The organism is Ferrimicrobium sp. (assembly GCF_027364955.1).
Taxonomy (GTDB): Bacteria; Actinomycetota; Acidimicrobiia; order Acidimicrobiales; family Acidimicrobiaceae; genus Ferrimicrobium.
Genome location: NZ_DAHXOI010000014.1, coordinates 1 through 57,671, shown reverse-complemented (window position 1 = coordinate 57,671; position 57,671 = coordinate 1). Strand labels below are relative to the sequence as shown.

Sequence of the window (57,671 nt, the reverse complement as noted above, 5' to 3'; positions counted from 1 at the left end):
TCATTGACCGCGAGCACCTCACCCTCCACTGGACAGGGCACGGGGCCAACCCACTTTCCACTCTCGACAGTGGCGAGACTGCGACCCTTCTTCACTGGTTTACCCGCAGCCTTCAGTGAGACTGAGATAATCGTCTTCGCAAGATTCTGCGCCACATCGGTGAGTCCAATCACCACCTCATCACCATCGGGGCGTGCCCAGACATGCTTCTCGATCAGATAGTACAGATCCTCTGGAAGCTCGCATCCGTTTTCTTTACTCATCTCTCTCCTCTTCTCGATGATAACCAACTTCACTGGGATGTTCGCCAATCAGATGTTGCACGAGGATATCCATCCCCACCAACCTGATATCTGCTTCGTACTCCTCAATAAAACCATCCTCGGGATGCCCACGCTTGATCGCTTGGACATAGGCCTCCTCACAGAGTGGACAGTTGACCCGGTACGAGGGCCGACTTCCTTTTGCCACGATGGCAATAAGATCTGGATGACGCGCAATCAGATGCCGATGCAGACTCTCGTATCCGAGATTTGCGGCGTCACAGGTCGGGCACTCCATCAGACGTCGACCAGTTCGGTCGCCTCGGTTGCCTCGGCGAAGAGTTCAACGATGTCGATCACCTTCAGGGAGTCCTCAATCCCTACCGTCTTGACCGCATCAGAGAACATCGCGTAATCCTTTGGGCAGGCTACGACGAAGTAGTCAACCCCAAGGCCTTGCGCCTCCTTGATTCGGTTCACCGACGGCCGTTCCTCCAGATAGGAGTCGTCCATCCAGATTCTTCCACCGCCGGCTCCACAACAGAAGGAGTTTGCTCCATGTCGTGGCATCTCAACGAGTTCACAGCCCAGTCCAGCGATCACCGCCCTCGGTGTGTCAAAAATCCGATTGTACCGACCCAGATAACAGGGATCGTGATAGGTCACCCTGCGTCCTAAGCTGCGCGGAGCAACCTCCTCGGTGAACATGAGGATGGCGAGTAACTCAGAGTAGTGCAGTACCGGTTTGTCGAGCCCAAAGGACGGATACTCATTGCGAAGTGTGTTGAACGTATGAGGATCCGTCGTAAAGATCTTATCAAACGAAGCCTTGGAGAAGGCCGCCATATTCTGTTCAACGAGCATCTCAAAGAGACCTTCCTCGCCTACCCGACGTACATCGTTGCCGGCGTTACGCTCATCATCGAAGAGAATCCCAAACGAGACCCCACTGGCGTTGAGCACTTTGGCGAGCGTCTGCGAGATACTCATCAGGCGCTCATCAAAGGAGGCAAAATCGCCCAAGAACCACAGATACTCCACATGCTCCTTACGTGCATCGACAATAGGAAAGTCCAATCCCTTGGTCCAGCGCGCGCGCATGCGGGCACTCTTACCAAAGGAGTTACCCTGCGTTGCAATATTTTGCAACGCCGACTGGAGGGTGGGCTCCATCTCTCCTCGATCAACCAATGAGCGTCTGAGTTGTACGATGGTTGGCACGTGTTCGATACCAACTGGGCAGATCTCGACACAAGCCATACACGTGGTACATGACCAGAGTGTTTTGTCCACGATCACATCACCTGCGAGTGCTCCATCAGTCAGCAGCGGTCCCGACGCCACGGGGCGAGTTTCGGTATCGAGGAGAAGAGGGACGTGCCGACTGCGGTCTACCCACTGGCGCAGGTCCAGAATAAAGTCACGGGGTGAGAGTGGGGCACCAGCCGTTCGCGCAGGACAGACAGCGTGACAGCGTCCGCACTTGGTGCACGAATCAAAGCCCAATAGCTCTCGCGGGGTAAAGTCATCGATAGAGTCATAGCCAGTCTTACCCTCTGGTGGAGTGGGAATCCGCCTCGTCGTTGCGAGATCCCTGACGGCGAGATTGGTCGGGGATGCCAACATATGCCACGCCTTTGACCACGGAATATAGGCAACAAATGCAAGAGCCATGCCGACATGAACCCACCACAGCCAGGCATGAATCGCTCGAGCACCGGCCGAGCCGACACCGAGCGAGACCAGCCCCTTACCAACGAGATAACCGAGCCACGTCCAGCGCTCGAAACTCGGAAACCCCTCGCCATCAATGCGCAGTCCCTGAATCAGGATCCCCGTGATAAGGATCAGAAGGAGACCCACAACAAAGACCTGATCACCAAGCACGATCTTGGCCCTGGAGTACCCCCCCTCTGGACGTTGTGCCCGCGTGTAGTCGAGCGCAATCTCGCGCGAAAACCAGCGCCGATAGGCCAGCAGAATGGTTCCCACCAGCGCCGCCAGCCCAGCCAGGTCAAAGACCGCATTGTAGCCTAGATAGAACGGACCCTGAAAGAAGCTGTAGGTATGTCCGGTGATGAAGCGTGAAGCATTGCCAAGGATGTCATAGTCGAGGCTAAGAATCGAGGTCGCGAGAAAGAGCCCAATGAATCCCCAAAAGAGCAGGAGATGGCTCACTCCAACCTTTTTTTTGGACTTGGTGACCGTCTTGTTGGCCGCGATCGTCACCAAGGAACTCGCAAACTTCGGGCGCTCTGACACCTCCGGGATGTCGCTGGCATCACGTTTTCGCAACCAGGAGAATGCGGCTGAGCGTCTTCCGTGGTTATACTCGATGACTCGCTTAAAGAAGCCGGTAAAGAAGATCGCTAGGACGATAACGGCAAGAAGATAGAACACCATCTTCGCCGTCTCGGTCTCCCCCCCGAAGATCTTCCTCGTCTCTATGACCCCAACAAGCACCCTCAGCCTCCGACTTGATCAGTCAATTCCGGAACGAGGTCGAAGAGATCCAACGTAGTGCCGTAGTGGGCAACCTCAAAGATCGGTGCTTTTGCGTCGGTGTTGCAGGCGATGATCACATCGGCACTACGCATCCCCTCAAGGTGTTCGGGCGCCCCTGAGATGCCGAAGGCGAGATAGACCGTCGGCTTGACCTTCTTGCCTGACTTACCGACCTGATGCGGCTTTGGCAACCAACCCTGGTCAATCACCGGCCTCGAGGCGGAGAGTGGTGCCTTCATCGCTTCAGCCAACTCTGCCACCAGTTCGACATTCTCCTTCGATCCAATACCCCGACCGACCGACACGAGGAGCGGCGCAGCGGTGATGTCCACACCACTGCTGTCGGGCTCGCGAAGCTCAATCGCAACACCTTTCGCGCTCGATACTGACCCACCGACATCAATGACTTCGCGCCTTGGCTCACCTGCCACTCGCCCAGCATCGGAGACAAATGACCCGGGGAGGACCGAGAGCACAGCTGGAAAGCTGTCGATCTCCACCTCTGACAACAACTTGCCGCCGTAGAGCTGCGAGGTCACCACCAGCGACCCCTCCTCCATCACCGCATCGATGACATACGAGGCGAGTACACCACCAAATTGCGTCGCTAGGGCGCCGGCCAAGTCGATCCCCACCGTACCGGTGCTGACCAAAACCACCTTCGGATCGGCGCTGCGGAGGACCTCCCCAAGCGCCATCTCCCACTGAGGCGCACAGTAACCGGCCTCCATGCCGCTCATTGAATAGAGCACATCAGCCGCTCCGAAAAGATCCTGGGGAGATGGTTCACCGATCAGCACGGCTCCAAGCTCACCCGAGAAACCATCGCTGAGTTCCCGACCCTTTCCTAACAGCTCATAGGTGACATCCAGGACTTCCCCCGCCACCGCCTCAGCTATCACCAACACATCAACCGACATCGGAACTTCCTTTCATGCCTCCGGGCTACACAAGACCCTTGGACTTGATGATCTCAATAATCTCTGCCGCCACTTCCTTCGGGGAACCCTTGAGCATGGTCGCGCCAGCTCCAGTCGACTCAGGCGGATAGAGCCGACGAACCTTGACCTGGACTGCCGAATCACTGAGTTCGACCTCGTGCTCACCGATCTCGCCCGTCTGCATCGCCTGGCGAATCCTTGAGATGGGCGCATACCTTGGCGCCTGCTTCGCCGCCTGGATGCCAAGCACCGCTGGTAGATCGAGTTCGCTCACCCCCAGGAGTCCGCCTCCTAGCTCCTGGGTCACCCTGACCTTGGAGTCAGACCCCTCGACACCGACCACCACCGCTGCGTGAGGAAGCTCCAGCAATGACCCAAGGATACCTGCAAGTTGACCATCTAAGTCATCGGCAGCCTGCACCCCGGTGAGTACGAGATCAAACGACTCGCCAGTGAGGAAGGAGGCAAGACGTTGAGCACGTTCGCGCGAGCGTACCCAGGTATCTGGGTCATGCCCGGTTAACTTAACCACTCGATCAGCCCCCTTGGCCAACGCCGCATATAGCGTTTGGTCAACGTCTGGTTCATCGAGGGCAACGACGGTCACCGTCGCCCCCAACTCATCCTTCAACGTCAGCGCCTCCTCCAGGGCAGCCTCATCCCACTCATTGGAGATGAACTTGACGAACTCACGATCGATATCGGTTCCGTCATCACTGACCTCTAGCTCCTCGACAAGGTCCGCCAACTGCCGCATAGCAACAACGATTCGCATATCAACTCCTCCAATCCTCTCCTCGCATCGCGATATCCACCATCTCGGCGATATCCATCACCCGTAGTCCCTCATTTCCCGTCGACTTTGCCGCATCCTCGAATCTCGATACCTCATAGGGACATGCGACCGCAAGAATGTCGGCACCGGTCGCCGCCGCCTCCCTCACTCGTCGTTCGGAGAGTCGCTCCGAGAGCTGATTGGAATTGAACCCATCGAGCCACATGCCACCTCCTCCTCCGCCACAGCAGTACGAGTTCTCCCGGCACCTTCCCATCTCGAGTAGTTTGACGCCTGGTATCGCCTCGATGATCTTGCGCGGGGCCTCATACTCCCCATTGTGCCGTCCTAGATAACACGGATCATGGAAGGTAACGGTGGCATCAAGACTTCCCGCAAAGTCAATCTGGTCAAGCAGGGGAGCCAACAGCTGCGAGTAGTGAAAGGCCTCGAAGGTGTGTCCATACTTTGGATAGATCTTCTTCAACGCATTGAACCCATGTGGATCTGGGGTGACGATGCGATTGAACTGATACTTCGCTAGCACATCGACCACCTCCTCCATCAAGGACTCAAAGAGACCCTTCTCGCCAGCCAGTCGCTGCGAGTCACCCAACGTCTTCTCCTCAGCGCCTAAGATCGCAAAGTCGACATTCAGGCTGCTCATGATGCGTGCAAAGGCTTGCGCGGCCTGTTGGCCCCTGGGATGATAGCTCCAGTAGTCCTCCACATAGAACAACACGTCAACGGGACTTGGGTCATTCGCCAACACGCGTACCTCGACTCCAGCACCCTTGGTCCAGGCGTGTCGTCGACGCGGATTTTCACCTAGCGCATTTCCATAACGGAACGTCTTCTCCATCACCTGTTGGAGTTCGTCTGGGATGGTCCCCTCGACCATCGCGACCTCACGTACGGCCGGCATGACCTCGATCATGTTGACCTCTTTGGGGCAGACACGAAGGCAGTTGCCGCAGGTGGTACACTTCCAAAGCTCATCAGATTTGAAAAGATCAAAGCCCGTTTGGACGGCCCGGTGAATCTTGCGGGGACCATACTCCGATACCAGGTCGACCGGACAAACCGGAACACACTTACCACAGCCAAAGCAGTATTCGAGAGAGTTACCACCCTCGAGCGCAGCAATCTTTGCAAAGCCAGCCGCGCTGTAGTCGGTCAGTACCCGCGAATGGAGCATCCTTGACGAAGAACCTGAAACGTCCCACTCTCTTCCAGAGAGTGACGACGTGACAATCGCTTCGTCTAATTCGGACACTCCGGCAGGTTGCTTATTGCCCCCTATTGGCATCAACCTCTCCCTTCACCCCGAGAATACGTCCCATAAACTCCCCCAGATCAGGAAGGAGGCTGTTGAACTCCTTGGTCATACGCATCTTGATCACCGTGGATGAATACACCCCATAGACGCCGGCAAGGAAGACATCAAGACCGTAAGGACTCTGTTCGGCCGATACCGGCAGGAGGGAGGCCGCACTCAGGGTTTGGCTGAGATAATCGAAGGCGAATCGTACCTGCGCGTACGTCGTGGCATCATCGATCCCGTATAACGCAATTGGATCCTCGACTAGAAGCGCAAGCGCACCCGTCTCCTGATCCGGATCGAGGACCCACCGACGCCACAGCGGATGCGCCCACGGGTCGACGATATGGAGCACTTCAGAGGCCAAATCTCGCAGAAGTCCCTGGTCCTCGTAACCACACCCAACAATCGTGTCAAAGACCACGAGCGGGTCTTCCCCGTTCTTGGCGAGTATCACTCCCTCGATGAGCACCTCAAGGTCCGCTTGGGCAAGGAGTTCCCTACGATGACGGCGCACGCCAAAGATCAATCCGCACAATTGCGAGAGGATCTCTCGACCCTCTTCCAGCCGATCGATCAGGCCAACCGCTGTCTGCCTGCGTTGGGTCAACTTCTCCACCAATACCACTTGGGTGGACTTCGCTACCTGGTATGAAATCGCCGTCGAAAACTCCTGTGCGGCCTCGAGATCGGCCAGTTGGGTCTGGGTCATCATCTAGTACCGCCTAGGCCAAGGCATGGAGGTCTCGAACCGCCTTCGCGGCCGCCAAACCACCACTGGAGGCGCAATCTTCTAAATCACTCGGCCCGAGGGCGGCCCCCACCGCATAGATCCCAGCTACCGACGTTGACACTGTGTCAAGTGGAGAGTGCGCCGCCTCAATGAACCCGTACTTATTCTGCTTAACGCCAAGGAGTGCTGCCATCTGACGCGTTCCTGGGGAGGCCTCCATGCCGACGGAGAGCACGACAAGATCCATCAGAACCTCCATTGGGCGGCCCATCGTGGTATCCTCGCCTCTCACAAGTAGCTTGCCATCCTTGGGGAGCACCTCAGTGATGATTCCCTTCACATACTGAACGTGATGCTTTTCTTGGGCAGGCCAGTAGATCTGGTTTTCCCAATACCCATACATGCGCATGTCGATGTAGAAGATAAAGACCTCAGCCGAGGGAATCAACAACTTGATCTCCGTAGCCTCCTTTGAGGCGACGCCGCAGCAGACCTTTGAACAGTACTCGTTCCCAATCTGTCGATCACGCGAACCTACGCACTGGACAAAACAGATCCGTTGCGGAGTCTCTCCATTGGAGGGTCGCGTCACCGAACCCTCCTTCAACATCGCCTCAAGATCCTGGAGTGCAATGACGTCGGGGAACTCGTAGTAGCCATAGAGCTGTGTCTCACGGCCGGGATCAAAATGGGTGAACCCAGTGGCGATGACGACGGAACCAGCTTGAATCTTAGAGGTCGCACTACCCGTGAGGACGTCGAGCTCAAAGGGAGCATGATCTCGCGATGCCCCGACCACCTTGGAGCTCGTGCGAATCTCGACATTCTCGAAGGAGGTCAGTTGATCGATGAGCCTGCCCATCACCTCCTCTGCGCTCTCAAGGTACGGCGTCAGTGACGCATAGTTCTCCTCAATCGGACGTCCACCAAGATACGCATTTTTTTCTATGACGGTCACTGGTGCTCCCAGCTCGGCCGCGGCGATCGCTGCCGAGATCCCCGCTGGACCACCACCTATGACGACCAATCGTTCTTGCATATTCTCCTGCCCGCTCTCTATGCGTCAACATCTGCCCAGGTGAGAAACTCTTGTCCCCCACTCTTTAGCCGCTTGGCATCCTCTTGAAACTCAGCCCAAGCCGCCTCCCAGTCAATGCCCATCTTCTCCAGCAATGGCCGATAGTTGGTCGAGTGCCAATGCAACTGCGCCACTTTGAACGGGTGCGCACCCATCGCTAGCGCAGCGAATTGGGCCTCACTCATCACCGGGACGCCGACGTTGCGCTCATGAGCCTGTGCCGCAAACTGGCTCTTGTCCAGCGCCGTCACGCAACCGGTGTCGTGCGTCAGGACCACATCAGGGTCGGCCTCCTCCTTCATCACTTCGATCTTCCTCAACGTTGCAAAGGAGCGGGTGAAGTCGCGCTGCACGAGGATATGACGAAAGCCAAACCCACAACAATCGAAGAAGGTGGAGTAACTCCGTAGATCAGCACCCAGCGCTAGAACAAGTCCACTCACCGCAGCGGTTCGCTGACCGTGATAGACATCTGGATCGAAGATCGCATCGCCTTCGACAAGTTTGTAGTAATGACATGCCGGATGAACCGTTACCGCGATGCCAGAGACATCTCGTACCGCCCGAGCACTGATCTCATCACGCACCGCATAGAGCCACTCCGAATAATGAATGATCTCCTCTGGCAACACCAACTGCTTGCCAAGCCGATGGAGCACCTTGGTCACCTGCTGACGGAGCGCCCCATCGTGGAGCAGCTCCGCCCGAACCTCCTTATAGTGCCCGTACGAGGTCCCACAATGGATGAGCGGGAAGTTCCCCGTCTCATAGGCCGCCGCAAAATTCCTCACCGCTACTGCTGCCTGCGCCGCCTGGTTCGACGTCGCCGACGCATAGTAGTTCCATGCGGTACAGGAGGTTTGATCTTCCGGGTCGATATAGTCGTAGCCGAGCTTACGCATCAACCAAAAGATCGAGGTAGAGTAGCCGGGAATGTGACCGCATTGGCCACACGACTTGTGGTGCCAGAGGTTTGCCTTCTGAATTTTCTTGATGACCCCATACTTCGTGGGCACCTCTACAAAATCGCCGGTAATCCTCTGTACGACAAGCTCTCCCTCCGCCTCCAACTCGAAGAGCCGCTCATGAAAATCCTCAGAACGCCGATCTGGAGCCCGTTCAAACTTCTCTTTCTTACCAAGAATTACTGAGACCGCACCATCACTCATATCTCTATCCCCTCCTCCTCTAACTTCTCTTCCATAATTTCCTCAAGAATCATATGAATTCCTTGATCTACCTGTGCAATCATGTCCAATGCCCCAGTCTCTAGCCAGATGACGTAGAGCTCTACCAACGTTCGATCAGCCACCTTCCAGCCGGTCGTTGTGGTGTGCATCGTCTCAGGAGGGAGCATCCTGCGCCACAGATCGAGGTTCTCTGAGACATCTTTGACTTCAGGGCCCCAGTCGGGAAATGCATCAGGTTGGAGCATGTCGGGAGAGACTTGGGTTCCTGTCGACATGATCTTGTAAATGATTCGGGAGTACCCAGCGAGAGCATCCTTCGCCGAATGGAGACCTTCCTTGACCGCAACTTCACGCATAATAGTTATGACCCCCCCTGGGTTATTGCCCCTAGGGCATCGCAGACAAGAAAAACACTGTGAACATTCCCAGATGTCCTCCTGCATCTGCTGGAACATCAGGTCAATATCACGTCGGGCTGCCGCTTGGGCAATCCTGCGTGGTGAGAAGTCGTAGAAACGCGCAGAAGGACAGGCGGCCACGCAGATTCCACACTCATAGCAACCATAGAGGTAGTCCCCAAAGCGTGAATCGGCCATGACCTGCCCGATGAGCCGCTCCTTCTCCTCGCGCTCGACATCCATATGACCGGCTACATGATCTCTCTTCATGTAGGGGTCGAGGGTCGTCGCTGGCATTAGAACGACACCACCGCATCCGCATTCATGGCAAGATCATTGAACGCGGCACCACCGATCATCTCCACCCCATCGATCAAATCCTCAATCACGAGATCATTCAGATCGAGTGAGGGCTGACAGACCCAAAGACGTACGCCGAGATCCGTTGCCTGTTTCACAAAGTAGGAGAGGCGTTGGCCTCGATCACCTTTTGGACCAATCTTGTCAACTACCGTCTTCTTGAGGAGCTGAGGACCGTACATCGTGAAGTAGATCCCCACCTCCACCTCCATCGCAGCAGCGGACGCTGCCAAGAAGAATGGGGTAGCACAACGACCAGGATCGTCCTCACCGTGCGTCTGCACATAGAGCACTTTCCCCTCGAACTCACCGGTCCACATCTTTACTCCCCCCTCATTGATCGTGCGACACAAACACTCAAAGCTACCGATAACCGAATTTGAAAAGGACTAAGGTTTAGCCGCCACGTTTCAGTAGGACATGAAATACATCGCCTTCTTTGGTGATCCCCAACAGCTCATTACCTGTCCTGGATGTCCACGCATTCATGTCCGGCTCCACCCCAGGATCAGTCGCGAGAAGCTCAAGCACCTCGCCTGGTTGCAGCTTTTTAATGGCCTGTGACGTTTTTATCACGGGCAACGGGCACTGCAGTCCTGTGCAATCCAAAATCTCAGCCGGATTCTCAACCATACGCCCCCCTCTTGGCACACCTCGTACTACGTATCCGATCTCCCCTAGGATCAGACCACGCCATACTGATGAGAACATGCGCATTCACGCACGTCTACACCTAATCTCGTCACAATATCACAGTGCAGTGACGTTTGTGTGAATTTCAAAAACTTTTCTGGCATTTCGCGTTTCCGGCGCCCTTGATCCGGGTAACGCTCATTCGCGTCGTCCCGGGCGTCTTGGCTTTCGCCACCTGTTCGCGCCCAACAACCCCAAGAGATCATGGATCGCACTGCGTGTCTTCTTGGCGATAGCGATACTGTTGGGGCATGGTTTGGCCACCGTCTTGCATCGTACGCCGGTACCCAGCGAGCGCTATGGTGAGGTACTCCTTACCCTGCCGAACCCTCACGCTGCATCAATCGGCTGCAAAATGTTCGCTACTCAGGCGGGCACGAACCAATCATGTCCATCGGACCCACACTGGAGATTCCGAAGAGCACCTGCTCAGAAGTAGAACGTCACCATCCGTATAAGCGACTCGGCATCAGTGCTCGTCATGGCCCCGCTCCGAGTCAACCAGGGACATAGCCTCGACACCGAATGGATCCAACAATCACGCTTCTGAGATCACGTTGATCTCTGGCCGAATCCTCGGCAAGGGACGACGTTTGTGGGGCAAGCATTTTGGGTGATCATCCGCTGAAAGCCCCTGATACCATGGGCGTAGCCACACGTATGGACGGTGGATCGATCTCAGCGCTCTTCGCACAGGACAACTAAGGTTCCAGCTCCCGGGTAGAGCGCTTCAGACTGCCACGGTGTCCAATGGGTCGACGATTGCGTGATCACCCCTATCCACTACCTCCAACTAATGGTTGACGGGCGATGATGCTAGAATCGCCCGCACTAGGCTCGCCGGCACTAGGCTCGCCGGCACTAGGCTCGCCGGCACTAACGTTCACGGTACTACCAAACGACCCAGACAGTGTCATCGGACAACACGGTTGTCTACGAAGCTGGCGAACTGGCATCCGGTTGGTCGCCAGGACCCGACACGCTAGCGCACCTCAACCACCTCAGCGCCAGCGTCCCTTGGCACCTCATCGCCGACAGTCGATCCCGACTACTTCGCCCGTCAAGTGGTACATCGGTCCGTCTATCCACACCGGATAGCTGGCCAAAGTCTCAGAGCACCAGCGGATAGAACGGCCCGGATCATCGCATGAACCAAGTCCACAAGTACGACCTGTACTGCAAGTCAAGCGACACCGTTATCTCGCTATCGTTATCTCGCTATCGGTCGTGGCGCAGATAGGCTCCGGCGGCAGCCCGCAAATAGAGCACTCCGATCCCAACTGCGACCACCACTGGGATCAGGCTCCAACTCGCATGGAGATAGAGTCCACAGACAGCACCGGCCACCATCCACATCAGCGCGAGCCCCACGAGCAGCAACGGAGAGGCATTGCGCCTTCCGACCTCATAGGTCGCCCCTGGCGTATCTGGCCGAGCATGTGCTGGTGTCATGCGAGTAACTTACCCCTTCTTCGACGGCAATGTCCGCACTACACCAAGAGCTTTACCGAGCTGTTACACCCCAGAAACATGACGCTAGCGGCTACCGAGATAGCGTTGTTGCTCCCAGTCACTGACGTATCCCTGCGACGCCTCCACCTCGGCCATCAGATCCTCGCTATAGCGGTTGATCAGACGGTCGTCAAAACAATCGACCAGCTGATCATCGGCGGCGAGTTCGCGAATCGCCTGTTCTAAGCTGCGTGGTAACTGCGTTGGTGCTGTCTCGACCTGGGCGAGGCCAACACCTTCGACGCTCTCCTCCAATGGGGCCGGCAGCTTCGCCTGCCCGGCGACCCCGATCTCAGCGGCAGCGAGCAGCGCGGCGATTACCAGATAGGGATTCGCCGATGCGTCCGAGCCACGGTACTCAATCGAGACGAACCCTTCGCTCTTACGGCTCAGCCGCACCAAGGCCGACCGGCTCGCCTGGGCCCACGTCGCGTGACTTGGCGCCTCAGCGCCCCGGTGCAGACGCCGGTACGAATTGATGGTTGGAGCACCAAAGGCACAGAGTGCACTCGCGTGATTCAGGACTCCGCCGATAATCTGCTCAACCCGCAACGCATCGGAGGGATCTCCGCCGGGTAGCACCTGGTGAATATGCATACCAGACCCCGGCAACTCGTTCAGTGGTCGTGCCATAAAAGTTGCAATGAGGCCCTCGGCGTACGCCAGATCGGCGATGATGGTTCGCGCACTCATTAAGGTATCCGCGAGTGCGAGCGGGGTCGCGCCGGTGAGATTCACCTCATACTGACCTGGTCCTGCCTCATGGTGGGCAGCGCTGAGGGGAACATTGAGCGAGAGGAGCTGTTCCGCCGTCTTGGCAAGCAGTCGTTCCCCTTCTCCACGCGCATACGAAAAATAGCCTTCACCATCGACCGGTGTAAAGTCTGGGCGTAGGAGGTACCACTCGAGTTCCGCTGCGCCCTCCCAGTTACCTGAGGCGATGGAAGTCGTGACCACCATCTGACGGAGGGCATGGCGGGGATCAAGTGGCCACGGGTTACCCTCGTCGTCAAAGAGGTCACAGATGACGCGACCCGAACCCTGCCCGCTCGGCAACAAGGTCGTTGGGTCTGGTTTGAGCACCAGATCGGTCTCGATGAGTCGGTTGCGTCCCTCGAGCGCCGAACCATCGACTCGCACTCCCTCACTGATCGCTCGATCGAAGGTTGCACCAGGGATCTGCACTGCACGGGCCGTTCCACTGAGATCAGTGAAGACCAACTTCACCCAGGCGAAATCACCACCGACTCCTAGGTTCTGACTCAACGACGATCCCCTCTCTCTTCTACCTGACCACCAGCGCGATCACGACCACCGCAATGATGGCGCTCACAAACCCTACAGCAACCAGCCCAGCCCGACGGAGATAACTTCGTGTGGTCGTCGGTTGTACCTCTCCCATGGGAGCCTCCACTGAGAAATCAAAGACCGCTGAGTCGATCGTTGCGGGTTCGTTCAGATCACGAAGGAGCTCGTCGACGCGCTGATACCGGTGTTCTGGGTAGCGGCGAAAGCTATGCATCACTACTCCTTCGACCTCGGGAGGGATCCCTGGATCACGTTCTCGAAGCGGCAATGGATCTCCCTGAAGATGCCCGGCCATCACCACCAACCAGCTGTCGCCCTCAAAGGGGACCACGCCGGTAAGCAGTTCATAGAGGATGATCCCCCAGCTGTAGAGATCACTACGGGCATCACCACGCTGGCCCCGTATCTGTTCAGGACTCATGTAATCAGGGGTGCCCTGGGCCATCGAAAAGTGTCTCCAGGTAAGCCGGCGCGCCCCAAGGCTCACCGCGCTGCCAAAGTCGCTGATCGCAACGGAGTGATCGGCGGAGATAATCAGATTCTCTGGTTTGAGATCGCGATGCACCACCCCATGTGCATGCAGATAGGCGAGGCCGAGCGCGATCTGGCGACCAATGTCAATCGCCTCCTCGAGCGGTACCCGTTCTCGTTGGGCCATCCACTCGCGAAGGGTTTGACCCGCTCGGTACTCATGCAACAGATACGGTTCACTCGGATGCTGGGGCACCGGCAACGCCCGCTGAACATTTGGATGCTCAAGCGAGAGGGCCAGGGTACGCTCCCGGGTGAATCGCGCATAAAGCTGAGGGTCGGCCAAGAGCTCAGGATTCGGGAACTTCACCACCACTTCCCGGTCCCCCCGTTGATCGATGGCGAGCCAAACAGTCGCATACGCACCTTCACCAAGTGGCTCCTTCAGCACAAAACCATCGATCGAATCTCCCGCCTGGTGCCCAGTCAAGGCGATCTCCTGAACCAGCGGCTCGATGAACTGGTGAGCTGGCTCGGGCCCTGTCGCTCATGTACCCGAATAATCATGATCGTTACGTTATCGGGTGCCCCACGATAGATGGCCAACTTGTTCAATTCCTCAACCACATTCGCAACCTGGACCATCGGATCACCGACCTCGTCATAGAGCGCCTGAACCATCTCCTGAGGTGAGATGAGATCCCACAGACCGTCCGAACAGAGGACCAACACGTCTCCTTTGACCAGTTGCCGTTGGGTGACATCGGGGGAGATAGCGAGCTCTCTGCCTAGGCACCGTGTGAGCACCGAACGCGCAGGGTGGCTCGCGGCTTCAGCTGGAGAGATCAGCCCCCGTCGCATCATCTCTCCTACCTGGGAATGATCGCTCGTAAGTTGTTCGACTTTGCGTCCTCGGATGAGATAGCACCGTGAGTCGCCGACATGTGCCACAAGGGCGGTATCTGACGAGATGGCCAGTGCTGTCAGGGTGGTGGCCATGCCGTTGTGACGACAACGCAGCGCCTCATCGAGGACTGCTTGATTCGCGAGTCGGAAAGCGTTGCGAAGCCGGTTCTTGATCGACTTATCCGATGACGCGCGCCAAGTAGCTACCGCCGTCTCGACCGCGAGCCGGCTTGCCACCTCACCGGCATCGTGTCCACCGAGACCATCCGCCACGAGAAACAAGATACCGCCAACCATCTCCTGGTCCTCCACTGCAGCGGCATAATCCTCATTCGCCTCACGTACGAGACCGCGATCCGATCGCAGGCTCCAAGTTAACCCTGCACCAGCACCCGATGCACGCAACAGACCATTGCCCCGCAGACGCGGTTCCCCAGACCAATCCGACATCTGAGCCATACGACTCCTCAACTCGTGACCATCAACGAGTCAACCGAAGCGCCACCATCGGCACCATACTCCGTCACTCATCATTATCGTCGGTCAAGCCGCCCATCGGGTGACTTGACCGACTACTGCCATGGCGGTAGATACCGCCCCACATTCGACCGACTCCTTTACACCGCTGATCGCAGCCGCTCCTCATGGATGCTCTTGGCATGGGTGCGCATCGGGTTCACCAGCACCCAAAGAAAGCCGGCAGCCATCCATACCCCTACGATAATGATGGCCTTGATCGCGTCGGTCGCTCCGCTTCCACCACCAGCAATCGCAAGGTAGACCACACCGGCTAACTCGACAACATTCATCAACAGCCCGAGGCCAGGAACGATCCTGTGCTTGACAAGGTGCTTATCGTGACGAGACGCGAACGCTACCAACGTGATCGCGCAGGTGATCCCATAGACCAGGAAGGTACCGATATTCGAGGCCAGCGTGATCTGGGTGAGGTTATCAACCGTGTGGACCCCATAGATCCCGATCAAAGCTGAGACGCCAGCAAGGATCCAAACACCTGCCGCCGGCGTGGCGAACTTGCCATGGAGGATACCCAGCAACGATGGGAGTTCCTTATCTCTTGCCATGGAGTACGAGAGGCGCACCGCCGTATTCATGCAGGCCAAGGTCGTGCCGAGAAGTGCAAGCAACACTGTAAAGGCCACCACCAGCGCGACCGCCTCTCCTCCACCGCCAAAGAGTCGATCCACAACATTGGTCACCAGTGTGCCAATCGGCGCAGAGTCATTCCCAGCCGCTGCGTACGGTGCTCCATGCACGCCCGCCATGGTCGCCTTGCCAAGCACAAAATCACTCGAAAAGTACTCAAGCAGGTAACAGAAACCTCCCTGAATCGCCAGGGCGATCAGTACACCTCGTTGGATATCCCGTTCGGGCTTCATGGCCTCTGCCCCAAGTGAGGTGATGGACTCGAAACCAACCAACAACAGAATAGCGATGGTTGACTGATAGAGGAGGTTGATAAAATCGTGAGGCAGTAGCACCCCTCCAGCATTCGGCTGAACGTACCCAGCATGGGGGTAGCTGATGCGGTAGACGATGAAAATCGCGCTAATGGCGACCAGTGTCACGATCTGCACCACGTTGATCCCAAGGGCCACCATGGTCGAGCCAGTGATGCCACGATAGGCTACATAGCCTACCAAAGCCGACGATACGATAGCGATCAACGAAAGAACGGGCCAACCTAGTTGGCTTCCATGATCAAGGTCGGACCAGATGTAGCCAACAATGGTGGCGATAAAGGCGATCATGATTCCGGGGTAGATCCAATAGTACAGATGACTTATCCAGCCAAAAGCGAGTTTGGCCGGACGTGCCAGCCGGCGATGCAGCTCTGATTTCTTGTCGAGGAAGGCAGCCTCTGCGAAGTAGTACGTCGATCCTGTGCCCGCATTCGGGTAGATCTTGGCAAGTTGCGAGTAACTCCAGGCGGTGAACATCGCCAATACGAATGCGAAGAGTAACCCGGTCCACATCGCGGACCCGGTGGCAGCTCCATGGTTGGTCTGAGCAGCTTGCTCTTGAAAAGTTGTCCACAGAAATGCTCCTGGAGCGATAAGGGCCATCCCATTAACGGTTACCCCCGTCAACGACAGTGACCGCTTGAACTCCGGTGACGTACCTGGTGGACCTAGATCCGGTGACATAATTGCTCCCCTTTCCCCCAACACTGCATTGAGGTTTGCGCCGATCCTACTCATCCGTTGTTACACCGATGTTTCAGCTCAATGAAGCGTTGTCTCAGCACCAAAAACACTGCGATGACGAATCAGTCGGTTCGATAGCGAGATCAGCGGTGCTTCTTTCACCCGAAGAGGATGGCGCCCGAGTAGGTTGCCATCCTGTTGCGCTCGGAAGGAGTGCTGCGACATGCCTACAAGAGATCTGCATCAAGGAGCGAGCGACAAGATTGCGAGCTCGCTAGTGGACCTGATCATCCCCTACCTCGCCGTTGGACACATGGTCGCCCAACACCACATCAGTCACGGAACAGGTGCCACGCCCATCGCAATCCCAGTAGAGGGAGGGGCGAACGACAACTCGCACGCACGCCAGGCATCAGAGTCACGTGTGCCTAGATCCACCCAGGTCATCATTGGACGTCGATCAGGAGTACTCGCTCCTCAAAACCACCGTGCGTGCTACGTTTGGCGATCCGTACTGCTTCAAGCTGATCCCACGTGGCATGATGCGATCCTAGGAGTGCATGTATCACCTCAAGTATGTCACCGAGCTCCTCAAGGCAGGGGTCATCAAGGTACTCACTTGTCTCCTCTTGTAGCTTGTGCCGTAGCGCCAACGTCATCTCTGACTCACCTAGAACCCGAGTAACTGCGTGCTTGCCACTTGCATCAATGATCGCAGGCACTCCATCACGTACCAGTTTGGGAGCGTCACGCATCAGCGACTCGCCCATCGGTGCCCCTTATCGTCATCACCAGTCTCTCCTCACAAGGCCCTCACGCCCACCAATCCTGGCAAACCTGACCACACCTCCACATGGACGTCGCCGGCGCCGTGCCTCTCTCTACCACCTGATGGTACCAAATCCCGAACGTCACCGCACCGACACCGGTTAGCCGAGCGTCGCTGTGCGGGAAGGGCGATTTTGGTTGAAGCATTAGGAGCTGCCTCCAGTCCGGTCGTGGCACCCGATGGGCTTGCATCCCACTTGGCACACAGGAAATCCACCATTCCTCACGAGCTGCTCGAGCAAGGGCAACACCAGCACAGGGCGCAAGAACCCGGGAATCGCATGAGGTGCCACCTAGTCCGTCAGTGACGTGTGCCGCTCTCTGGCGCTGGGCGGACTCGTGCTGTATCCACCCGATCGTCGCCTGGATACCTACGCGGACTCCGGGTAGGTCCATATCGGCGACCTACTCGGCACGATGATCCCCAAGCTATCTCGGTGCGCTCATGACACACGATCGTGTTGGGTGCCGCATCGCTCGGACCCTCTTTTTCGCAGATATGATGCGAGCGTACCCCCAGCGCCAGAGGAACGAACCCACATTCGCGGTCATGAGCGACGTTGTTGGCAAGTGACATCAACCGCGGACTGGGCCAACGCTGTCACAGCAGTGGCCGACTACGGCAATATGGCAGATGATAACCGCACCGGGAGAGAACCTCGCCTCCGATTCCATCACCATGCGAACAAAGCCAACGATCGCCAACACACAGCGACGAGATCCGACCGTGATCCAGGAAAGATCCAATATGTCACCAGCCATCTCCGCTAGGCCCTCGACACAACGACCTGTTCCGCAGGACAATCTTTTGCCCAAGAACGTGAGGAGGACCCCATCTAGCGGCTCTGTGGCAACTGAGAGAGCAGCTGAACTGAAAGTACGTCCGCTTGTTTCGTCAATTAACAGAGTTTCAAGTCCCTATTATCACAAGAACCGATTACCCCTATCATGAAACTCGATAGTCGCGTCTATCACTATTTGCGATCTGACTTATCCACCAACACGATAGTACTTTTGCTGCCCTGTAGCGACTCCAATGAGAACTCCACACCTGATTCCAACGACAGCTCGAACCAAAAAAGAGAGCCAGACGACGTTTCCACGTCGTCTGGCTCTATCTCGGTCTTTACCCTGGGTGCTAGCTGCCCAGTTCCAAATAGTACCTGCTCAGCAACCCTTTGCGTTACGCTCCGACATCAAGTACGTTGAGAGCACCTCCGAGCGTCGAGCACTCTGACCACTCACGCTCTGACCGACACTCTCAAGCTGCATCGACCCTCGGCGAGTCATGCGATGACCTAGATTAAACTCAGTGAACCTCATTGTTCAATCCTCCATTTCCTTAGGACTAATTCCTACTACTTCTTCGTCATTAAGTATAGCAACATTGAGCGGTATTTATTCCTCACATTTTGGGTGTCGCACCAGTATCAGCTTCCCGGCAAGCGGAGCTCACCTGACGAGAACGTCAGGTGACGAAGGGAACCTTGATTGATCATCGGAGACACCCACTCCCCTTCCGGCCAACGGCCAGACGTGCCAGAGCAGCCGAAGCCCTACAACGACTCCCTACACCACAACGATACCCGGGGAGGTAGACTGACCGCATGGCAAAAATAGCATTTTGGATCACTGCTGGACCAGATCAAGTCGACAAGGCGATGTCTGGACTTCGACTCGCTCAACGGCTGCGGGCCAATCGTGGTCAAGACGTTCGCGTCTATCTCTTCGGGCCCGGCGTTGCGCTCGGAGAATCCTCGATCCCCGCCGTCGTCGAAGTTCTGAGTGATCTGCGGGAGTCAGAGGTACCAGTACAGGCCTGCCCCGCCAACGTCACCCAGATGGGTCTCGACGAAAAAGTCCTCACTGGCCGAGGGATTGCCCTGGAACCGGCAGGCAACATTATGATCGAACTGGTTGAGAGCGGCTACCAGGTCGTCGGCGTCTAGCACTTCACAAGGACAACTCCCAGGACTCTGTCGCGGGTGATGCATAGGCGGCCAGAGGATCCACCGGACGGCTGCTCCCGAAAGATCCCCCCATCATGATCCCACCGGATACGCGCTTCGCTTCTTTCCGGGCCGGTTTCTCCTGCTGTCTGGGACAAAAGGTCGAGCTGGTGCTACCACCAGGAAGTCCTCGATGGTAGCACCAGACGAACTAGTTGACGAGCTTACCGAGTAGGTTCTCAATAGTAGCAAGCCGCTCCTCAACGGTTCTGACAGCAACCGGCTCGTTTACCACAACCGACGATGCGGTCTCGGAGGTGGAGGGCCCAGACCCTCCACAATTGCATTTGCAGGACATAATTTCACCCCCTTTCCTCTCTTGGGTGTCGAGCTGTGAGCGCCCGACATGTGATTTGCCGACGACATCAAGAGCGGCCATTTTGGCGAGCAACCGAGCGAGCGTTGCACCGGTGTGCGTCAAACTGTTATTCCAACTCCTCAGCCGATCTCTCCCTATCGCGGTCAGTTCGTAACGCCGACGGTCAGGACCTCGCTCGCTTACTTCATCGGTGACGGACAAGGCCCCGATGCGCGTGAGGTGAGCAAGGGTCTCATACAGTCGACCGCGACTCACCGTCCCAGTGACGAGACCCTCCTCTGCGAGCCAACTGGCGATACCATAGCCATAACACGGTGCCTCCAAACAGGCCACTAGAACCGCTGCCTCAAGCAACCCTTGGATTGGAGCGCCCCTCGCCTCTCTACGACTCCCAGAATCAAAGCAACCACAGCTCCTGCACATAATTCCACTATATCCAGTCTGGAGCTAGCTCAGACCCTCTCGAACAGGAATCCAACACACATCGTTCCCTCTATACATCGGTATATTTCGATTTCTATATATACTGATAGTAATGGAGCTCATCGAACAATCAGTTGAACCACGAAGCGTCGAACTCGGAATGCCCTTAGCGAGAGACCAAACCATCGCCTTAGCGGAGCTATGCCAAGCACTCGGCGACCCTACCCGCCTCCGCATACTATCGTCGCTAGGCACTGCCTGCATGCCGGTAGGAATGATCGCTCAGTCCACTGGACTCCGCCAACCCACCGTCTCACACCACCTGCGTGTTTTACGCGACCGGGGCCTGGTGCGTCCCGAGCGCCGAGGAACTTCTATCTACTACTGCGCTGCAAGCGAGGAGTTACAACCTACGCTACGCGCCCTTGGCTCCCTGCTCAACGATACAGTTCGTCAATGAGCATCCACCGTCGCCATGCCGAAGGAACAATCGGGCAAGTTTCGATCGCTTCGTCACTAGCGCGGATCGCCATCGACCTATTGGCACGCAATCATCACCGACCCAGTTCAGGCAAGGAGCATCATATTGGTTACCCAAACAAAACATCACAACCGATCGCGGTACCAGCGGGTGCAGTGTTGCCATTAATCGGATCCGAAGCCATTAGTCGTATCAACCATCCGCTTCTCGATACTCCAAATGGGCACTTCAACTGCCTCCATGCGAAACAACGATCGAACACGTCGCACAAGACTGCGACTATCCAATGGCCCAACTATGCACATTGGCCCATGGCCACTAATTTTCGTCATGCCCGCAATACTCGCCATAATCATTTTCTTGGTCTTGAAAGGAACCTCATGCGCTATGCCTTCTTCATGTAGACTGGGCCAACCTACCAGAGATCGCGATACAACAACAGATCGCATCTCCGCCGAAACGCTCGACCCATGCATCACCCCACGTCAACAGTTCGCCAATGCATCACTCAGCATCGGAGTATACACAACGCGTCTGGAAACCCTCATTCGCCCTGCGCCCGATTATCCCATGTGATAATCAACGGTTAACCGACGGCGCCGACATCGCAATAGGAGACCTAAGGCGGCCAATAGAAGACAATATAGCATCCGTATACAACCCAATATGCTATTATACAAACAGATGCGCGCAGTACACAAAGAAGTCCGTTCAGTTCTATGATCGACCTCGTATCAGTCAAGGAAAGGAGATACGTGCTACGACATTAATCACTCTGGTAGATATGAATATACGCAATCAACACACCGATGACCTCCACACTGGCCAAGATGAACCATCGCACTACTAATAAGCAGCCGCAATGCAATTAATATTCGCGCTTCTACACTGAAGAAATGAGTAATCAACAATGACCAATACCAGTTCTACGGCAATTACCGAACCAAGTGCCATCACTACACCCAAGGGCGTTGACCTACTGCTCCCGCTTGACACTCCTAGGGATGTCCTCGACATCTTTGTAGCGTCCTGCAACATCGGCCAGTGCAGCTGCGACACGACCTTTGTCTCTAAAATTACCGGGGTCGAACTGGTTGAAGAACCAGGACTGCTCCGAGTGCGGGTTTCAGGTGCTATCACCCCGGAAGAAGTGCTCGCCGAGATGGGGAACTCAGCACCTGAACTTGGGGGAAAGGCCTCGTAACGGGCAGATCCTTTCATGCGATCACGCGAGGGCGTAGCCAGCGTCAGCGATGCGTTCATCACGCCCTCGACCAAAGCAAAACAACAGGTTCGGACAATTGAATGCTCCTCATGCATTGTAGAACCACACAAGGAATCCGTTCTCATCTTGCCCAAGGAACCAACCGCCTCCCCAAGCCTGTTACCGACCATCCTGTGCGCCATAAGTTGATGGAGACGAATCCGTCGATCCCATCACCCCACGATAGGCATAACCTTGGGATAAGCATCCATCAACAAAACTTCACGAGCGACTGAACGCGAAATGCCAACGATGACCCTGGAATACTGTTGATCCTTTCCAGATACCGCCATGCACAACAGCGTCAAATACTTCATTATGGGGAAAGATCAGTCGCATTGATGTATCCTGGAAGGTGCCATGAATAGCATAGGAAAGACCAGCAAGTGACGTGACCTTACCCAGGATTTCCCCCGAATGACCTTGCCGCAGAACCATGACCACAGGGACGCCTACTGTTCGGTCATAGAATTCACCGGTCCAGCGACCAATGATAGTGTCCTTTGCTATTCCACAAGAACTAAGGGCGCAAGAACATGCTAGACAGACTATGATAAACCCGAGCCAAGAACGCCGTCGAATGCATTGGTATAGGTCCACAATTGTGGATCCGTGATACCAAAGGCGCTGTCTAATGGTCATCCGCATCATCGAACGCTCCTATGCTCTTGGCGCGACCCACTCTGGATGCGTTCTCCACGCAGGTTCATGCTTACGTCGTTTTGGGTCGGTCTCCTTGAATAACAGCAACAGGATCAACCCCGAGAGCCCTACCAGCACAGTTCCAACCCAGATCGCAACAGATACTCCCGCGAATACAGCTACCCCACCTAAAACAAGTGGTCCAACTGCGTATCCCCCGTCACGCCAAAGGCGATACACCCCAAGGGCACCTCCGCGCCATTTTGGATCTGCCGTATCTCCCACCGTAGTAATGAGATTTGGATACACCAGCGCCATCCCAGCACCCATCAGTATGACGGCGAGATACCAAAGGGCATGGCTGCTGGCGCCGACAAAGACGGCGAGCCCACCGGAGATCAAAAAGGTGCCTACAGTGATAGGGAACTTGCGACCGATTCTATCAGCCAAGGCACCGCTTGCGACTTGTCCAAACCCCCATACCCAGGCGTAGATCCCCACAAGCAGTCCCACCTCGGCCACGGAGACACCTCGGCGCAACAGAAAAAGTGGGAAAAAGGCTGCCACGAGACTATCAGCAAACTTGTTGATAAAGCCCGCCTGACAGACTGCCAGCATAGAACGATCATGCCAACTCATGTACACACCAAGGCGCGTCAACTTTGGTGCTGGCTGTGCTGGATGAACTTTTGCATCTGGACCAGAACCCATCGACTCCGAGTGGGCAAAAGGCAGCGTCTCCTTTGCTGGTCCAAGAGTGACCAGAACCCCAATGACCACCACGCCCAAAACAAGTAGATACGGAGTGGGACGCAACCCATAGCTGGTTACGAGGAGACCAGCTAAGAAACCACCAACCCCCACCCCCACATAGCCGGCCGATTCATCGATACCCACGGCGAGTCCTCGATTCACCGGGCCGACGAGATCAATTTTGGCGGTCACCGACATCGTCCAGGTTAGTGCCTGGTTCACCCCTAGGAAAAGATTTGCGATAATCACCTGCCACCATGCCGTTGCAAAGATGATGATGAGCGCATAGGGAATCGCAAAAGCCCAGCCAGCGAGCAATATACCCTTGCGTCCTCGACGATCCGAAAGCCGACCCGCTACAAGATTCATCACCGACTTGACGAGCCCAAAGGCAGCGATGAAGCTGACGATATAGAGCACCGAGGTAACTCCAAAAGCATGCTGGGCCAACGGAGGCAGGGCGACTCGCTCCACCCCAATCGTCATCCCAATCAACAGGGTGATGATCGTAAAGAGTGAGAACTGCCACCAGTTCTCACGGAGCCCGAGCTTATGATGCACCCGTCCCTCTCCTGCTGGAGAATCGTCCCTTGGTTGGCCCGTCTGGGTCACCGCGGCACCTCCTCGAGGGCAGACCACCCCTCCCAGCCGTCGATCACTACGCTCAGCTGAGAATAGCCGACTTGTTCCAAAAGACTTGCACCTAGTGTTGCGCGGTAATCATGGCCACAATGAACCGCTACCTGAATGCCTTTGACGAGTCCAGATTCCTGAGTCAGAATATCGTGGAGCGGAAGACTCACACTCCCGGGGATGTGACCAGCATGCCATTCAGCCGCCTCACGCACGTCTACAACGGGCAAGAGTTCGTCTGCATCAAGGCGTTCCGCCAGCATTGCTGCGCTGAGTGTATCATAACCCACAATCTTGCGCCCTGCCGTCTGCCAGGCGTCAAGCCCACCACCAAGATATCCCACAATCCGGTCGTATCCAATGCGCACAAGTTGGCTCACCGCCTCCTGAATCTCCCCGGCGCCCCGGCTGCCCGCATCGGCTACGAGAACGAGTGGCTTCTCTGGACCGACCAACCAACCGACCCACCCCGAAATATTCCCATCGGCACCGGTAGCGATACTCCCAGGAATATGCGAGGATCTGAAGTCCTGGGCGGTTCGAATGTCAAGCAACAACGCGCCTTGAGCCAGCCAGTGGTCCAGTGATGCGAGATCGAGTTCGGGCGGATGGATAAGGGACAGCCCGAGCAGTGGAGCACCGATTTGGTTCAGGTTCCGCATCCTCGCATAATAGGTCGGGTATGTCCCCGCGGTGAGCGAACGGGTAACGAACTGACGGGAGCTACGAGCTGTTGCAAGTGGATTTGTTACGCGCTCTGCACCAATAGTCGTCATGGTCGCATCGCCGGCGCCCACTGCACAGAACGAACCACCACCGTGGGTAGGGTAGACCACCACCTCATCAGGCAGTTGAAGTATTTTCTCCTTGAGGGAACGCTCCAAGTCGTGGGCAAATCTCCATGAGAGCGCAGGACCAAAGAGATCAGTTCGTGCTGCCGTTCCAACCATGAGTGCTCCGCCGGAGAACAAAGCTTCTGGCTGTCCCATCGCATTGAGCAAGAGATAGGCCACGTGTTCAGGAGTATGACCAGGCGTCGCGAGAACACGGAGTCGCCACGAACCCAAGCCAATTTCATCTCCGTCGCTGAGATGTTCGTAGTGATAACGCAGACCCGCATCAGAGCTCGCCCCGATCTTCGATCCAACGGTAGAGGCAAACTCGCGTGAGCCTGAGACAAAATCGTTGTGGACATGTGTCTCAAGCGACCACGTCAGCTCCAGTTCTGCGCTCGCCACGATATCGAGATACTGACCAATATCGCGAACAGGATCAATGACAACAGCCACTTTCTCCCGGTCAGAAACCAGAAGATAGCTGGTATTTCCTAACTCAGCGCTGCGGACCGGAACGATCGAAACATCCACTTGGACCTCCCTGTTCATATACTCAATTGTATATTTGAGTATCCTACCTGTCAGGAGCCACCATTTCTGCAATCAACGCTAAGGCGCCATAAATAAATAACATGGTCACTCATGTCCTCGGTGAGATGACGTAGTTCCATTCACCATGAAAGTCATCGCGGGCAATCTGGATGGTAGCGAACTCTGCATCGGTGACCTTCCTGCCCGTTTGATATTGACCAGAATCGATTTGGGCGCGGATCTTAAGTCCTTTGCTCGTTGTGGTTGCGGCTATCAAATTGACTATGACCTCGTGGCTCACCAATGGTTGGCCGCGCCAGTTCAAGGTGATGAAAGAGAACATGCGATGCTCGATCTTGTTCCACTTGGAAGTACCTGGTGGAAAGTGGCTCACCCGGATGGTCAGATCTAGCTCATCGGCGAGTTGTTGGAGCTCTAGCTTCCACAGACGTACTCGTGAGCCGTTACTCCCACCCCCGTCGGCCATGATCATGAGCTCCTTTGCACCAGGATAGGTGGCCTGGCCCATAGCGAACCACCAGCGGCGAATCGTCTCAACTGCAAAGCTTGATGTATCGTGATCGGTACCTACACTGACCCAGCCGGTGTTAGATGCGAGATCATAGACACCGTATGGATTGGCTCTTCCTAGTTCGTGGTCCACAAAGTCGTGTACCTCGACAAGCTCTGGCTCTCCTTTTGGTCGCCACTCCTTGCCATTGTTCTTGTAGTGGCCTACCAACTCCTTCTTCTTTGTATCCACTGAGATCACCGGTTGTCCACTCGACAGTGCGGTGTCTGTCTTGTGGTTGATGTATTCGAACTGAGCGTTGCGGTCTGGATGACCCCCACCCTCTAGGGTCTTACGGTTGCCCTGGAGACTGTATCCAAGATCCTTGAGTAAAACCCCAACTGAGACATGAGAGATCTTATGACCTTGCTCTCCTAACTCGCGTGACAGTTGCATCAAACTCTTACAGGTCCAGCGCAGTGGTGACTGGGGATCACCCCTCGTGACAGGCTCCACCAACCGCTCCAGATCCTCTACCACCAGGGGATCGATCTCCACTAGCTTCTTGCGTCCCGCACCTGCTCGCCTCACGCGTCTGGTTGAATCGATGACTACAGGTGGAGCTGAGTTCAGCTCCTTAATGCCAGCCAAGATAGATCCTCGAGCCACCCCAGTAGCCTCAGCGACACGCTTTACTCCACCATGACCGAGCACTTTGGCCTCCGCCGCTGCGAACAGTCGCCTTTGACGTTCATCGCAGAACCCTTCGAGAGCCTTGTAACGAGCGGTGATCAACGCATCTGCATCCATCAGACGAGTCTAGCTCTTCTGTGGTAATAGTGCAAGTAATTATTTTATGATTCCTAAGGTTGGTCCTTGCTGGTGTGTTCATCGTCCAAAGGGATCATGCCGGTTTCGGAGCCGAAGGCGACAGGAAGGCCAGCTCGGCGCCACTCAGGAAAGCCATCCCGCAAACGCTTTGCGAGGATGCCCCTGCTTCGCAGCAATCGAACGACATCAGGCGCAAACACGCAATAGGGACCACGGCAATAGGCGATGATCTCGCCATCACTCGGAAGGTCGCGGAGCTCCTCCGAGAGCTCCCGATAAGGAAGCGAACGCGCGCCTGGAATATGCCCTGCACGATACTCCGCCTCAGGTCGAACGTCGAGGAGAGTGACCGAACCGTGCTGTAATCGATTCAGTAGTTCGGCATGTTCCACAACCTGAGAATCGTCGGATGGCCCGACATAAGCGGTGACGAGACGTGGCATGTCAGCGAGTCGGGCTTCGGCAGTCCTACGTAGAGCCAACCACAGCTCCTCGACCTCGACGCTGGCCAAACGATAATAGACATAGGTCCCCTCTCTTCGGGAGAGAACGAGTCCAGCCTGGGCGAGAGAACGAAGATGATGAGAGGTATTCGCCAGACTCTGCCCGATCTCTGCTGCGAGGGCGTCAACCGAACGTTCACCCTGGGCCAACAGATCAATAAGTTCGACACGCCGTCCCGTCGACATCGCCTTAGCAATCTCTGCCAGTGCATCAAAGAGCGCCGTCTTGGCAGCCCTTGAACCTGGTGTGTTGGTGGAAGCATCGCCCTCGTGCATACCTGTTGGAGTATAACGACTTCGATCATCACTTCCACGAAGGGTCGATCGACCAACGCCGTGCTATCGCATCTCGCCAGATGACTCATAGCCAGGCATTCGGGCGCAGTCATGGACTGGCTCTCTTGGGGCCAGGTTAGCCGACCGTCCAGAGCCCCGTCGTTCGCCCAGCAATATTGACAGATCGACCGCACGATGACTCACGCAAGCTCGGCGCAAGTGGGGTTGTCAACGACAACCTCGTATCCCATCACCACAACTGCACCTCTCTCAACCCGGATCGAGCCTTGCCTATCGGCGAGTTGCCCAGATGCCGTCGGCATTCTACGCGCAGAAGGGCCCGTTGCTGCGTGACTGCGCTCAGCTGCAACCATCAATCGGTTAAGGAGCGAGCAAGCTCATGATTTTCGTTCCGACAGAGACACACTGTGACCGCGAACTAAGGCCGCGTTGTGCCCGATGAGCGTCCCGCTCGACACGTCGCTAAGCTGAAAACTCATGCCAAGCGCCATCATCTTAGGAGGAACTGGAGCCGTTGGCCATGCCGCGAGCCAGTACTTGAGGGCCAATGGCTGGGACGTCACCCTGACCAGTCGCACTCCCCCTTCGTGGAACGCAGAACATCTCATCACTACCACGGCGAATCGGCATGACCCCTACCAGTTGCGAAGAGTTCTATCGGGTGGCGCTGATCTCCTCATCGATTGCCTCTGTTACCAGGCTGCCGATGCAACAATGCTCCTTCCCTATCTCTCTCATATCACGAAGACCATCATGATCTCCTCCAAGGCTGTCTATGTCGATCGGTACGGCCGCCACTCCAACTCCGACGAGCCTCCAGATTTTGCGGGTCCCATCGATGAGACGTGCGCAACACTCAGACCCAACGACCTCGACCCCAACACACAGGAGGGATATGGCGCAAACAAAGTCGCAGCTGAGGAGACGCTGCTCAATTCTGGAGCATCAGTCGCCATTCTACGTCCGTCCAAAATTCACGGTGCGCATGCACGACGCCCAAGGGAATGGGTCTTTGTACGACGTGCCATCGAGCGGCGTCTCACCCTCTTCTACGACCCCAGCCGCGCCGGTATCGACCACCCGAGCGCCGCTAGCAATATCGCAGCCCTGATAGCTGCACTGGCTCATCTTCCAGGAAACCAGATCGTCAATATCGCTGACCCCGATGCACCGTCTGGCATCGAGATCGCTCGGATTGTGGGCGGATTGCTCGGCGTAACCTTTGACGAACAACCAGTGAGTGCACCTGGCCACCGTCTTCACCCGTGGGATACCAACTACCCGATTGTTCTCGACACCAAACGCGCCCATGAACTCGGTTACCAGCCGATCGGCGACTACGCCAGCACCATCAAAGCCGAGATCGACTGGTTGATGGCGAACGCAAATCTGCAGACGAGGCTGCCCTTCGATGACGATCCGTTTTTCGCACCGTTCTTCGCCGACCAAGCCGCAGTTGCGCCTCCCAAACGATAACCATACCTCAGGCTCACCAAGCGACACCGAAGTATCGAGACGGGATACCATCGAGTCCTTGCACCTAGGAGTCGATCAACTCCCGAGACCCGATCCACCGGCGATCTCGGTCGTAGGATCGGGATCAACGCTAGAACAGACGGTCCAAAATCACCCTGTTCAAAATCTCACTGTCCATAATCACACTGACCACCTTCTTATCCCAACCAGAGATGGGCTGTAGCCTGCATGCACTCCAGATGAGTGGACTTGGGTGGCGATATCACCTCGCTCCTCCACTGACTCCATCGCCCTCATCACAGGGCCCGGTGGATCTCCCAGGCACAATCGAGCCTGGCATCGTCGCACATCAGGGACGTCTCACCTATTGACACCTTTGGTTCATGCGCAACACCCTGACATCGAGAGGGTGCTCGGGCCGACCATTGCGAATCAACCAACCAGCACGCGCCCCGGCCAGCCCTCTCCGCGCTCGCCCGTGCGCTGCGGTACTCCTTCACCCGAGCTCCGGTTTGCCAGTAGTTCAGTCAATGCGTGCCCGAGGGAAGTGACGACTGCAACTCGTCGTTAGCTACGCAAGAAGACCGCAACGAAGTCTCGCCAGAATGGGCCAAGATAGTGCACGGGAGGGAAAATCATAGCGGAGAGGAGGTTGGTGCCGACAATCCCATTTGGACCAGGGTCGGTGTAGGTGGCAAAATTCACCCAATCGGGGTTGATATCGAGCTGCATCCCTTCGACCGCTCCCGCGTGCACCAGCACGGCGCCCAACTCCGCTGGCGAAAGACCAGGACCGCCAACCCAGACGAGGTTGTTGTTGGCGGTGATACCAATGCCACTACGCCAGGTGTTGACAAGGTTGCCAAGTGAATAACCCCAGTTGACAAGTGGAGCGATGCTCGCCTGGGGAGTAACCTGGCCATGATCAACCAAGAGGGTCAGGTTCTGGCGGACGGCCTCGACTGATGAGGTCATACCTATCTCGGTTCCCCATGCACCGATTGCCATAGTGCCATTGTCATACTCCACCAAGGATGCGTCTCCGTTTTGCAGCGGTGCACCGTAACGGCCACCCTGATAAAATCCACCGCCACCGTGGGTGAATTGGAATCCCCCTTCGAAGGCCGCCAAAAGGGTCGCGTATCGCGATGGTGCAACGGGAGCCTGGTAGGGCCATGTACCCCCCGGTTGGGTCGTACCCGCATAGATCTGCGCGCTCGCCTGCTGCTGGTTAATCCATGCGATCGCGATCGGAGGGGCATCCAGCTGAGGGGTCAACGTCGTGGAAAAGACGGCACTACCACCAGCCCCCTCGTCACCCTGCGGGTCCCAGGGTAGTACCTGGTTGCCAGACACCATTGGCGTTAGTGGAAGTGGCGCATACCAGAGCTGCTGATAGGATCCCAGTTCAGTTGAGGGTCGCAAATACCCACGGTCGACGAACGCCACCGCAGGGTAGGAGGCCCTTACTGATCTCGCCAGTGTCTGATCGTGCAGGCGAGGCTGTGCCCAGATCGCGAGAGTCGAACACAACGCGACGACGCCGAACCTCATCTGCCAAGCCTGCCACCGGCGCCTCATCGTTCCAAGCTATCAGCACCCCTGCACGAAATCGGCACGTACAAGCCGGCACCCGACATCCGCTCATCTGCTCGATGGCAAACCAGGTGCGTTTACCGACCAACGACAACCTTGTTGTGTTCCCCTTGCCAACCTGGTACTCAACCGTTGTATCGCTGGGGCTTTATCTCTACGACGTTATCTCTACGGCTTTATCTCTACGATATGTAGCGTTTTGTTCAATCCACAGTGATAGCCTGATGGAGATGGAGACCATCTCGACAACTATACCGGCACCTGATAACGCTGACACCATCTTTGATGCCGTCATCGAGGTCGCCTACTCCTACACCGATCCGGTCGCGGTCGACCGTGGGGAACTCAGAATAGAGGGTCGTAGCCTCAAGACCGGACTCTCCTCCGCCCAACTCCCGTACCGTATCACGGTCCTACCGGTCGGTGAAGATGCCGCCGAGATCTACCTGGAGATTGACATTGAAGATCGCTCAGATCGCCAGGTACAGGCCAAAGACCTTCTCCTCGGTGTCTTCCGCGATCAGACACCGCGAGAGTATGACAAGCGTCGAGCGGGCGTAGCAACGACACCTACTCCAAGCGTATCAGACCCGTCTCCAACCTTGTTCGACCGCATTGGCCCACTCGACCTCGCGGAGTTCTTCAAATACGCAACCATACCGATCGGCATCCTCGGCGTCCTCGTCATCATCGTCAGCATCAGTCTGTTCGCCACGGCAAGCGCGATCCTCCGTCCCTCGCCCTGGGTCGTCATACTGACGCTAGGCGGCGAGATCTTCGCGACGGCGGTTGTCGCAGGGATCTTGCTCTTCTTTGGCTACGTCTTAGAGCTCCTCACCCACACCCGTGACATCCTCGCAAAGAGCAACGATCCCAGCCCACGTGGTTAATCATTTTTTCGAAACTCAACGACCCCGATGAGTGCCATCGCCACCCCCATCACAGCCACAATCGCCAGCGAGAGCCCAACCGGTACCAACCATCCATCCCAGGTGACACCTGGACTCAGGAAGTGGCGTGCCGCTTGGCTCATACTGAGCGAGTTAAAAACGACACTGCGCATCGGGCCTACGATATAGGTCAGCGGATCGATCCTGGTCAACACCGTCAGCCATGTCGGTAGACCGCCGAGCGGATAGAGCGCACCGGAGAGGAAGAACAGCGGCATCACTAACATCTGCGTCACCGCCATAAAGGCTTGGAACTGCTGGATCCGTGCCGCCATCATCACGCCAAAGGCGGTGAGGGTAAAGGAGAGCAGCAGTAGCTCTCCAATCAGTGCCAGTAGGAGCGTCGGACGATAGGGCACCCCTGCGAATCCCGCGAGGATCAAAATGATGAGTCCCTGGAGCGTCGCTACCGTGGTCCCGCCAAGGCACTTGCCGAATACGATCGCACCACGGCTCACCGGTGCGACCAGCATTTCCCGGAGGAAGCCAAACTCTCGATCCCACACGATAGAGCCAGCCGAGAAGAGGGCGGTAAAGAGGGCAGACATCGCCAAAACCCCTGGATAGAGAAAAGTGCGAAGATTGACTCCAGGAGGCATCCCGTGCTTGGCAAGGGCAGAGAGTCCCGTACCCAGTACAAAAAGGAAGAGGATCGGCTGGATCAACGAGGTCACCATCCGGAGTTTGTCCCTCCAGAAGCGAATCAACTCGCGGCGCCATACGATACTGACTGCTCGAAGATCTTGACTGAGTCCACCCGCTGGGACTGCGACACGAATCGCCGCAGCCTCGCGGGCTGTCACCGTTGAAGTTTGCATCGCTACCTCCCTCGAAAACGCTGTCGAAACGCCCGCATCGAATCGCTGCTTGTCGCCTCTGTATCCCTGATGGTCCGACCGGTATAGGACATGAAGACATCGTCAAGAGAGGGACGCGCGACGCTGACCGAACGAATCCCGACGCCGAGCTCACTAAAGAGTCGAGGAACGAACTCCTCACCAGCGGCGACCGCAAAGGTAACCAATCCATCATGCATCCCTGCAGCAACTCCAAATTGCGATGCGAGTGCGGCGATTGCAGCCACATCATCGGTCGTTGCAATCTGCACTCGGTCCTTGCCAACACTGGCCTTCAGGTTCTCGGGCGTATCGATCGCCTGGATTTGGCCGTGGTCGATGATCGCAATCCGATCACAGTTCTCTGCTTCATCCATATAGTGCGTCGTCAAGAAGATGGTGATGTCCTCTCGCTGCTTGAGCTCCATGATGTACTCCCAGATCGAAGAACGCGTCTGGGGATCCAGGCCGACGGTCGGTTCATCAAGAAAGAGGACCTTGGGCGCGTGTAGCAGACCGCGAGCGATCTCGAGGCGACGCTGCATGCCTCCTGAGTACGTGCTCACGAGGCTCCCACGACGCTCCCAGAGTCCAACCATCTCGAGCACCTGTTGCAGGCGTGACTCGACAAACTGCTTGGGCACTGCATAGAGCTCCGCATGAAAGCGCAGGTTCTGCTCAGCGGTCAAATAGGTATCAAGCGTCGTATCCTGAAAGACCAGTCCGATGTTGCGTCGGACCAATTCCCTCGCTCGCACCACATCGTGTCCTGCCACCTGCGCGGTACCCTCAGTCGGTTGAGCAAGCGTACAGAGAATCTTGATGGTAGTCGACTTGCCGGCGCCATTGGGGCCGAGGAATCCAAAGATCTCTCCCCCGGCCACCTCGAAATCAATACCACGCACCGCTTCCAATGACCCATAGCGCTTGACCAGACCTTGCACCGCTACGGCCGTTGGCCGCCCTGTCTGGTTCAGCGGTGGCCGTATGCTAGGACCAAGCTCCGCCGACATCATCGCCATCCTCCTTCTCTCGCATACCCTCACCTCCGACTATCTCCGACTAGGAGTAGAGACCATCGTGGCCACACCTTCTGGTCAACGTTGACTGGTGAGAAGTGACGAAGTTTCACCGCTCCCACCACCTCGAACTCCGATCGCTTGTACTATGCAACTATACTACGGATATCCGACGGTGTGCACGTTCTACCCGTGTGCGTAGCTCTTGACGCACGCGAAGTGACCCAGGCCGCGTTCGCATCCCGCTCGGCAAGCAGTTCCGGCAGATACGTGGTTCGACCTCGACCGTGTCGCAGATCAATGATCGGAGATGGGGGTCTTCTTCTGGTCGTCCATGCGGCCCCGGGCCTCCTGACCCCTCTCGGGGTTCGGAGCATGCCCTATTGGGCCCCGACGATGATGCTTCGAGCCATACTGGCGTCCTCCTGGGAGAGCGCCAGGCGGGCAAGCGCCCGTGCCCTGGTCATCGAGAGGCCATCCAACACCGCTCGCACCCCAGCCAGCGCCACCGGCGTCATCGAAAGGCTCGAGACACCAAGACCGACCAAGACGATGGCGAGTAACGGATCACTCGCCGCCTCACCACACACCGAGATACCGACCTGCGCCCGCGTCCCTGCACGCGCCACCGACTCGACGAGACCAAGCGCAACCGGATTCCAGGGATCGAGGAGCGCGCCGAGTGCGGGTCCATTGCGATCGGCCCCCATCAGATATTGGAGCAAGTCATTGGTCCCGATAGAGGCGAAATCCACCAACGGCGCGACCCGGGCAAAACCCAAAGCGAGCGCCGGGACTTCGATCATGACCCCCACAGAGCCCAAGCCGGCGGAGCGCGCCATCCCGACAAAGGAGCGTACCTCACTCAGCGCGCTCACCATAGGCGCCATCACCCGCATCTCGACGCCGGGCACCATCGCCTCTGCCCGTGCTAGAGCCTCCATTTGTCGTTCGAGCACTCCCGGAACCTGGGTGACGAGACGGAAACCACGCACCCCAAGCGCGGGGTTGTCCTCCTGGGGAAGGGTGATAAATGGTAAAGGTTTATCAGAACCTACATCAAGCGTGCGGAAGATGACGGGCCTCGTCGAGTGAACAAATGGATCCAGAATGGATCGATAGACATCGATCTGCTGGTCAACGCTTGGCTCCTGCGCCTGCCCCTCAAACAAAAACTCGGTACGTACCAAACCGATGCCGTCCGCCCCCTGTTTGCGAGCCTCAAGTGCGTCTCCTGGTGAACCAACATTAGCGAGAAGGTGCACCGCACCTGTCGCCAGCACCGAACGGTGACTTCGTCGCCGATCACGCCGAGGCGCTAACGAGTCGGTTACGCGCCCAAGATGCCCGGAGGTCCCACTGGTCATCGAGACCTGGCCAGTGAGGGGGTTGAGGAGGGCCATAGAACCCTGGGGGAGTTCGGATGCTCCTCGGCAACCGACGACGGCCACAATACCGAGAGAGCGAAGGATGAGCGCTGCGTGCCCCGTGGGCCCTCCGGTTGCCACGATCACACCTCGTAGCGCCGTTGGGTCGAGTTTCGCCGCCTCAGCTGCACTCAGTTGCTCAAGGACCAAGATGCTATCGGCATCGATTGGCGAGGAGCGATTACCACTAGCTTCCCCAAAGAGCTGATCGCCAACCCGAGTACCGATCTCGGTGATATCGTCAGCCCGTTCGCCGATGTATCCACCTACGGCGCGTAGTTCAGCGGCAACCGCCTCGAAGGCAGTCTGCAATGCTCGCCGATCAATGGAGATTGGGGCCACGTCGCTAGCCGAATCAGCCTGCTCTGCTGGCAACAACGGCACCAACAAGCGATCGACGAGTGTCGGATCTTGGGCCATCATGGCCTGGGCCTCCAGGATCTCACCGACTTGGGGAGGTGCGTCCTCGGCCAAACTTTCGAGCTCCCCTGCCGCCTTGGTCAGTTCCGCCTCAAGGTAATGGCGAAGCTCCTCGCTACTGGTAAATTCGTAGCCCTGCTCACCGGCCCTACGGCCACGAACTTCATCTTGGGTACTTCCCCTCACCTCATGAGCATCGGGTAGCGCGGCTGACCCCCAGCGGTGCCGCACCCGTCCTACCACGGTATGGCTTCCGATCCCAAAGCCCTCCCACACACGCTCGTCGGGGCGAGCCGCGCGACCGCCCTGGGCCTCGGCCGGCGCTGTGCCCTCAGGATCCAACCTTGCGAACCTCCCAGGCGTGCTCCGCCGCCGCGATACCCTCGTCAAGGGAACCGCCCATCGATAGGGTCATCGCACACGCGATGGCACCTTCGACCATCGGACAGTCAATCATGTGCACCCGCTCCTCGAGCCGCTCCAGCTCAATCGCAGCGCTTGTCGCCAGGAAGGAGGAGCCAACGTCGCCGATCATGCCAATCGCATCAACACCGTCTAGCTCCGAGAGTCCCGCCAAGACCATCGCTGCGTTTACCCCGAGCCCCTCGGACTCGGGTGCCTCCTCACCTCCAACAGCAACCATCGCCAGTTCATCGCCGGCCAATGCCCGGACCAAGTCGACCACGCCGAGGGCAAGGCGCTTGGAGTGAGAGACGATGATCAGCCCGGTGGACATCGTCATTGTGGCCCCATGACCCGAGCGAGTGCCTCAAACCAGAGGGCGGCTGAAACGGAACCTGGGTCGATGTGACCGACGCTGCGCTCGCCAAGATAGGCCGCACGGCCACGTTTGGCCACTACGTCCAAGGTAGCATCCGACCACGCTCTAGCCTGGTGCGCCAGCGCCACCACCAAAGAGCTCACCGGTTCTCCATCGGATCCCTTGGCCTGGAGTTCAGCGAGGGCGGGAAGAAATACGTCCATCATGGTTTTGTCCCCCACGACCGCCTTCCCTCGTTGTGCGAGTGCCTCAACAAAGGCACCAATGGCACCTACAAAATCGGCCCAGCTAACCTCAGGGGCATCAGGCAACGCCGCAGCAAACTTCAACATCCCCGACCCCCAAAGCGCCCCTGATGCCCCTCCGACCGTGCTCATGAGTGTCATGCCAATGGCCTTCGCATCAGCGCGGAGACTACCCTCGGGGGCAGCGTTGAGTACCTCGACAGCCTTGGCTAACCCACGATCCATATTGGAGCCATGGTCAGCATCACCGATAGCCGCATCGAGCTCATTGAGCAGCGCTCTGTTGGCATGGATCAGTTCACCAAAGCGCTGCCAGAGCTCACGAAAGTCCTCCTGCTGCATAGAGGGCATACTAGTGCTTCACGACTCTCAGTGCTGGGGTATCACAGGCCGCTCCCAACCTTCTCGCCCGTGTATCGTCGAGACGCAGCAGCGTCAGCGAGGCTCCCGCCATCTCCAATGAGGTCATGAACTCCCCCATTAGGACCCTCTCGAGGGAGAGTTGGGATCCTTCTGCGAGCTTCGCGAGATGCCCAGCCATGATGGCCAGCTCGATACCGGGAGTGGCCCCCATGGAGTTGACCAGAGCAGCGACGCGCTCACCGGCGTCCAGCCCGAGCTCCTCCACAAGGCGACTATAGAGAAAGGCGGTGAGCTCCCCGGCACCCATCATTGGCATGCGCTCGATACCTGGCTCGCCATGGATCCCGACACCCATCTCGATCTCGTTTTCTCCAAGTTCAAAAGTCGGTTTGCCGTTCGCTGGGACCGTACACGAGGTCAGCGCAAAACCCATCGAGGCGACGTTGGCGACCACCTCTTCACCTATGGCCTTCACTGTTGCCAGGTCCGCACCCTCCTCAGCAGCTGCACCAGCAATCTTGTGAACCAAAACCGTCCCCGCGATCCCGCGACGCCCGGTGGTGTAGAGGGAATCCTGCACCGCTACATCGTCGTTGACCAACACGACCTCTGTCGCAATAGCGTCCGCATCGGCGAGCTCGCGAGCGATATCGAAGTTCATCACATCACCGGTGTAGTTCTTCACCACGAGGAGGACACCAGCGCCATGGTCAGCGGCCTTGATACCTGCATAGACCTGGTCAGGAGTGGGGGAAGTAAAGACCTCCCCCGCCACTGCCGCGTCAAGCATGCCATAGCCGACGTAACCACCGTGGGCGGGCTCATGACCCGAACCACCTCCTGAGACGAGGCCGACCTTGCCCGTCACCTTTGGGACCTTACGGGCAAGCACCGAGGTGTCTGGCACCCGCACGAGGTACTCAGGGTAGGCCACCACCATCCCATCGAGTGCCTGGTCAACAATCGTCTCAACCGCATCAATGATCTTTTTCATCTCGCGCCCTTCACTGCTCGATCCAACTCTTGGACCGCTCGACTGCACGGACCCAGCCGGCGACGAGCTCATCGCGACGCGAGGCGACCATCGACGGGTAGAACAGCGCATCGCGTTGCCATACCTGGGTCAAGGGCTCAAAGCCATCCCATACACCGACCGCGAGCCCCGCCAAAAAGGCCGCACCCATCGCCGTCGTCTCGGTCACCTTTGGTCGCTCGACACGCACACCGAGAATGTCGGCCTGGAACTGGGCAAGGAAGCTATTGTTGATCGCTCCCCCATCCACTCGCAGGACATCGACCGCCTGCTTGCTGTCGCTTCGCATCGCCTCTAGGACATCACGCGACTGGTAGGCGATCGACTCCAGCGCGGCTCTTGCGATATGCGCGCGATTCGACCCCCTTGTCAGTCCAACGATTGTTCCGCGTGCATAACTATCCCACCATGGAGCCCCAAGACCCACGAAGGCTGGCACGAGGTACACCCCACCGGTGTCGGGTACGGAGAGCGCGAGCGCCTCTGTCTCCTCGGCGGTCTTGATCAACCCCAGTTCATCACGAAGCCATTGGACAACAGCTCCCGTGATAAAGATCGAGCCCTCAAGTGCGTAGGTCACCTTGTGGTCAATACCCCAAGCCAGCGTCGTGACCAGTCCATTCTCCGAGGAGACGGGGACCTCGCCCGTGTTCATCAGGAGGAAGGAACCGGTTCCGTAGGTGTTCTTCGCGGTCCCTGGCGTGTAGCATCCCTGCCCAAACAATGCGGCTTGCTGATCACCAGCGATCCCCGCAATCGGGATCTTGCGTCCCAACCAACTCTCATCGACCTCGCCGACGACCCCGGAGGAGTCCACAACGGTCGGGCACATGGAGCGTGGGATCCCCAACAGCCCCAACAACTCATCATCCCAATCGAGCTCACCGATGTTGTAAATCATGGTCCGCGAGGCATTGGAGTAGTCGGTGACATGGAGCTTTTGATGAGTGAGCTTGTTGATCAGCCAGGAGTCGATAGTTCCAAAGACGAGATCGCCCTTCTCGGCGAGTTCGCGAGCACCAGGAACGTTGTCGAGAATCCACGCCACCTTCGTCCCCGAGAAGTAGGCATCGATGACCAACCCTGTCTTGGCTCGCACCATGTCGGTGTGGCCCGCCTCCCGTAGTCGATCACACATTCCGGCTGTACGTCGACACTGCCAGACGATAGCGTTATAGACCGCCTGCCCGGTCTGACGGTTCCAGACCACGGTCGTCTCGCGTTGGTTGGTGATACCAAGGGCTGCGATGTCGGCGACGTTGACCCCCGATGACTTGATGCAACTCTGAATAGCCTGCCACTCCGATTGCCAGATCTCCTCTGGGTCGTGCTCAACCCAGCCGGGTTGCGGATAAATCTGGCGAAACTCCTGTTGCCCAACGGCCACCGGCAAACCATCATCGTTAAACAAAATTGCCCTTGATGATGTCGTGCCCTGATCGAGAGCGAGTAGGTACTTAGTCACTGGTTACCATCCCTTCTTCTATCTCATTACTTTCTGTAGTAGCTGCCACCTCAGCGGGATGCTTCGCCCGATAATCGAGGGTCAATTCAATGAACGCCTTATAGATACCAACCGCAATCGCCGCTCCAACGAGTGGGCCGAGAATGGGTATCCACCAATAGCCCCCCTGTCCCGGGCCCGGGAATGCGTTCTTACCCCATCCAAATAGCCAGGTCATCAAGCGTGGACCAAAGTCACGCGCCGGGTTGATCGCATAACCTGCATCAGTTCCGAAAGAGAGACCGATTGCCAGCACCGCCAATCCAACAATAAAAGGCCCGAGATTCGAGATCGGCGCCATGTTCTTCGCATCGTTAATCGCGAGAATAAAGAGCAGAAGAAAAGCGGTCCCAATGACCTGATCGACCAACGGCCCCACCCAGCTGCCATGGAAGTAGGAGGCCGGGAAGGTAGCAAAGATCGAGAAGGTGGTCAACCCGCCACTTGAACCGCGTGAGACCACATGATGGACCAAGTTGTACTGGTCGATCGCCTTGTAGTAGTCCGCATAGACAATCAGCGCACCACTAAAAGCCCCAAGGACCTGGGCTATCCAATACGGTACCACCTTCTTCCAGGGAAGATTCCCCTTGATAGCCTGCGCAAACGTCACTGCTGGGTTGAGATGCGCACCTGAAATCCCGCCCGCGACATACACACCCATAACGACCGCGATTGCCCAGCCCCAGCCGATCAGCATCCAACCACCAGCGCCCTGAAAAATCACGACAGTTCGCCCTGACATGGTCAGACCGACGACCGCCACCGCCACCGATCCCGTACCAAAGGCGAGCAGCACCAGGGTACCTAAGTACTCTGAGAGCAGTTCGCCCCACGCCGTTGCGCGCCAACCAGTCTTACCATAGCGCACTTTCGTAGCCATATACCTTACCCCTTCACGTTGAACCAAGGATGATCGAAAACAGCAAAAAACCCAAGCCCGGATAACGGACTTGGGTTCTCAGTTTCTCTCACCCACTCTCGATGGTACACCATTTGCGGCGACCATGCACACGAACCCAAAATTAATAAAACTTTCGTTCGACGATATGAGGGCTGGTAATGCATCCACCAAACACCACCCTTAACCTCAACGTCACCGTCGCAAGGAAGCTAATCGCTTGTAACAGCTCCAACAACGACCAACGACATGCAGCAACACCCCTTCTCCTCTGAGGAGCTCAGTATGCCATTTCCCGCAAGATTTCATCAAGACATTTCTAGTTTTAGAAGCGCTCTAATTATGTACCATGGTGAGGAGTAGGATCGATCAATGGTTCGAGAAGGTCGCTAAGACTCGCAACAACCGACTCCCCTTCCGGGTTCACATCAAGGACGATCACTTCACCGTTGTCGATACCGAGTCCGAGAATCTCGAGGATACTGCACACATCAGCGACCCGGTCACCTTTCCTTAGCGTCCCTTGCGCGCCGGCAGCATGCATCGCCTTCACCAATCGTGCGGCGGGCCGAGCATGAAGACCTGATGGATCGATCACGCGATACGTTCTTGCTGTCATTGTTCTTCCTTCCACGAAGAAATCCCGTCCACTACGTCTGCCCATCCACTCCATTAGCCGGTCCACTCATGAGCCATGGCCCCGGTCTAACTCAGCTCCTGGACTTGGCTCAACAACAGCCCAGAGCTTGTCGATACACCAAGGGCGCCAGCCTTCAGTGCAGCCCGTACCTGATCGAGATGGGTGATCAGGCCACCTGCGATGAGAGGGACATCGATACTATCGGCCACCTGGGTAATCTGTTCTGGCAACACGCCAGGCAGTACCTCGACCGCATCCGGTTTGGTTCTGGCGACGTTGCGTAGTCCCGATTCAACAGAGGAGCTATCGAGGAGAAAGATACGCTCAATCGTCAACAGTCCCACCTTCTTCGCCGCGTTCACCGTCGACGGATGGGTGGTGATGATGCCGGCTGGATGACCGAAGCTTGCGAGAAGACGTATGCCTTCACTGTCGTTGGTGATCCCGTGCAGCATGTCTACATGGATAAAGACCGCAAAGCCACGGTCACCGAGTAACTTCGAGGCGCCCAACACCTCACCGGCACTCCCACCAAGCAAGAAGACCCAGCTCGGTGCCGTATCGGCTAACATCGCCAAAACGTCTGCTGGTTCTCGCGCCGCGAAGATTACCTTGGGAATCTCGTCCGCTTGTATCGCCCCACTGCCCGGCATCACTGCTTCACCGCCTGGCGCTGGAGCTGAGCATGGAGCCAACGAGCAGGATGGAGAGTCTCGGACCCTGTGAGCTCCTGGAGATGGATCGCGCAGGTGCCACTATCGGTGAGGATGACACCCGGTGCACCCATTACCTCTCTCGCATGTCCGCCCAGAGCTCGTGCCACCTTCGTGTGCTCAGCTTTGAAGGCATACGAACCAGCGGCGCCACAACAGCTGATCGCGAGGATCTCTGGCTCGTGGTCGCTGGCACGCTCCATCAGAGCAAAGAGCGACCCCTCGCCACGGGCAACCTTTGACCGACAGGTTGCGTGCGTGTAGATCACTTCGTCGATAGATCCTCGCCGCAACTGCTCAAAAAAGCCAGGACTCGCCTTGTCGAGCACAAAATCCACAAAGGGAACGATCGGCGTGGAGAGATGCAATCCAAAATACCGTGGCCACTCCACGCGCAGCGTGTCGTCACAGGTAGCATTTAAGGTCACGACAGCTTCCAATCCCACAGACACCCTCCGGATTGCACGATGCGTCCGACGAGCGCTGCGCTCGGCCTCTCCGAGCAGACCCGATGCATAGGCAGCTGCGCCACAGCAATGGCTCGCAGCAGGCAGAGCCACCGTCGCATAGCCGAGCTCTCCAAGGACGGCACTGGCGGCGGCGAAGGTCTCTGAGTCGAATCCTCGGGTAAAACAATCCACGAAGATCCCAACCTGGGGCAGGGGCGAAGCCTGTTGTCGACGGACACGATACCGATGGCGATTGGTGCGCTGGATGGGCGAGGGGACCGGCCACTGCGTCGATGCACTGATGCCAAGCGGTATGCCGAGTTGCTTTGGGACCTTTACGAGGGAAGGAGCCATCGCCAACCACTGGGGATGGGTCAAGAGATAGTCACGCAGCGCAAGCCGCCGCGATTCGGATGCGACGTGTTTGTGCTCTGCGATGAGATGGGCGATCGGCACATCCACGGGACAAGCGTTTTCGCAGAGCTGGCAGAAGGTGCAGTCGCTCACGTGCTCCATGGCCTTGACCTCTCCGGCCTGATGGCGTCGATACCAGTCAGGACCAAGTGCCTTTGGACCAGGGAACTGTGTATCGACCCGATAGACAGGACAGGCGGTGACGCAGAGGGAGCATTTGATGCAGGCATCCTCGTATTCGAATCGCTTCACTGATCAATCTCCTCACTGAGCGCAAGTGCCGCGCGCACCGTCGCAAGCAGCATCGCTCCTCCGTTATGGTCCCGATTAGGATTCCATACACCGATTGCTCTCCCAACGGCAAGCACTCGCCCGCCTCCGAGGCAGTCAACATCCTGGTGGCCAAGCTCATTCAGCGCCTCGAGTCGGTCCATCCTACCTATTTCCCTATTAACCAGCTCGTCGACGATCGCGCCATCGACGGTCACACGCATGCCACCACCCAGCACCCCACCATGGGCTAGCAAGAGAAGGTCCGCCGCAAAACATCTCCCATCGGCCATGACAGCGCGCGGTGTGGGCAGAATCTCTTGCACTCTACCACTCAGGAACCGGACTCCTTGACGTCGCAACTGACGCTCCCAGCGATCCTTGATCCTGATACCGCCAACGCTCGGCGATAGCAGCGGGAACTCGCCCACGCTACGGCCACATACATCCGACAGCCGCGCTAACAGGCTGGTCGTGCGCTCCAACCCGACGATCTGGGGCAGCACTACTGGAATGTCTGCCGGTGCACTCTTCAGTACGGCCTGCAAACTCCTCAACAGCCAATCGGCACCCGCATCACTATCGAGGTACACGGCAAATCGAATAGCCCCCCAACTCGCATCCCAACTCGGGGGTCGAGACAGACGTACGTCAAAGGCATCCTTGCCGCTCTTTCGCCGGTAGGTAGCTACTTGTGCTCCGACGATCGAGTCTGCGAGACCATCAACCCCCACAAAGACCAGCGACTCTGGCTCTGTTGACGCGTATTGCCAATCTGGCGTTGCAAAGGTTGGACGAAGGTTGCCGGTCGCCGTGACGGTATGCGCAATCGCTTCGCGTTGGGGCAATCGAAGCGTGACTCCAAAGGATCGATAAAGTGCCACGAGTTCATCAAAGGACTGCAACCACTCCGTCAACGAACGCTGAATCGGAAAACTCCGAAACGAATCGGCATCTCTGCCAAAGCTAAAATCGCCCGGCCACATCGCAAGAGAACCGTCCGCCTCGGCAAGAACGCTCACCTGATACCCCCGCTGAACAAGATAACTGGCGCTCAGCAGTCCAGCCGGACCCCGACCTACGACGAGAGCGGTCTTGGGGGTCATAGCTCCTCCCCGAGACATTGGGCCGCAATCGACTGCTCCAGCGCTATCAACCGTGCGTTTGCTCCCCAACCAACTGCGTCAAGACCGTGCTCGCGCTCGCGGCGCAGCGTGTTGAGCTCTTTGGCAAAGTTCTCCTCCGATCCTCTTCCCAAGACCCGATGCGCACAGAACGTGCCCTGGCAAGGCCCCATAGCGAACCAAGTACCAAAGCGTCGTTGCATGGCTGAGCGTGCTGTCTGTGCAATATCTGCCTCGTAGACTTGTTCACATTCGCACAGTAGCGCACCGCGATCACCGACGGCGACCGTTGCGGGCGGTGGGGCCTTGGTGTCGATCGCTATCTCGCGACTCCGGCTTGGGGAGTCGATATTGAGGGTCGTAGCGAGCTGGTTGCCAAGCGCCTCCCCCATCAAGCGAAAAGTGGTCCACTTGCCACCCAGTACAGAGAAGGCTCCAAGCAGGCCATCTCGTTCACTATGATCGAGCACCGCAAAATCCCGTGATACCGTCCGCGAGTCTCCGGCGATACCCGAGGGTTCATACAGCGGCCGTACACCGTTAAAACCACGCAATACTCTCCAGGAACCAAGATCTGGAATAAGCTCAGATCCAAGCTCCATCAGCCTGACGGCCTCACTTCGCAGTGGTTGGGGAGCCTCCGGCGACGGCTGGGCAACATCCGTAGTGCCGAGAATCACCACTTCCTGGTGGGGGACGAAGATGTCACCATCGCTAGGAGATTTCAGCCGATTGACAACCTTATCGAGTCGCCGGTTCGCAAAAATCAACATCAATCCATACGATGGCTGAACTCTGATATCGAGTCCCCAATCACGCGCCACAAAACCTGCCCACGGACCGGCGGTATTGACGACCGCATCGCAATCGATGACCCGAGTGCCTCCTGACCGCTCCTCCACCGCAACACCATTGACGCGATCACCCTGAAGACGTAACCCGGTCGCCTTCGTGTGCTCGAAGAGCTTCGACCCGCGCGCCTGGATCGCTTGCACCAACATCGCGAGCATCTTGAATCCCTCGAGCACACCATCAGGCACCCAGTACGACCGCTCAATCTGTTCGGTCAACATCCCCATCTCCGCCCGAAGGTCACCAACTGACACTGGATGCACCGGTACGCCTAACTTCTCAGCTTGACCCAACCAATTACTCTCAAAGACATCGTCGTCACCGTACTTTTTGACAAAGTAACCTCCGGTCGTAACCACGGCCTCGCTGGCGATGTCACGCAACAACATGTTCTCCTGGTAACACTCCTTGGCTGCCGATGGGTCCGTGACCAGATAACGGCCGCCGCTATGGAGAAGGCCATGGAACCGCCCGGAGGTCCCAGCACCAATCTCCTGCGCCTCCAGGACAATCACCTCAATCCCACGCAGGGTGAGATCCCATGCAACGCCGAGCCCCGTGGCCCCCGCTCCGATGACGATTACCCTCATATCCGTTCCCTCCAACCTCCGCGATGCCTAGCAACACCGTGCCCTAAATCCACAGTGCCCAAATCCACAGTGCCCAAAAAACGACAAGCCCGACAGCAGATGCTGTCGGGCTCTCATTCATCAAACGCCACGTCTAGCAGTCAACAACGACTGCCTGCCATCCTAGACCTGGCACACCGAACTGTCAAGACTCTGTATCAAGCGACCACAAACCTAGCGTGACTTGCGACCGATGCTATTGTCGGATGCTTCCCTCGAAACGTCGCTCCCATGCCTCATGTCGCTTCTTTGCGTCGCGAAGAAATGGTGACAGGGCGATCGCCTTTAACAACGCATCGTTGACCACCTTGGCAGCTCCCGACATGGGTCGGACGATGTCCAGGAACAGCACTGCTCGCAGTTCGGTTGTATCGTTCCAGGCGCTGTGTTGATAGCCATCATCAAAAAGTAAACTCTTCCCCTCTTCCCAGTGACGAGTCTCACCGCCAACTTCGATACCACAGAGCTCCGCCGGTTCTGGGATTCTCAGCCCGAGATGGTAGCGCAACACACCTCGATACGGCCCACGATGAGGGGGGAGGTGCTTGCCCGGACTCAGTATCGAGTAGAAGGCGGTCGTGAGACCCGGAACCTGTTCGAGGAGAGCTGCCGTCTTTGGGCAACGCTCCCAGTTCGCCTGCGACCGATAACCGTACCCCATGAAGAAGACGGTCTTCCATTGATCATCATCAGAGATCGAGGCGACATCACGAGAGATCTCTTGAAAGTTCGGCAGGTCATCTCTGCGGTCTAACATCATATCGAGCTCTTCGCGTATATCTTTCCACCCATCCTCCAGGGTCTTCGTCCAGGGAAAAATCTCTGGATCCATGAAGGGGGTCGTGGGGACGATAGAGGATTGCAGCAACCATCCCTCAAGTCCAAAGATGGCAGCCTCGCCACCATTGAGCGCTGCCTCGCGAAGATCCTCACGCACCCCGCGTAGATCCTTCATCGCCGATCGAAGATTGTCGCGCGCCTCATCCAGGGCCACTTGCCAGGTCTTAGTCATGCTCTGCTCCTCTCCTCTTATATTGCTCTTTTACTCTTTTGCTCTTTTGCTCCATTGCGCTATTGCGCTGCCATTGCGTGCTTGTTGTCAAGATGACCGTACCTCCAGTTTAGTGAACCAAGGTTCCCCGATGAACCTTCGCCAACGACTACTCGCTTTGCGAAGAGCGTTCACAGCGGGCGACGATTTACACCACTCCTGAGCCGTGCCAACTCTGCGAGCATACGACCACACACCTCTGCTCACTTACAAGTCGTCACTACCTGCTCGCATCTGGAACGACGCACGACCTGACGCCCCAATGATAAACATCACCAGGGGTCATCGATGTTGCTTCGACTATGCAACGTCCAGGCTGCTACGAAACGATGCAGAAGGAGAAGAGGCAAAGGACCGACACGGAAGGATCAGCACCTAGTGATCCCGTTGTCCTAGAACGCATTAATCCAGGTGGCAGTGTCCGTACGCAACACTCACTGCCAGGTGTCGGCCAAGATCAGTCGCGCCCGATCTCTCATCTGACGACGTGAACGTACACCCCACGCTGCGACGAGCAAGTAGCCTACGCCAAAGAGGATCAGGATGCTATCTGGCTTCATCAGGTACTCGCCAGCGAGGAGCACAAGAACGGTCCCATAAATCGCTGTCGGGTCCCACTGACTTACCGTCGCTTGGGCGACCTCCCGGACGACCCCGGCGAGCTCTGGATCGTCGGGGAGGGTGCCCGCTCGAAGATGAGCATAAGCCACCCGTTGGCGCTCCCGATCTGGCAACGCAGATCGGAGGATCATCAGACCGGTCGGCTGCCGCCGCTTGCGCCACACCACAAAGCTCACCACCAGGCCTGCGATCGCCGCGAGAACCAACACAAGTCCCACAACTTTACCTATTTCGCCCATCGTTACCTCCGCACCGCGTTTGAGGGCATTCTAGTCCAGCCTGGCCTCAGCGCTAAAACCTTGATCCAACTCGATCTCAGACCAATGACGGCCCGGCCAGATACTGTTCAGTCAGTGCTTTCAACTCTGCATCTACTGCATCCGAGAGATGATACTCCAATGCCGCCATAGAATCAGTCAGTTGCTCGACCTTTGAGGCACCAATGATCGGTGACGTGATCCCCTTTTGGCGCATAACCCAGGCAACAGAGAGTGTGACGAGGCTGACGTCTTCGCGTGCCGCTATGGCCTGGAGCTTTTCTACCGTGGCGAACATCTCCTCGTGCCAGTATCGCTCTCGGTAAAGTTCGCTCGCTGGCGTCGAGTTAAAGCGTGTCCCCTCCGTCGGCGCATCGATAGACCGGTGCTTCCCTGAGAGGAGTCCACCGGCGATCGGATTGTAGGGAATGACGCCGATCCCGTCCTCGACCGCCAGCTCCACAAGGTCGCGCTCGATGATACGATACAGCAAGTTGTACCGGGGTTGGACCGAAGAGAATCTCGCAAGGCCCCTGCCCTCGGCCACTGCATTTGCTTTCGCCAGCCGAAATGCAGGGAAGTTCGAACAACCTACATAGCGAACTTTGCCGAGACGCACCAGGTCATCTAGGGCTCCGAGTGACTCTTCGATTGGCGTCTCTGGGTCGTAGCGGTGCAACTGATAGAGATCGAGGTAATCAGTGCCGAGTCGCTTTAACGATGCATCCACCGCATCAAAGATATGCTTGCGCGAGTTGCCCTGATGGAAAGGCTCCTTCGCCATTGCTCCAAAACACTTTGTCGCCAGGATCACCTTATCGCGCTTCCCTTTGAGCCAACGTCCGACGATCTCTTCTGTGGTTCCCGCCAAACGCACTCCGCCACCGAGCGGGTAGACATCCGCAGTATCAATGAAATAGATACCACCTTCGAAGGCTCGATCCAAAATCTTGATGGCCTCCTCCTCGTCACTTTGCAGGCCAAACGTCATCGTCCCAAGGCATAGCCTGGAGACCTTCAACCCTGTCGCACCTAGTCGAATCGTTTCGTCACTCACCACAATCTCCTCTTCGTTTGCACACACAACCTCACTAAAACCCTACTGGCGACAAGCGTCTCCTGCGTATCCCCATCATCAGCGGCGCGAGCAACCCCGCAATGCCACCATCGGGGACCGCCATCCCCCCTCGGAACCTCAAGGAGCTGGTCTCGATATCAAGGCTTGAATACCATGAGGTAGATCAATACCAGCATCAGCACAAAGGCAACATCGTTATAGAGACGGCTCCGGGTATCCCAAAGCAGATCTCGCAACTGTTGCGATACCTCTACCGGGCCCAGTTCAGTCGCTAGCAATCTTGCTCGCTTTGGTATCGCGCCCCCCAAACCCCCCAAGACAACGACGCCGACATAGGTCACGATGGCGGCGACCACCCACCCAGACCCAAAGCCATAGTGACCGACCCAAACGAGGAGCAAGCCAAATGCACCAGCCACCAGCGCACCGATCGCGACCAACAACACGCCGATACGTGCGAGAGAGAGAATGCTTGCGACCCCCGATGCCATTGTGGCGTGGCGCGCTCTTACCAACACAAGGCCCGCGAGCACGACCCCAGCAAAGAAGGTCATCGCGCCGAGGATATGTACTAGTAGGAGTGTATGATACAGCAGGGTATGTCGACTACTCGTGAACACTTCGCGGCTCCTTCTTCGACTACACGGTACCTTGGAGATCTCCCAAAACGTTCATCATCCGCTGGAGCCATTGGATGCTTGTTAGTTCTGCGCTCAGAGCGCTTCGACCGCATTTGTCGCGCTTCTTGAGATCGGCTCTGGTTCAGAATAAGGACACCGTGTACTCGATGTCTAAGTCCGGCTCATCAGGACAGAATCAGAGTCGGTCTCACTCTCGCTCAAGCAACTGTTGCCCCAACTCACAACCTTCCAAGCACTGGAGCCACTAGCGCACACTCAGGAACTTCGGCCACAGCAGCACTGACGGGGGTTTTGGAAGGTGGTGACCGAGAGCCCTTGGCGAGTGTCAATTGCCAATAGGAAAGGGCGCTCGTGCAACCCTTGCACGATCCGTTACGTCAGTCCTTGTCGAGTCGGACAGCACCCCTACGACCGAACGAGGCGTCAGCGTTCAGGCAGCCTGAACCTGTTCTCCGCGGTCGGTTGTGCTGGTCCTATCGGCTGCTTCGCTATCGTCAATGGCTAAATGATACCGACGGCTATTGGGGAAGAAGCACACGGCGAGCAACCCTAGAGTCACTAGAGACACGACAAACGCGGCTGCGGTCGGCAGGAAGGCTCCCAGTCCAGCCGTGAGGGCTACCACATATGCTCCATAACACCCGACGGCTGCTAGGATCGTCAAGCTTTGCTCACCGATTTTTTGCAACCCACTTTCCTCCTTGCTAGTTACCATTTGTATCCTCATGCTCTCCCTTCCGGTGTGCGATGCCTTGCGTTACCAGGGAAGCTGGATGAGCCATCCTGGTGACACGAACGGACCCGTCTTGTGGCATGACGGTTCACCCACCCCCGGATCAGGCGACTCACGACATAGGTCACGAGCACGACTCCGATCAGAGCCAGTGCGCTCAGATCAGATCCTTTAGAGCGCGATTCCAAAGCAGGCACGAAATCGGTAACGATCAATCCATAAGTGGAGCCAGCAACGACAAGGGTTGCCACGACCATGGAGATCCGGTTAAGATTCCGCAGCTTGTGTACGGCCGAAGCGCCGAACAGAACAACGGGCTCACCCCGATCGACCAGAGCGAGGTATCGCTTCGTGCGAGGCAGCTGTGACCACCCGAGGAGTGCATCGCGAGACCGATCGAGCTCTGGAAAAAGGTTCCGCAGGACAACCACTGCAAGTAGGGTACCGCCAAAAGCGCACCATATGATTGCTATGATGCCCAGGACAGGGGAGTGTAGGTGCTTGTGGGCCACGATCGTATAGAGCTCAACCCCACCAAACAACACGCCGCTTGGAACCAGAAAAGCCAATCCGACCAGACTTTTGCAACTGCCTGGCTCGAGTGCATCCGCTACGTCCTCCCTGTGGGAGTCATTCCTATCGCTCATCTAACCCTCCACAGCTTGCACGAGCTTGGTGAGGCTGCTCTCAAAGGTCACCCGTGCAGTCGACGGCGCCGTGACGGTAACTGGTACGTTGTACGCACTAAAGTTCAACGTGTCGATGGTGTAGAACTGGTAACCGCTGACCGTGAAGGGGACGGTTACCACCTCCCGTAGCAGTTGGCCGTGCCGGTTAATCCATAGCGCAACCGGGGCATCCTTCCCCAGAAGCTGCATCTCCGAACGCAGGGTGGACGGAATCTCACCAGCGTCGGCCTTCAAAATTGCTCCTATCTTCACCCGGGCCTGATAACGCGTCACCACCTGACCGTCGATATTGGCCGACTGCGAGGTCGTCACCACTCCACTCTGAGCAAAGCGCCGAAGCAAGGTAACCGGGCCTGCATGGATCGGGTTTTGCACGCCAAGCGTTGCCGGAGGACCCGAAGAACTCACTCGATATCCAAAATATGTCGCCGTTCTCAGTGCTGTTGGGCTCGGTGCCACGCGTCGTACATAGAGCACGCGATGGGCGAGGATAAGTTCCACCGCTGTCTTCCCCTGTGGCGTCGCCGACGTCGTCAACGCACGTTCAGCCACTCCCGATGGACCATTCTCGACTCCGGTTACTACCCCGGTCGTGGTAATCGTCTCCGGAGTCGACCCAGCTTCAATCTGTTCGGTAGTCTGAAAATGTAGGGATCGCACAGCGAGAAGACGATGGTAAGCAAGCTCTATCACCCCAACACCGCCGAGAGCAGTACCTCCTTGTTGCTGGGTGTGGCTCAACGCAAACCCGGCCACCCCTCCGACTACCAGGAGTAACGCCACAACACTGGTAAGCACCTTGTTTCGATACAACCCCCTAGTGCGGCGCTGCTGCTGTCCTGCTAATGGATCCATGCCATCCTTGCTGGAGCTGGCAAGATTTGCTGAGCTGATAGGCGCCATAGAAGCCAGCGTGTTTCCCTCGGAACCCATCTGAGTCTTGGACGAACCAAGCGCCACGACTCGATCCCTCAGGCCCCTGGAGGCCACACTTCGATCCGCATGAAAACCGCGCAACAGGTCTAATTCGTCCATCCATCCTCCTTCAACGTCGAAGTGCGCCCATCCTCTATCGTCCCCGACGGACCCCCATCTCGCATCAGTTCCTCGCGTAACCGTGCGCGGACCCGCGAGAGGCGTGAACGAACCGTACCCGCTGGCAACGCCAAAGCCTGGGCGATCTCGCCGGGACTCAGCTCCTCCCAGGCATACAGCAACAGCACCAGCCGATCTTCATCATTGAGCCCTAAAAGCGCGCGGGCGATCGTGGCATCAAGCTCAAGGTAACCATCGCTTGGGTCTTCTGGACGGGTGTCCGTCATGGCCATGCCTCCCAGCCTCGCCTCGCGTGCCAGACGGGCCTGCTCGTCCCTCCAATGATGCCGCAAGACGTTGGCCGCGATACCGAAGACCCACGGTCGGAGAGCACCGCGTTCAGAGCTATAGCTTGGCAAACGCGAGAACACCACGGCGAAGGTTTCAACGGTGAGGTCATCGCACACATCTGGACCAACGCGACGTCGATAAAACCGATAGATCGGATCTAATAGCGAACGGACCACGATTTCATACCTGAGATCTTCCCCAGTCACTCCGTCATCGCTCTCGATCCCCTTCGCATGCCGCAACCCCATACTAGATACTTTCCCGACGACACCTCATCTGTTGCACGAGATGGGAACAAACCCTCAGGCACTCCACACCTCCCAAATTTTCCCAAGGTCGTCATCGAGGGCTAGGCCTGGGAAAAACTTACCGACACGTAGTGCCAAGAGAAGGTAGCGTCCTTGACGTGCTGGTGAGAGGCCCATCAATCTTGGCAGAGGCGTCACCTACCCACAACAAAAGCATGCCAAGGAAAAGATGTCGGAGAGACATGAGGTCAAAATGCACAAAGACCAACGAATGACGCATCGTTCCAGTGGGCCGCTCGAGTGAACTCCTGTATCTCGCGCCTCGATGCCGTTGGCGCCGACCAGCTGTCCGAACAGCTACCTGATGTAGCGGTGCTTATCATAGCTATTTGCACCCACAGGCACGGTCTGATGTACGCAGCGACCACGCGCGATGCCGTGATGACCACGCATCCACCAGGTCTTCGGGCCTGCTACCAGCATCCGTTTCTTTGATAGAGTCGATTCACAATCTGGGAACTTTACGTCTGGCGCCACCTTGGCCAAATGCTTTGCCAAAGCCACCGATTGGTTTCACCGGGACAGGTAATGGCCGATCCAAGGAAGCCAACACCACCGGTACCCCGTCGCTAAGACCTCCAAGAATAGACGTATAGTCGGCGCCTACGATACCGACTCTCACGGTATCGGAAACTATGCCTTTCGGGTTATCCACGAGCACCGTTGGGTGTCCACCCTTGTAGAAGATCGCCGATGTAGGCACGGCTAATACATCAGCGCTGTGCGCAATATCAATGGTCACAAGTGCCTGCGCTCCGTCAAATACTGGCAGTGTCAAATGATTGACTGAAACGGCAACGGAGACAGTGGTAGCCCCTGTCGCTTGATTCGTGGTCGGAGTGGTTCCAATGGATGTGACTTGACCACTTGTTGCATGGCGACTTCCTAGAGGAAGGATGCTCGCCTGGTCACCGTCATGAAGTTGATGTGCGGTAGCGATGGCAATGGGAACAACTGCCTCTGACCTACTCGGTTGAATTACGGTGATCGCGGTAGAGGTAGATTGGGCACGGACCACCTGACCAACAGCGAGTGACAGTGTGGCTACCGTACCCGCTATGGGCGATACGAATGTACTCGATTGGACCTGCAAGGCGGACGAGAGGGCACTCTGATCGGCTGTCACGATAGCTTGATCAGCTGCGATGATAGCACTTGAGGTGCTGGTTGCCTCTGGGCTAGGAGCGCTAGCATCCGATGTCTTGGCGCTTAACTGAGAGGACAACCTACTCAGTTCCGTGTTGAGGGATCCACAAGCAGCCGAATGAGTCGTTGGACATAGCTCCAAAAGCGTCTTACGGATGGCGCTAACATCGGATTGCAGGGCGCTCAAACTGCTAGTGGAACTCTTTAGTGTCGGGACTGAGGTGGGCTGCTCGGCCTGGGCTAGTGCAGCTTCGGCCTGGGCTAGTGCGGACGCATCGGTGATCCTTGCCCGAGATGCCTGTGCAGATGGCGAGACCGTGGCTAACGTCTCGCCAGCTGTCACTCTCTGACCGACCCGAACTGCAATCGAAGCGATGGTTCCGCTCATCGGGGGAGGAACCACGGCCTGAGCGGTTGGCGCTAGCGCACCAACCGCACTAATCGTTGCAGTAACCGCCTCTGGTTTCGCGTAGGCGAGTTGGTAGGCCGGTGGTGCAGGGCGGGAGATGAAAACAACCGTCGCTCCGCCAACCACTACGACGACGGCCACGACCTTCAGAAGGCGGCGGAAGTTATTACGCACCGGTATTCCCTGACAACAAAGACGTCCCACCCCCGACCATCCTGCAGGATCCGTTAGTCGGCAAAGAGATACCGATGCGACGCGCAGTTACCACCCCAATGGAGCTAGTAGACCCCTCGACAACCACGCATCGGCCGACGAAGAGATCGCTGCTCGTGGCGCTCTGGTGAGCGATGACAGAAGTCGTTGCTCTGAGTGGGAGGGTGAGAGTCTGGGAAGTGGAACCTGAGGTTACCGACAAGGTGATAGATGTCGATGATACTCGGGTAATTCTTCCCCGTAGAAGGTGGCGTCTCTTAGCGCCTTTACGCGCATGTGTTCCATGGTGTTTTGTTGTGCCTGCACTCGCCGGTAAACCAGCACAACTGGTAGCGTTCGTCTCGACCATTATCGAGCGAACCACCGGGACACGAGAACCACGCGGAGTGTGTTCGATAGCTACTACGCACGATCCGACCGTAAGTGAAGCTGGCGAAATCGTGGTAGTCTGCGTGAATTTGGTCGCAGAAGTCCATCCAACCGTCGTTTCACCGGTAGCAGTTCCTTGAACCTGCATGTTCGAGGCTGATGGTGACACAGCAGCAATGGTCCCGCTTGCAGCAATCCTTGGTGGATGCTTTGTAGGAGTAGAAGAGGTCTTGGAGGATGCAGTGGAGCTTGTGCTCGAAGTCGCGGACCCACAGGCTGCGAGCATCGCACCACCTGCTAGCACACTGGCCATCACACGAATACGTCGATTCAAACTGTTTTCCCTTCTCGTTATTCAGACCGCAGCGCGTCAATCGGAGAGAGCTGTGCAGCGCGAGCTGCTGGATAGACACCGAACAGGAGACTGATGATCAACGCCACCGCAACGGCAGCGACCGTAACAATCGGAGGGATAATGACCGGATTCGAGATGACCGACGGCAGTACTAACTGCCCAAGTAAACCCAGTGCAGCTCCAACAAGACCTCCGGACACTCCGAGGACCGAAGCCTCAACCAAGAACTGACGACGAATATCGCTAGGCTTTGCTCCTAGTGCCTTGCGAAGGCCTATCTCTCTCGTTCGTTCGGTCACAGAGACCAGCATGATATTCATGACGCCGATCCCGCCAACCAGCAGTGACACCGTCGCTATCCCAGCGAGAAGTGCCGTCAATGTGGCCGATATCGAGGTTGCTGCGCTAAAGAGGGATTGTTCTGCGGTGATGGTAAAGTCAGCGTTTGCTGGGTTGGTAACTCCATGGAGCATCATGAGTTCGTGGTCCGCCTCCTGATAGGCAGCCGACAGCGTCGATGAACTGGTGGCCTGCAAGAGAATCGACTGGACCGAATCGTTGGCAGCGGTCCCAAACAAAGAACCTTGCGCGGTAGAGATCGGCACAATAGCTAGGTCATCTTGGTTCGATGTCGCCGATGTTCCAGAACCAACAGGTGCCAACACGCCGATCACGGTCATCGGCAGCGGACCAACATCAACTACTCTACCAATCGGGTTAGCTGAGCTGAAGAGTTCTTGGGCGGTTAGCGCTCCAAGCACCACAACGTCGGCGTTTGACGCTTCGTCCTGTGCGTTGATAAATCTGCCGATCTCGACCGATCGAGACCGAATGGTCAGCCACGACGGAGTGGTTCCATCCACTGTTGTTGGCCAGTCAATCGCCCCATTCGTTAATGTCTCGTGTTGGCTTACGAGTGGAGCAACCGCAACAACCGCCGGGGCCACGACACGAGACGACAGGGCAGCAGCATCTGCCATCGTTAGCGTGGATGCACTTCCGAGGCCTCGGCGCACACCGGGAGCAGCAGAGGTACTTCCGGGGGCAACGGTAAGAAGGTTACTTCCGAGTGAGGCAATCTTGGAGCTGACCTTGGCCTGTGCACCCTCGCCAAGGCCAACCGTCATCATCACCGCAGCTATGCCGATCACGATACCGAGCACGGTCAAGAGGGAGCGCAGACGGTTCCACTGGATCGCCTCGAGTGCGCTTCGTACGAGTTGGCCCCAGGTCATGAGACTTCCTGCAATTGACCATCGCGAATATGAAGCGCACGAGAAGCTCTGGCGGCAACGCTAGCATCGTGGGTGATAACAACCAACGTGCGCCCAAGCTGGTTGAGTTCCTCGAAAATTCCGAGGATCTCCTCAGCGCTATGGGAGTCAAGATTCCCTGTCGGCTCATCAGCTAGAATAATGCTAGGATCCCCAACGAGCGCGCGGGCGATGGCGACACGCTGCTGTTGTCCGCCTGAGAGCTCCATTGGGCGATGATTCAGATGGTTTCCGAGCCCTACACGTTCAAGAAGCGCCGCTGCACGCTCTCGTCGCTCCTTCCTTGGTACTCCGGCATAGAGGAGCGGGAGCTCGACATTGCGCAGAGCGGTCATGGTCCGCAACAGGTTGAATTGTTGAAAAACAAAGCCTATGCGACGATTACGTATCTCAGCGAGCTGGGCTTGGCTGAGATCGCGGACTAGTTCTCCTGCAATACTCAGGTCGCCTGAGGTGGGAACGTCAAGGCATCCAATGAGATGCATGAGGGTCGACTTCCCAGAACCCGACGGTCCAGTTATCGCGATATACTCCTTGGCAACTACCGTAAAACTGACACCACGGAGAGCCTCGACAAAGAGATGTCCAAGTTGGTATCGTTTTCCTATATTCTCAAGGACTAACAGATCCCGACCAGCATTTTGATCAGATTCCACCAATGCCACCTCCGCCCTTACCGCCGCGCTTGCCACCTCCGGCTCTGCCGCCAGGCACCCCTAGCGACTTCGCAAATGAGGGGATTCTCTCGAGGATTCGGGCACCTACAGAGAGACCGTGCAACACAATAACGTTGGCGCCAATAACCGACCCCAACGTGACAGAGGTAGGCACCTTGGTTGTACCTGTCTCAACAATGACATAAGGATGCGATGTGAGCGAGTGTACAGCTAAAACGGGAATCTCAATCACGTTCGCCTGCACCCGGGTAGTTAAAGAGAGATTCGCAGGGAGACCCGTATAGAGTCCCGACGGCGAACCGGTTATCGCGACAGTTACCGGGAAGGACGCGACTCCACCAGATACATTCGCGACGAGGCCGACAGACAAAACGGTCCCATATACGCTTGTAGTCGAACCCTGCGGAGTAATGATCGCCTGCTCGCCAATGGTGACGCCAGCAATGCTTGCGTCACTGACTGCCGCCTCGACTACCCATGAATTCGAACTTATGATGGTAATCCCCGGGGCAGCACCTGCAGCATTTACAGTACCTGATACCTGTAGGCCAGGAGTAAGGGTAACTGCCACTACCGTTCCCGCTACCGGAGCTCTTAACGTAGCGTCCCCCAGGTTTGCCTGGGCAATAGAGAGAGCAAGGTTTGCTGCACTGACAGCAGCGTTATCAGCGTTGACGGTGATCGCGATCGCCCCTCCAGCCTCATCGGTACTCAACTTGGCCTGGGCACTTGCTAATTGTGCCTGAGCCTGAGCTACGGCAGCGGCGAGCGGCGCAGTCTCCAGGGTCGCCAGTTCCTGGCCAACGCTCACCGATTGTCCAATCGCTACACTTACCGTATTGACGGTGCCGGAAGTCGCAAAGGTAGCTGTGCGCTCAGTTGCCGGTTCAATAGTTCCTGATGCAGGTATTGCCTGGGACGCCGTACCATCGGTAACGGTTATCACCCGCTCAGTTCGTGCTAACCGGCCCCGCGACGCTGGCGAGGATGCAGCACGGACAACATATCCGACCCCAAATACCGCCAAAAGGACGACTCCACGTAGCGCTAGACCAGCAAACCTTCCTCTATTCACAACACACAAACAACATGACTTTGACCGGAAACACTCTCACACGAAGCAACAGTAGGGCCATAAACCTCAATGAAAGTAAAGCCCTTGTTAGCGAATCGTTAGGAGCTGCCAATCACCCAACAAAAAACCCACGACCTCACGACGACTCCCCTGAATTTTCCCAACGAACCCACAACAGCAGGTCGAGCCCGGAGGGTCCAAGCCTTGGCAGGGGACAAAACAGAACAACCCCCCTCGCAAGGAGGGGGGTTGTTGAAACGAGCG

General features: G+C 57.0%; 55 protein-coding genes (1 of these 55 running past the window's edge). 6 read left to right on the top strand and 49 right to left on the bottom strand.

Annotation, left to right across the window (positions count from 1 at the left end; genetic code table 11):
• The 19 genes from gcvH to M7Q83_RS09850 form a co-directional block, all read right to left on the bottom strand.
• Positions 1-263, bottom strand: the 5' portion of a protein-coding gene (gcvH, locus tag M7Q83_RS09940; protein ID WP_298338103.1) for a glycine cleavage system protein GcvH. It extends 178 nt beyond the left edge of the window; 263 of the gene's 441 nt are visible here — the first part of the coding sequence; the start codon lies at positions 261-263; its stop codon lies off the left edge, out of view.
• Positions 256-561 (bottom strand): hypothetical protein, encoded by a 306-nt coding sequence (locus M7Q83_RS09935; protein ID WP_298212603.1) that lies wholly within the window; start codon positions 559-561, stop codon positions 256-258. Before M7Q83_RS09935 ends, gcvH begins: the two co-directional genes overlap by 8 nt.
• Positions 561-2,726, bottom strand: a complete 2,166-nt coding sequence (locus M7Q83_RS09930) for a (Fe-S)-binding protein (RefSeq protein ID WP_298338100.1) — start codon at positions 2,724-2,726, stop codon at positions 561-563. The genes M7Q83_RS09935 and M7Q83_RS09930 overlap by 1 nt, the downstream gene beginning before the upstream one ends.
• A 2-nt stretch (positions 2,727-2,728) precedes the next feature.
• Positions 2,729-3,688, bottom strand: coding sequence for an electron transfer flavoprotein subunit alpha/FixB family protein (locus M7Q83_RS09925; RefSeq protein ID WP_298338098.1), 960 nt, complete (start codon positions 3,686-3,688; stop codon positions 2,729-2,731).
• Between the two features lie 25 nt (positions 3,689-3,713).
• Positions 3,714-4,484 (bottom strand): electron transfer flavoprotein subunit beta/FixA family protein, encoded by a 771-nt coding sequence (locus M7Q83_RS09920; RefSeq protein WP_298338096.1) that lies wholly within the window; start codon positions 4,482-4,484, stop codon positions 3,714-3,716.
• A 1-nt stretch (position 4,485) separates the two neighbouring features.
• Complete coding sequence (locus M7Q83_RS09915) at positions 4,486-5,793, bottom strand: (Fe-S)-binding protein (RefSeq protein ID WP_298338094.1); 1,308 nt, start codon at positions 5,791-5,793, stop codon at positions 4,486-4,488.
• Positions 5,774-6,520 (bottom strand): hypothetical protein, encoded by a 747-nt coding sequence (locus tag M7Q83_RS09910; RefSeq protein ID WP_298338092.1) that lies wholly within the window; start codon positions 6,518-6,520, stop codon positions 5,774-5,776. The genes M7Q83_RS09915 and M7Q83_RS09910 overlap by 20 nt, the downstream gene beginning before the upstream one ends.
• 10 nt (positions 6,521-6,530) lie before the next feature.
• Entirely contained in the window at positions 6,531-7,577 is a 1,047-nt protein-coding gene (locus M7Q83_RS09905) for an FAD-dependent oxidoreductase (RefSeq protein ID WP_298338090.1), read from the bottom strand.
• A gap of 17 nt (positions 7,578-7,594) precedes the next feature.
• Positions 7,595-8,785, bottom strand: coding sequence for a heterodisulfide reductase-related iron-sulfur binding cluster (locus M7Q83_RS09900; RefSeq protein WP_298338088.1), 1,191 nt, complete (start codon positions 8,783-8,785; stop codon positions 7,595-7,597).
• Positions 8,782-9,501, bottom strand: a complete 720-nt coding sequence (locus M7Q83_RS09895; RefSeq protein WP_298338086.1) for a 4Fe-4S dicluster domain-containing protein — start codon at positions 9,499-9,501, stop codon at positions 8,782-8,784. The genes M7Q83_RS09900 and M7Q83_RS09895 overlap by 4 nt, the downstream gene beginning before the upstream one ends.
• Positions 9,501-9,884 (bottom strand): DsrE/DsrF/DrsH-like family protein, encoded by a 384-nt coding sequence (locus tag M7Q83_RS09890; protein WP_298338084.1) that lies wholly within the window; start codon positions 9,882-9,884, stop codon positions 9,501-9,503. The genes M7Q83_RS09895 and M7Q83_RS09890 overlap by 1 nt, the downstream gene beginning before the upstream one ends.
• Positions 9,885-9,960: 76 nt before the next feature.
• Positions 9,961-10,197, bottom strand: coding sequence for a sulfurtransferase TusA family protein (locus tag M7Q83_RS09885; RefSeq protein ID WP_298338082.1), 237 nt, complete (start codon positions 10,195-10,197; stop codon positions 9,961-9,963).
• A 1,278-nt stretch (positions 10,198-11,475) separates the two neighbouring features.
• A complete protein-coding gene (locus tag M7Q83_RS09880; protein ID WP_298338080.1) occupies positions 11,476-11,709 on the bottom strand; it encodes a hypothetical protein in 234 nt (77 codons plus the stop codon).
• An 84-nt stretch (positions 11,710-11,793) separates the two neighbouring features.
• The gene (locus M7Q83_RS09875) at positions 11,794-13,035 is read right to left on the bottom strand and encodes a glutamine synthetase family protein (protein ID WP_298338078.1); all 1,242 of its coding nucleotides are present in this window, start codon (positions 13,033-13,035) and stop codon (positions 11,794-11,796) included.
• A 19-nt stretch (positions 13,036-13,054) separates the two neighbouring features.
• Complete coding sequence (locus M7Q83_RS09870; RefSeq protein ID WP_298338076.1) at positions 13,055-14,038, bottom strand: serine/threonine-protein kinase; 984 nt, start codon at positions 14,036-14,038, stop codon at positions 13,055-13,057.
• Positions 14,035-14,913, bottom strand: a complete 879-nt coding sequence (locus M7Q83_RS09865; protein WP_298338074.1) for a PP2C family serine/threonine-protein phosphatase — start codon at positions 14,911-14,913, stop codon at positions 14,035-14,037. Before M7Q83_RS09865 ends, M7Q83_RS09870 begins: the two co-directional genes overlap by 4 nt.
• A gap of 158 nt (positions 14,914-15,071) precedes the next feature.
• On the bottom strand, positions 15,072-16,622 hold the full coding sequence (locus M7Q83_RS09860; RefSeq protein WP_298338073.1) for an APC family permease: 1,551 nt from the start codon (positions 16,620-16,622) through the stop codon (positions 15,072-15,074).
• Positions 16,623-17,068: 446 nt separating this feature from the next.
• Positions 17,069-17,392, bottom strand: coding sequence for a nucleoside triphosphate pyrophosphohydrolase (locus M7Q83_RS09855; protein ID WP_298338071.1), 324 nt, complete (start codon positions 17,390-17,392; stop codon positions 17,069-17,071).
• A gap of 1,225 nt (positions 17,393-18,617) precedes the next feature.
• Positions 18,618-18,773: a hypothetical protein gene (locus M7Q83_RS09850; RefSeq protein WP_298338069.1), complete on the bottom strand. Its 156-nt coding sequence runs from the start codon at positions 18,771-18,773 to the stop codon at positions 18,618-18,620.
• 284 nt (positions 18,774-19,057) lie between these two features.
• On the opposite strand from M7Q83_RS09850, the gene M7Q83_RS09845 reads away from it, so the two are divergent.
• Positions 19,058-19,399 carry a DsrE family protein gene (locus M7Q83_RS09845; protein WP_298338067.1) on the top strand — a complete coding sequence of 114 codons (342 nt, stop codon included), beginning with the start codon at positions 19,058-19,060 and terminating at the stop codon, positions 19,397-19,399.
• 211 nt (positions 19,400-19,610) lie between these two features.
• On the opposite strand, the gene M7Q83_RS09840 is transcribed toward M7Q83_RS09845, so the two are convergent.
• Positions 19,611-20,111 carry a helix-turn-helix transcriptional regulator gene (locus M7Q83_RS09840; RefSeq protein ID WP_298338065.1) on the bottom strand — a complete coding sequence of 167 codons (501 nt, stop codon included), beginning with the start codon at positions 20,109-20,111 and terminating at the stop codon, positions 19,611-19,613.
• A 202-nt stretch (positions 20,112-20,313) separates the two neighbouring features.
• On the opposite strand from M7Q83_RS09840, the gene M7Q83_RS09835 reads away from it, so the two are divergent.
• On the top strand, positions 20,314-20,661 hold the full coding sequence (locus M7Q83_RS09835) for a metalloregulator ArsR/SmtB family transcription factor (protein ID WP_298338063.1): 348 nt from the start codon (positions 20,314-20,316) through the stop codon (positions 20,659-20,661).
• A 931-nt stretch (positions 20,662-21,592) separates the two neighbouring features.
• Complete coding sequence (locus M7Q83_RS09830) at positions 21,593-21,886, top strand: hypothetical protein (protein WP_298338061.1); 294 nt, start codon at positions 21,593-21,595, stop codon at positions 21,884-21,886.
• 720 nt (positions 21,887-22,606) lie between these two features.
• Here M7Q83_RS09830 and M7Q83_RS09825 read toward each other — a convergent pair.
• From M7Q83_RS09825 to M7Q83_RS09810, 4 genes are all read right to left on the bottom strand, one after another.
• Positions 22,607-23,953, bottom strand: coding sequence for an MFS transporter (locus tag M7Q83_RS09825; RefSeq protein WP_298338059.1), 1,347 nt, complete (start codon positions 23,951-23,953; stop codon positions 22,607-22,609).
• A complete protein-coding gene (locus M7Q83_RS09820; RefSeq protein WP_298338056.1) occupies positions 23,950-25,341 on the bottom strand; it encodes an MBL fold metallo-hydrolase in 1,392 nt (463 codons plus the stop codon). Before M7Q83_RS09820 ends, M7Q83_RS09825 begins: the two co-directional genes overlap by 4 nt.
• 109 nt (positions 25,342-25,450) lie before the next feature.
• Entirely contained in the window at positions 25,451-26,662 is a 1,212-nt protein-coding gene (locus M7Q83_RS09815) for an ISAzo13 family transposase (RefSeq protein ID WP_298338054.1), read from the bottom strand.
• Positions 26,663-26,715: 53 nt separating this feature from the next.
• Positions 26,716-27,462, bottom strand: coding sequence for a metalloregulator ArsR/SmtB family transcription factor (locus M7Q83_RS09810; protein ID WP_298338052.1), 747 nt, complete (start codon positions 27,460-27,462; stop codon positions 26,716-26,718).
• A 498-nt stretch (positions 27,463-27,960) separates the two neighbouring features.
• Here M7Q83_RS09810 and M7Q83_RS09805 point away from each other — a divergent pair, with 498 nt between their 5' ends.
• Positions 27,961-28,959, top strand: coding sequence for an NAD-dependent epimerase/dehydratase family protein (locus M7Q83_RS09805; protein ID WP_298338050.1), 999 nt, complete (start codon positions 27,961-27,963; stop codon positions 28,957-28,959).
• A 567-nt stretch (positions 28,960-29,526) separates the two neighbouring features.
• Here the strand turns inward: M7Q83_RS09805 and M7Q83_RS09800 are convergent.
• On the bottom strand, positions 29,527-30,513 hold the full coding sequence (locus M7Q83_RS09800; protein WP_298338048.1) for a hypothetical protein: 987 nt from the start codon (positions 30,511-30,513) through the stop codon (positions 29,527-29,529).
• 272 nt (positions 30,514-30,785) lie between these two features.
• On the opposite strand from M7Q83_RS09800, the gene M7Q83_RS09795 reads away from it, so the two are divergent.
• Positions 30,786-31,445 (top strand): hypothetical protein, encoded by a 660-nt coding sequence (locus tag M7Q83_RS09795; RefSeq protein WP_298338045.1) that lies wholly within the window; start codon positions 30,786-30,788, stop codon positions 31,443-31,445.
• Here M7Q83_RS09795 and M7Q83_RS09790 read toward each other — a convergent pair.
• From M7Q83_RS09790 to M7Q83_RS09710, 17 genes are all read right to left on the bottom strand, one after another.
• Positions 31,442-32,323, bottom strand: a complete 882-nt coding sequence (locus M7Q83_RS09790) for an ABC transporter permease (protein WP_298338043.1) — start codon at positions 32,321-32,323, stop codon at positions 31,442-31,444. The two genes, M7Q83_RS09795 and M7Q83_RS09790, sit on opposite strands and share 4 nt — an antisense overlap.
• A gap of 2 nt (positions 32,324-32,325) precedes the next feature.
• Positions 32,326-33,354 carry an ATP-binding cassette domain-containing protein gene (locus M7Q83_RS09785; protein WP_366526398.1) on the bottom strand — a complete coding sequence of 343 codons (1,029 nt, stop codon included), beginning with the start codon at positions 33,352-33,354 and terminating at the stop codon, positions 32,326-32,328.
• Between the two features lie 386 nt (positions 33,355-33,740).
• Entirely contained in the window at positions 33,741-35,549 is a 1,809-nt protein-coding gene (locus tag M7Q83_RS09780; protein ID WP_298338039.1) for a putative PEP-binding protein, read from the bottom strand.
• A complete protein-coding gene (locus tag M7Q83_RS09775; protein WP_298338037.1) occupies positions 35,539-35,949 on the bottom strand; it encodes a hypothetical protein in 411 nt (136 codons plus the stop codon). The genes M7Q83_RS09780 and M7Q83_RS09775 overlap by 11 nt, the downstream gene beginning before the upstream one ends.
• A complete protein-coding gene (gene dhaL / locus M7Q83_RS09770; protein ID WP_298338035.1) occupies positions 35,946-36,575 on the bottom strand; it encodes a dihydroxyacetone kinase subunit DhaL in 630 nt (209 codons plus the stop codon). The genes M7Q83_RS09775 and dhaL overlap by 4 nt, the downstream gene beginning before the upstream one ends.
• 10 nt (positions 36,576-36,585) lie before the next feature.
• On the bottom strand, positions 36,586-37,590 hold the full coding sequence (gene dhaK / locus M7Q83_RS09765; protein ID WP_298338034.1) for a dihydroxyacetone kinase subunit DhaK: 1,005 nt from the start codon (positions 37,588-37,590) through the stop codon (positions 36,586-36,588).
• A gap of 10 nt (positions 37,591-37,600) precedes the next feature.
• The gene (gene glpK / locus M7Q83_RS09760) at positions 37,601-39,094 is read right to left on the bottom strand and encodes a glycerol kinase GlpK (RefSeq protein ID WP_298338032.1); all 1,494 of its coding nucleotides are present in this window, start codon (positions 39,092-39,094) and stop codon (positions 37,601-37,603) included.
• Complete coding sequence (locus M7Q83_RS09755; RefSeq protein WP_298338030.1) at positions 39,087-40,016, bottom strand: MIP/aquaporin family protein; 930 nt, start codon at positions 40,014-40,016, stop codon at positions 39,087-39,089. Before M7Q83_RS09755 ends, glpK begins: the two co-directional genes overlap by 8 nt.
• Before the next feature lie 358 nt (positions 40,017-40,374).
• Positions 40,375-40,653, bottom strand: a complete 279-nt coding sequence (locus tag M7Q83_RS09750) for an HPr family phosphocarrier protein (RefSeq protein ID WP_298338028.1) — start codon at positions 40,651-40,653, stop codon at positions 40,375-40,377.
• Positions 40,654-40,739: 86 nt separating this feature from the next.
• Entirely contained in the window at positions 40,740-41,327 is a 588-nt protein-coding gene (locus M7Q83_RS09745) for a glycerol-3-phosphate responsive antiterminator (RefSeq protein ID WP_298338118.1), read from the bottom strand.
• Positions 41,327-42,502 carry a heterodisulfide reductase-related iron-sulfur binding cluster gene (locus M7Q83_RS09740; protein ID WP_298338027.1) on the bottom strand — a complete coding sequence of 392 codons (1,176 nt, stop codon included), beginning with the start codon at positions 42,500-42,502 and terminating at the stop codon, positions 41,327-41,329. Before M7Q83_RS09740 ends, M7Q83_RS09745 begins: the two co-directional genes overlap by 1 nt.
• Positions 42,499-43,626 (bottom strand): hypothetical protein, encoded by a 1,128-nt coding sequence (locus M7Q83_RS09735; RefSeq protein WP_298338025.1) that lies wholly within the window; start codon positions 43,624-43,626, stop codon positions 42,499-42,501. Before M7Q83_RS09735 ends, M7Q83_RS09740 begins: the two co-directional genes overlap by 4 nt.
• A complete protein-coding gene (locus tag M7Q83_RS09730; protein WP_298338023.1) occupies positions 43,623-45,086 on the bottom strand; it encodes an FAD-dependent oxidoreductase in 1,464 nt (487 codons plus the stop codon). The genes M7Q83_RS09735 and M7Q83_RS09730 overlap by 4 nt, the downstream gene beginning before the upstream one ends.
• Before the next feature lie 235 nt (positions 45,087-45,321).
• Complete coding sequence (locus M7Q83_RS09725; protein ID WP_298338021.1) at positions 45,322-46,137, bottom strand: aspartyl/asparaginyl beta-hydroxylase domain-containing protein; 816 nt, start codon at positions 46,135-46,137, stop codon at positions 45,322-45,324.
• 473 nt (positions 46,138-46,610) lie between these two features.
• On the bottom strand, positions 46,611-47,036 hold the full coding sequence (locus M7Q83_RS09720; protein ID WP_298338019.1) for a hypothetical protein: 426 nt from the start codon (positions 47,034-47,036) through the stop codon (positions 46,611-46,613).
• Positions 47,037-47,112: 76 nt separating this feature from the next.
• A complete protein-coding gene (locus tag M7Q83_RS09715) occupies positions 47,113-48,111 on the bottom strand; it encodes an aldo/keto reductase (RefSeq protein WP_298338017.1) in 999 nt (332 codons plus the stop codon).
• Positions 48,112-48,269: 158 nt separating this feature from the next.
• Entirely contained in the window at positions 48,270-48,752 is a 483-nt protein-coding gene (locus tag M7Q83_RS09710; RefSeq protein WP_298338014.1) for a hypothetical protein, read from the bottom strand.
• Positions 48,753-49,124: 372 nt separating this feature from the next.
• Between M7Q83_RS09710 and M7Q83_RS14290 the strand changes: the two genes are divergently transcribed.
• On the top strand, positions 49,125-49,388 hold the full coding sequence (locus M7Q83_RS14290) for a hypothetical protein (protein ID WP_366526397.1): 264 nt from the start codon (positions 49,125-49,127) through the stop codon (positions 49,386-49,388).
• 108 nt (positions 49,389-49,496) lie between these two features.
• On the opposite strand, the gene M7Q83_RS09700 is transcribed toward M7Q83_RS14290, so the two are convergent.
• The 7 genes from M7Q83_RS09700 to M7Q83_RS09670 form a co-directional block, all read right to left on the bottom strand.
• On the bottom strand, positions 49,497-50,153 hold the full coding sequence (locus tag M7Q83_RS09700) for a hypothetical protein (protein ID WP_298338010.1): 657 nt from the start codon (positions 50,151-50,153) through the stop codon (positions 49,497-49,499).
• Positions 50,154-51,230, bottom strand: a complete 1,077-nt coding sequence (locus tag M7Q83_RS09695; RefSeq protein ID WP_298338008.1) for a hypothetical protein — start codon at positions 51,228-51,230, stop codon at positions 50,154-50,156.
• Positions 51,218-51,829 carry an RNA polymerase sigma factor gene (locus M7Q83_RS09690; protein ID WP_298338006.1) on the bottom strand — a complete coding sequence of 204 codons (612 nt, stop codon included), beginning with the start codon at positions 51,827-51,829 and terminating at the stop codon, positions 51,218-51,220. The genes M7Q83_RS09695 and M7Q83_RS09690 overlap by 13 nt, the downstream gene beginning before the upstream one ends.
• 505 nt (positions 51,830-52,334) lie before the next feature.
• Positions 52,335-53,618 carry an HlyD family efflux transporter periplasmic adaptor subunit gene (locus M7Q83_RS09685; RefSeq protein WP_298338004.1) on the bottom strand — a complete coding sequence of 428 codons (1,284 nt, stop codon included), beginning with the start codon at positions 53,616-53,618 and terminating at the stop codon, positions 52,335-52,337.
• A 759-nt stretch (positions 53,619-54,377) separates the two neighbouring features.
• Positions 54,378-55,616, bottom strand: coding sequence for an ABC transporter permease (locus M7Q83_RS09680; protein ID WP_298338002.1), 1,239 nt, complete (start codon positions 55,614-55,616; stop codon positions 54,378-54,380).
• Complete coding sequence (locus tag M7Q83_RS09675) at positions 55,613-56,311, bottom strand: ABC transporter ATP-binding protein (RefSeq protein WP_298338000.1); 699 nt, start codon at positions 56,309-56,311, stop codon at positions 55,613-55,615. Before M7Q83_RS09675 ends, M7Q83_RS09680 begins: the two co-directional genes overlap by 4 nt.
• Complete coding sequence (locus tag M7Q83_RS09670; RefSeq protein WP_298337998.1) at positions 56,301-57,407, bottom strand: biotin/lipoyl-binding protein; 1,107 nt, start codon at positions 57,405-57,407, stop codon at positions 56,301-56,303. Before M7Q83_RS09670 ends, M7Q83_RS09675 begins: the two co-directional genes overlap by 11 nt.
• Between the last annotated feature and the right edge of the window lie 264 nt (positions 57,408-57,671).

What these genes read in the sequence shown, in the direction of transcription:
- M7Q83_RS09935 (WP_298212603.1), bottom strand. Translation starts at nt 561, where the DNA reads ATGGAGTGCCCGACCTGTGACGCCGCAAATCTCGGATACGAGAGTCTG.
- M7Q83_RS09925 (WP_298338098.1), bottom strand. Translation starts at nt 3,688, where the DNA reads ATGTCGGTTGATGTGTTGGTGATAGCTGAGGCGGTGGCGGGGGAAGTC.
- M7Q83_RS09920 (WP_298338096.1), bottom strand. Translation starts at nt 4,484, where the DNA reads ATGCGAATCGTTGTTGCTATGCGGCAGTTGGCGGACCTTGTCGAGGAG.
- M7Q83_RS09915 (WP_298338094.1), bottom strand. Translation starts at nt 5,793, where the DNA reads ATGCCAATAGGGGGCAATAAGCAACCTGCCGGAGTGTCCGAATTAGAC.
- M7Q83_RS09910 (WP_298338092.1), bottom strand. Translation starts at nt 6,520, where the DNA reads ATGATGACCCAGACCCAACTGGCCGATCTCGAGGCCGCACAGGAGTTT.
- M7Q83_RS09905 (WP_298338090.1), bottom strand. Translation starts at nt 7,577, where the DNA reads ATGCAAGAACGATTGGTCGTCATAGGTGGTGGTCCAGCGGGGATCTCG.
- M7Q83_RS09900 (WP_298338088.1), bottom strand. Translation starts at nt 8,785, where the DNA reads ATGAGTGATGGTGCGGTCTCAGTAATTCTTGGTAAGAAAGAGAAGTTT.
- M7Q83_RS09895 (WP_298338086.1), bottom strand. Translation starts at nt 9,501, where the DNA reads ATGCCAGCGACGACCCTCGACCCCTACATGAAGAGAGATCATGTAGCC.
- M7Q83_RS09890 (WP_298338084.1), bottom strand. Translation starts at nt 9,884, where the DNA reads ATGTGGACCGGTGAGTTCGAGGGGAAAGTGCTCTATGTGCAGACGCAC.
- M7Q83_RS09885 (WP_298338082.1), bottom strand. Translation starts at nt 10,197, where the DNA reads ATGGTTGAGAATCCGGCTGAGATTTTGGATTGCACAGGACTGCAGTGC.
- M7Q83_RS09880 (WP_298338080.1), bottom strand. Translation starts at nt 11,709, where the DNA reads ATGACACCAGCACATGCTCGGCCAGATACGCCAGGGGCGACCTATGAG.
- M7Q83_RS09865 (WP_298338074.1), bottom strand. Translation starts at nt 14,913, where the DNA reads ATGGCTCAGATGTCGGATTGGTCTGGGGAACCGCGTCTGCGGGGCAAT.
- M7Q83_RS09860 (WP_298338073.1), bottom strand. Translation starts at nt 16,622, where the DNA reads ATGTCACCGGATCTAGGTCCACCAGGTACGTCACCGGAGTTCAAGCGG.
- M7Q83_RS09855 (WP_298338071.1), bottom strand. Translation starts at nt 17,392, where the DNA reads ATGGGCGAGTCGCTGATGCGTGACGCTCCCAAACTGGTACGTGATGGA.
- M7Q83_RS09850 (WP_298338069.1), bottom strand. Translation starts at nt 18,773, where the DNA reads ATGAGGTTCACTGAGTTTAATCTAGGTCATCGCATGACTCGCCGAGGG.
- M7Q83_RS09845 (WP_298338067.1), top strand. Translation starts at nt 19,058, where the DNA reads ATGGCAAAAATAGCATTTTGGATCACTGCTGGACCAGATCAAGTCGAC.
- M7Q83_RS09835 (WP_298338063.1), top strand. Translation starts at nt 20,314, where the DNA reads ATGGAGCTCATCGAACAATCAGTTGAACCACGAAGCGTCGAACTCGGA.
- M7Q83_RS09830 (WP_298338061.1), top strand. Translation starts at nt 21,593, where the DNA reads ATGACCAATACCAGTTCTACGGCAATTACCGAACCAAGTGCCATCACT.
- M7Q83_RS09815 (WP_298338054.1), bottom strand. Translation starts at nt 26,662, where the DNA reads ATGGATGCAGATGCGTTGATCACCGCTCGTTACAAGGCTCTCGAAGGG.
- M7Q83_RS09810 (WP_298338052.1), bottom strand. Translation starts at nt 27,462, where the DNA reads ATGCACGAGGGCGATGCTTCCACCAACACACCAGGTTCAAGGGCTGCC.
- M7Q83_RS09805 (WP_298338050.1), top strand. Translation starts at nt 27,961, where the DNA reads ATGCCAAGCGCCATCATCTTAGGAGGAACTGGAGCCGTTGGCCATGCC.
- M7Q83_RS09800 (WP_298338048.1), bottom strand. Translation starts at nt 30,513, where the DNA reads ATGAGGTTCGGCGTCGTCGCGTTGTGTTCGACTCTCGCGATCTGGGCA.
- M7Q83_RS09795 (WP_298338045.1), top strand. Translation starts at nt 30,786, where the DNA reads ATGGAGACCATCTCGACAACTATACCGGCACCTGATAACGCTGACACC.
- M7Q83_RS09790 (WP_298338043.1), bottom strand. Translation starts at nt 32,323, where the DNA reads ATGCAAACTTCAACGGTGACAGCCCGCGAGGCTGCGGCGATTCGTGTC.
- M7Q83_RS09785 (WP_366526398.1), bottom strand. Translation starts at nt 33,354, where the DNA reads ATGTCGGCGGAGCTTGGTCCTAGCATACGGCCACCGCTGAACCAGACA.
- M7Q83_RS09775 (WP_298338037.1), bottom strand. Translation starts at nt 35,949, where the DNA reads ATGACGATGTCCACCGGGCTGATCATCGTCTCTCACTCCAAGCGCCTT.
- dhaL (WP_298338035.1), bottom strand. Translation starts at nt 36,575, where the DNA reads ATGCAGCAGGAGGACTTTCGTGAGCTCTGGCAGCGCTTTGGTGAACTG.
- dhaK (WP_298338034.1), bottom strand. Translation starts at nt 37,590, where the DNA reads ATGAAAAAGATCATTGATGCGGTTGAGACGATTGTTGACCAGGCACTC.
- M7Q83_RS09755 (WP_298338030.1), bottom strand. Translation starts at nt 40,016, where the DNA reads ATGGCTACGAAAGTGCGCTATGGTAAGACTGGTTGGCGCGCAACGGCG.
- M7Q83_RS09750 (WP_298338028.1), bottom strand. Translation starts at nt 40,653, where the DNA reads ATGACAGCAAGAACGTATCGCGTGATCGATCCATCAGGTCTTCATGCT.
- M7Q83_RS09745 (WP_298338118.1), bottom strand. Translation starts at nt 41,327, where the DNA reads ATGCCGGGCAGTGGGGCGATACAAGCGGACGAGATTCCCAAGGTAATC.
- M7Q83_RS09735 (WP_298338025.1), bottom strand. Translation starts at nt 43,626, where the DNA reads ATGACCCCCAAGACCGCTCTCGTCGTAGGTCGGGGTCCGGCTGGACTG.
- M7Q83_RS09730 (WP_298338023.1), bottom strand. Translation starts at nt 45,086, where the DNA reads ATGAGGGTAATCGTCATCGGAGCGGGGGCCACGGGGCTCGGCGTTGCA.
- M7Q83_RS09725 (WP_298338021.1), bottom strand. Translation starts at nt 46,137, where the DNA reads ATGACTAAGACCTGGCAAGTGGCCCTGGATGAGGCGCGCGACAATCTT.
- M7Q83_RS09720 (WP_298338019.1), bottom strand. Translation starts at nt 47,036, where the DNA reads ATGGGCGAAATAGGTAAAGTTGTGGGACTTGTGTTGGTTCTCGCGGCG.
- M7Q83_RS09700 (WP_298338010.1), bottom strand. Translation starts at nt 50,153, where the DNA reads ATGAGCGATAGGAATGACTCCCACAGGGAGGACGTAGCGGATGCACTC.
- M7Q83_RS09695 (WP_298338008.1), bottom strand. Translation starts at nt 51,230, where the DNA reads ATGGACGAATTAGACCTGTTGCGCGGTTTTCATGCGGATCGAAGTGTG.
- M7Q83_RS09690 (WP_298338006.1), bottom strand. Translation starts at nt 51,829, where the DNA reads ATGGGGTTGCGGCATGCGAAGGGGATCGAGAGCGATGACGGAGTGACT.
- M7Q83_RS09680 (WP_298338002.1), bottom strand. Translation starts at nt 55,616, where the DNA reads ATGACCTGGGGCCAACTCGTACGAAGCGCACTCGAGGCGATCCAGTGG.